Genomic DNA, 54212 nt, shown 5'->3' on the forward strand with positions numbered 1-54212 from the left:
GAATGATGACAACTTCGAAGGGCTGCCAGAGCACTTCGAGATGGCCGCCCATGGCGGCGTAACCGCCGAAGACGCTGACCAAAACCACAATGATGCCGACGATCAGCCGCATAGCTCGAAGCACTTTCTTGCACGTTAACCAGCGGCCGCCCACAAGATGCAAGCCCGCCCCGCCTGAAGCGCCATTCTTGGGGCACGCCCCTTAACAGCGGGTTTAACCAAATTGGCGGAAGGCAGAAAGTTGGGGCGTTTTGCAAGAATTTCCGCCGGTTTGCGCCGGTGAGTGTTGCGCGGGATGCCGGGCGTGTCCTAAACCGAAGCAAGATATTAACGAGAGATTGACCGCCCGGCCCCCTGTGCGGGCTGTCAGCGGAGCGAGGAGACGATGGGTAGCGTTCAGAATCCTGCCAGTGAGCCCGGCGCGGACGTGGCACGCAAGTTCCGCAATGCCCTTGGCTGGTTCACGACAGGCGTTGCCGTCGTGACGACCTGCGCTGGAGGCGGGAAGCCTATCGGCATCACCATCAACTCCTTTTCTTCCGTGTCGCTCGACCCGCCACTTGTGCTCTGGTGTCTCGACAAGAAATCCGACACGCTTTCGGTGTTCGAGCGTGCGACGCATTTCACCGTGAATGTGCTGCGCGAAGAGCACCGCGACCTTTCCTCGCGTCTGGCGCGCAAGGGCGATCACAGCCTCGACGAGGTGGATGTCGTTGAAGCTGAAAGCGGCTGCCCGTCTTTGAAGGAAGCGCTGGCGCATTTCGAATGCGAGATCGAGGCGCGTCATGATGCGGGCGATCATATCATCATGATCGGGCGTGTGCTGAAGTTCGACCATGCCGATGATGGACGGCCGTTGCTCTATCATCGCGGCGGCTATCAGATGCTGCCGCCGGTCGGGTAATTACTTTCCGGCAGTTTCCCGGGCATCGAGCGCTTTCAGGTTTTCATACATTTTCTCCATGCATTTGAGCATGGTGATGTAGTCCTTGTCGGCAATGCCGTCGATGGCGGCGCCGTGGATCGCGGCGTAATGATCACGGCCGATATGCTTGTTGGCATGAAGCAGCGGCGACACCCAGATGCATTTGGCGCGGCCATCCGTCGGGTGGTTTCGGCGCTCGACGAGCCCGAGCGCCTCGAGTTCGCCGACATAGATGCCGACCGACACCTTGTGAATTGCGAGCGCGTTTGCGAGTTCCGTTTGCGTCTGCCCGTCGCGCTCCAGCAATTCGATGACGATGCGCGTCTGGTTTCGTGTGAGTCCGGTACGCCGGTCATAGATCGTCGCGAGCATGACGCCCAGTTCGGTGATCGTTCTGACAAATTTTTCTGGCGATAGGGGATCGTCCAGCTCGGCTTCCGGTTTGGTGGCGTTCGCCTTGTTGTTTTTCATTTTGTCTCACCCGTCGCGAATGCCCGTGCTGGCGATCCGGCTGCATGGAACATGCAGATTGAAGGTATCAACGCAACATCAAGACGCAATCCCAAAGCCACGACGAAAATTACGCTGTTGTAATCGCCGAACCGCTTGACCTTGGCTGCAAGCGGTGATTTCGTAAATGCACTTTACTAAAAACGCTCCTGCCGGTCACCTGAAATCGGGAACGGCGGAAAGGCCGTCGGGAGCGGTCTGGCGGAGGGTTGTTTACCGGGAGGAGCATCGGGCTATGCCTGAGGAAAATCTTGCAGTTGAAGGCGCTGCCGAAGCGGCTGCCGACGGGACGGATGCTGGCGTGGATAAGGTCGCGGGGGCGGCGGATGTTCTGGCGGCCTCGGGCGGCGGCGATGTCTGGTATTCGGTCGGGTCGCTGATCGACAAGGGCGGACCCATCGTTGCGATTCTCCTGGTGCTTTCGGTCATTTCGCTGGCCGTGATCCTGCTCAAGATTTTTCAGTTCTGGTCCGCGGGCCTTTCGAAGCGGAGCTTCGTCGATCCGGCCGTCGACCGGATCGAGGCGGGCGATCTCGCCGGCGCGATCGACATCCTCAAGAAGCACAAGACGCCGCTGGCCCGCGCGATGGCGGCGGGCGTCCGCGCGAAGATGCGCGGCGACCTGCGCGACGAGGACGTGGCCTCGGAAATTTCGCGTGTCGGCACGATGGAGATCGGTTCGCTGCAGCGCTATCTGCGCTGGCTCGAAGTGATCGGCAATATTTCGCCGCTGCTCGGCCTGCTGGGCACTGTTATCGGTATGATCAACGCCTTCCAGAGCCTCGAAGCGGCGGGCACGCAGGTCGATCCGGCGTTGCTTTCGGGCGGCATCTGGGTGGCGCTGCTCACCACGGCTGTCGGTCTCATTGTTGCACTACCGGCGATTACGGCGCTCAATCTGCTTGAGGGCAAGATCGACCAGGTGCGGCTTTCGATGCGCGATGCTGCAGCCCGCGTGATTGCGGCGCTTCACGTGCGCCCATCGGCCGTCCAGTCGCGAGCGGCTCAGTAAGCCGAGGTTCTGTCATGTTTGATGAACCAGTCCGCCGAAGAGGAATGGCGAGCCTCACGCCGCTTATCGACGTGGTATTCCTGCTGCTCATCTTCTTCATGCTGACGACGTCGTTTCTGCAGACGCAATCGCTTGTGGTGGTGACGCCTGCGCCGAGCGTTGACGAACTGCCCACCGATGCGCGCGTCATTGAAATCTGGCTGCTCGGTGACGATACGATCGCGATTGACGGGCGGCCCGTCGAGCGGACGGCGCTGACGGAGAGCCTGAAGCAGGCTATCGGTGAACGGACAGACCTCACCGTCACAATTCTGGCCGAAAAGGGCTCCAAGACACAGGCATTGATTGCGGCCATCGAGGCGGCGCGCCAATCCGGTGCAAAGAGCGTCGGCACGGCAAGAGTCGAAAGGATCGCGCCATGATCGAGTTCGATCAGGAGCCGCCGCGGCGGCAATTCGAGACGCTGATCCCGCTCATCAATGTCGTGTTTCTGCTGCTGATCTTCTTCCTGCTCGCAGGCACGATGCAACCGACGGAAAATGTCGCCGTATCGCTGCCCAAGGGCGCGCTCAACGACAGGGAGCGCGACCTGCCCTCGACATTGATTGTCGAGGCAGACGGATTCGTCTGGCTGGGAGACCGGGTTATGGATGCAAAGCTTGCCGGTCATTTCGTCAAGCAGCATCTGGGCGAGGAGGGCTCGCGGCGCGTTGCAGTGAAGGCCGATCGTGATGCGCCTGCCGAAGCGGTGCTCGAACTGATGGAAGGCTTGCGTGAGGCGGGCGTGGAGCAGGTGACGCTTCTGACGGAGCGCGGCTCATGAGCATGACGGCTTCATACCCCGGTGGCGAAATGGAACCGCGCGAATTCAATATTCGCAAGTTCATGGCCGTGTCCGTGCTTCTCCACGCGCTGCTGTTCCTGTCGTTTCTGCTTACATTTGGCGGGATTTTCGGCGGACCGGGGCCGGGCGGCGGCGAGTCCGTTACTTTCCAGCTTGCTGCCGGTTCGGCGAACGATCTCTATGCCGCGCCGCCAGAGCCGGTCGTGGAGCCCGAGCCGCAACCTGAGCCCGAACCTGTGAAATTGCCGGAGCCGGAGCCGAAGCCGGAAACGGTCGTGCGCAAGGACGAGAACCCGCTGCCGCCGCCGGAGGAAATTCCCGAACCCGTGCGCGAAACGGTGCAGCCGGCAGCACCCGCTGGCGGCGGTGTGCAGGATGGCAGGGCCGGTGGCGCCGGTGGCGATGCGGCTGAGACGATCCTCAACAAGAAGGGCGACTCGCTGACAGCGGGGCAGATCCGCTCGCAGATGGTCGGCAAGACCTTTCATCTTGAGATGGGGCGTCTCGACCTTCAGGGCGGCAATAGGCTCATCAACACGATCATTGCTCTCGATCCCGGTGGGTCGACCAAGGTCGAGCTGATCCAGTATTTCTTCCAGACCTACCATCGCGCCAATTCCTCGACGCGCAGCAGGCGCGGTTCGGGCCAATGGTGGATCGAAGGCAATCGCTGGTGCCACAAGTCGCAGGAGATCCAGTACAACACGACGGACTGCTACGACATGACGCTCGAGGGCAACATTGTTCGCCTGTACTACGGGCCTTGCACGCAGCAATCCTCCACGCTTTGCAAGACCGGCCGGATCGCCGCAGAGGGTGAAATCCGCTAGCTCTTTTTTGCGCTTCGTGTTGTCAGCCTGCTAAATAGCGGCTGGACAAACGTGAGGAGCGGAAATGAGCAGGGTCGCATTCATCGGGCTTGGAGTTATGGGATTTCCAATGGCGGGTCATCTCGCCGGGGCCGGGCACGATGTCACCGTTTTCAACCGCACAGCAGTAAAGGCTGAAGCCTGGATGAAGGCTCATGGCGGCGCTTCGGCGGCGACACCGAAAGCGGCGGCTAACGGCGCGGAAATCATTTTTGCCTGTGTCGGCAATGACGACGATCTTCGTGAAGTGACGGTGGGACCGGACGGCGCGTTTCATGGCATGGGCGCCGGCGCCATCTTCGTCGACCACACCACGGCATCGGCAGCGGTCGCGCGGGAGCTTCATGCGGCTGCGGCGGCACGCGGCATTGCCTTCATCGACGCACCGGTTTCGGGCGGGCAGGCGGGTGCCGAAAATGGTGTTCTGACGGTTATGGCGGGCGGCGATGCGGCCGCCTTCGAGAAGGCCGCGCCTGTCATTGCCGCCTATTCGCGAATGGCGAAGCTGCTCGGGCCTTCCGGTGCGGGGCAGCTTACCAAGATGGTGAACCAGATCTGCATTGCCGGGCTCGTGGAAGGGCTCGCCGAAGGGCTTCACTTCGCGAAGCAGGCCGGGCTCGATGCGGAAGCGGTGATCGAAACGATTTCCAAGGGCGCGGCGCAAAGCTGGCAGATGGAAAACCGTTACAAGACGATGATAGAGGGCAGGTTCGATTTCGGTTTTGCGGTGGACTGGATGCGCAAGGATCTGTCGATCTGTCTCGATGAGGCGCGGCGGAACGGCGCGCAGCTTCCGGTGACGGCGCTGGTCGATCAGTTCTATTCCGAGGTTCAGTCGATGGGCGGCAATCGCTGGGATACGTCGAGCCTCATCGCGCGGCTGGAGAAGTCATGACGGCACTGGATCCCGAGTTTCGATTTTCCTCGATCGGCGAAGTCATCGAGCGGCTCGAACCGTCCTATCCGGTCTTCTGCATTTTCCCGGATGTATTGCGGACGCGGGCGAAGGCCTTTGTCGAGGGGTTTCCGGGCACGGTTCTCTATGCGGTGAAGTGCAATCCGCATCCTTATGTGCTGGAGGCACTGGCGGAAGGCGGCATTTCGCATTTCGATACAGCGTCGATTACCGAGATCGCGAAGATCGCCGAGCTGATGCCGGAAGCGCATTCCTATTTCAATCATCCGGTGAAAGGACGCGGTGCGCTTGATGCCGCGGCGAAAGTCTACGGATTGAAGGATTATGTCGTCGATCATGCCGATGAACTCGACAAGCTGATCTCGATTGCCGGGACGGACATTACCGTCGAAGTCCGTATTGCGACGCCGAAGGGCAAGGCGGTCTACGACCTGTCCGCGAAATTCGGAGCGACGCCGGACGATGCGGTTGATCTTTTGAAGGAGGCGAAGCGGCGCGGCTGCCGCACGGCGCTCGCCTTTCATGTCGGCAGTCAGTGTACCGACCCCTCGGCTTTCCGCGTTGCGATGGAGCTTTCGGCCAAGGTGCGCGACAGGGCAGGGGTGCCGCTTGAATATCTCGATGTTGGCGGCGGGTTTCCGGCGATCTACAAGATGAATGTGCCGCCGCTCTCGGATTATTTCGACGTCATTACGCGCGCTCGCGACGAGCTCGGCTTCGATATTCCACTGCTGGCGGAGCCCGGACGGGCACTCGTTGCCGATGGTTGCTCCGTGCTGACGCAGGTGCATCTCAGGAAGGGCGACGACCTTTATATCAATGACGGCATCTATGGATGCCTGTCCGAGATCCGCGACGGCGATCTCGATCCGCCGGTCCGGGCGGTGTCGCTTTCGGGATCGCTTGGTGGCGCGACGCAGCCTTTCCGTATTTTCGGTCCCACCTGCGACAGCCTAGATGTGCTGAAACTTCCCTTCCATCTGCCGGAAGTGATTGCGGAAGGGGACTGGATCGAGTTCGGCCAGATGGGTGCCTATTCGATCGGGATGCAAACGGGTTTCAACGGTTTCATCACCGACACGATCGTTCGCATCGACGGGATGCACGAGGAATTCGTTTACTAGATATCAATGATCTGTTCACGGAGCGTTCCCATTTTTCGCTTGATATTTATGTTAACATCGATAACATGGAAATTATAAATACAAATGGAGAACGGGGCGCGGCGATGCGGGCAAAGTTGCGGGGGCAGAAGGCCGGCTACCATCACGGCGATCTGCGGCGCGGGTTGATGGATGCCGCGGTGACTCTGATCGACATCCGCGGGCGCGCGGCGCTGACGATGCGGGAGGCGGCGCGCCGGGCTGGCGTTTCGGAAGCGGCGCCTTACCGGCATTTTGCGAATCTGGACGAATTGCTTGGGGCTGTCGCTATCGAGGGCTACGACATGTTGTTGGCCGACCTCGACGCGGTGTCGAGCGCAAGGGCCATCCGCGAGGCCTATCTGGCGTTCGCGGCGGATTTTCCGGGCCGGTACGAACTCATGTTCGGCAAGCTTTCCGACCGCAAGAGCGCAACGCGGCGAAAACATCTGGTCGCGCAGGTGGCTGAAATGACGGAGAAGGCGGGCGGTCTTGCCGCGCTCCACGGGGAGGCGTCGCTCCGGCTTGCCGGGCTTGAAGGCTAGAGGCCTTTCAGAAGGCGGGCTGCCTCCGGCGCGAAATAGGTGAGGACGCCATCGGCGCCCGCGCGCTTGAAACCCATAAGGCTTTCGAGGATGACACGGTCCCGGTCGAACCAGCCGCGCTCGATCGCGCCCGCGATCATCGAATATTCGCCGGAGACCTGATAGGCGAATGTCGGCATTCCGAATTCCGCTTTCACGCGGGTCACAATGTCGAGATAGGGCAGGCCCGGCTTCACCATCACCATGTCGGCACCTTCGGCAATGTCGAGTGCCACTTCGCGCAGCGCTTCGTCGCCGTTTGCCGGATCCATCTGATAGGTCCGCTTGTCACCCTTCAGCGCGCCGGACGAACCGATGGCATCGCGGAAGGGGCCGTAGAATGCGGAAGCATATTTCGCGGCATAGGACATGATCTGCGTATCCGTATGACCTGCCGCTTCAAGGCCTGTACGGATTGCGCCGATACGCCCGTCCATCATGTCGGATGGCGCGATGATGTCGCATCCCGCTTCCACCTGCACCAGCGCCTGCCTGACCAGCGCCTCGACAGTCTCGTCGTTCAGGATGACATCGCCTTTCATGAGCCCGTCATGGCCGTGGCTCGTGTAGGGATCGAGGGCCACGTCGCAGAGGACACCGATATTCGGTACGGCCTCCTTGATGGCGCGGGTGGCGCGGCAGACGAGATTGTCCGGGTCGTGGGCGAGCGACCCTTCCGGATCGCGTTTCTCCGCCGGTGTGTATGGAAAGAGGGCGATCATCGGGATGCCGAGGGTGGCCGCTTCTTCCGCCGCGCGAACCGCCTGGTCGACGCTCAGGCGTTCGACGCCGGGCATGGTCGGCACGGTTTCGCGCTTGTTCTTGCCGTCGACCAGGAAGAGCGGCCAGAGGAGATCATTTACCGAAAGAGCGTTTTCGGCCACCAGCCGGCGCGACCAGTCCGCCTTGCGGTTGCGGCGCATGCGGGTCGCGGGATAGGCGGGGGCTGGCTTGTTCGGATCGGTCATGGGCAACACATAACCCTTGGCGATGGAGTGCGCAATCCGGCCACGGCGCTTTGCCGCAGCGTCAGCCGGGCCGCCGGGCGGGGCTTCGTTGACAGGGTGAAGACCGGCCAGTATCACCGCTCGAAGGGCCGCAACGGCCAATGCGGGAGGACAGTTCCATGCACTTCGAGCTCAACGAAGAGCAGCAGGCATTTCAGGATGTGGCGCGGAATTTCGCCGCCGAGGAGCTTGCGCCTTACGCCGCCGATTGGGACCGCGATGCCTTCTTTCCTGTCGACAAGCTCCGCAAGGCGGCCGAACTCGGCTTTGCCGGTATCTATGTGCGCGAGGATGTGGGCGGTTCGGCGCTGACGCGGCTCGATGCGGCGCTGATCTTCGAGGCGCTGTCGGAGGGCTGCACATCGACGGCAGCCTTCCTCTCGATCCACAACATGGCGTCCTGGATGATCGACAGGTTCGGCAGCGAGGAACAGCGCCAGAAGTGGCTGCCGAAACTGACGCCGATGGAACTTATCGCCAGCTATTGCCTGACCGAGCCGTCGAGCGGTTCCGACGCTGCCTCGCTCAAGACGAAGGCGGCGCGCGACGGCGATCACTATGTGCTGAACGGCTCCAAGGCATTCATTTCCGGTGCGGGCACGTCGGACATTTATGTCTGCATGGTGCGCACCGGCGAAGCGGGTGCGAAGGGTGTTTCCTGCCTCGTCATCGAAAAGGGTACGCCGGGGCTCTCCTTCGGGGCCACGGAACGGAAAATGGGCTGGAACAGCCAGCCGACGGCGCAGGTGATCTTTGAGGATTGCCGCGTTCCGGTCGCGAACCGTCTCGGCGCGGAAGGCGAAGGTTTCAAGATTGCGATGATGGGGCTTGATGGCGGCCGTCTCAATATCGGCGCCTGCTCGCTCGGCACGGCGACGGCGGCGCTGAAGCGCGCGAAGGAATATGTCGGCGAGCGCGAGCAGTTCGGCAAGAAGCTCGCGCAGTTCCAGGCCCTGCAGTTCAAGCTTGCCGACATGGCGACGGAGCTCGAAGCAGCGAAGCTGATGATCTATCAGGCGGCGACGAAGGTCGATGCGAAGACGCCCGACGCGACGATGCATGCGGCGATGGCAAAGCGCTTTGCAACCGATGCCGGCTTCAACATCATCAATGAGGCGCTCCAGATTCACGGCGGCTATGGCTATCTCAAGGACTTTCCGCTGGAGCGGCATCTGCGCGATGCACGCGTGCACCAGATCCTCGAAGGCACGAACGAGATCATGCGTGTCATCATTGCGCGTGAATTTCTGAAGAAATGAAAGCCGGGACATGATGAGCGAGGAAGCCGAAGTCCTGTTCGAAAAGCGCGGTGTGGCGGGGGTCGTCACGCTCAACCGTCCGAAGGCGCTCAACGCGCTGACGCTCGGCATGGTCCGGCTCATTCATCCGAAGCTGAAGGAATGGGCGGCGGATTCGAGCGTCCAGTGCGTCATCGTCGAGGGCGCGGGCGAGAAGGCCTTTTGTGCGGGCGGCGATATTCGTGCGCTGCATGACTGGGGCCGGGCGGGCGAAACCACGGCCATCGATTTCTGGCGTGAGGAATATCTCCTCAACACCTTCATCAAGCGCTATCCGAAGCCCTATGTCGCGCTGATGGATGGCATCAATATGGGCGGAGGCGTGGGGTTATCCGTTCACGGCTCGCATCGCGTGGCGACCGAAAGGCTCACCTTCGCCATGCCGGAGACGGGGATCGGTCTCTTCCCCGATGTCGGCGGCACCTATTTCCTGCCGCGCGCGCCGGGGGACACAGGCATGTATCTCGCCCTTACAGGCGCACGGCTCAAGGCGGCAGACGCAATCTATGTGGGCATTGGCGATGTTTACGTACCGTCGGCGCGCATCGAAACCCTGAAAGACCGGCTTGCCGGCGGCACATCGCCGCGCGAGGCGCTGGCCGAAGTTGCGGAGGAGGAGGGCGCTGCCCCGCTCGCCGCGATGCAGAAGGACATTTCCGCGCATTTTTCCAAAGGCTCCGTTCCGGAGATCATAGTATCCCTGCGGACCGATGGCGGCGAATGGGCCATGCAGACGGCGGACGCGATCGAAGGCAAGTCGCCGGTTTCGACGCTGGTCGCCTACCGGCAGGTACGCGAAGGCGCAGAGCTCGAATTCGAAGATTGCATGAAACTCGAGTACAGGCTCATCAACCGTTTCGCGGCCGGGCATGATTTCTACGAGGGAGTGCGCGCCGTCGTGATCGACAAGGACCAGTCGCCGAAATGGAATCCGGCGCGGCTCGCCGATGTCGATCCGGCGGAAGTCGATCGCTATTTTTCGCCGCTCGAAGGCGGCGATCTGAATTTCGGCTGAGAAAAGCCTGGGGAGGGCGGCAATGGCGGCAATCGGATTTATCGGGCTCGGCAACATGGGCGGGCCGATGGCACGAAATCTCGTCAAGGCGGGCCACGCGCTCAAGGTGTTCGATCTGTCGGCGGCAGCGGCCGATGCGCTGGTCGCGGTGGGCGCCACAAAGGCTGCGACGGCAGTCGATGCAGCCCGGGATGTCGATTTCGTGGTGACGATGCTGCCTGCGGGCGAGCATGTGCGCTCGGTCTATCTGGGGTCGGGTGGGCTGATCGCCGCTGCGCGCAAGGGCACGCTATTCATCGACAGCTCCACCATCGATATACCCTCGGCCCGCGAAACGATTGCTGCGGCTGAAGCGGCCGGCATGATGATGGTCGATGCGCCCGTGTCCGGCGGCGTCGGCGGCGCGGAAGCTGGAACGCTCACATTCATGGTCGGCGGTTCCGGCGAGGCCTTCGCCAGGGCAAAGCCCGTTCTCGAAAAGATGGGCAAGAACATCTTTCATGCCGGCGCGGCGGGCAATGGCCAGGTCGCCAAGGTCTGCAACAACATGATCCTCGGCATTTCGATGATCGCGGTGTCGGAAGCCTTCGTGCTTGGCGAGAAGCTTGGTCTCGATGCGCAGATCTTGTTCGACATCTCGTCCACGGCATCGGGTCAGTGCTGGTCGATGACGTCTTATTGCCCTGTGCCGGGCCCTGTGCCCACATCGCCCGCCAACCGGAATTATCAGCCGGGCTTCACCGCGGGCATGATGCTGAAGGATCTCCGGCTCGCGCAGGATGCCTCCAAAATGGCCCGGTCTCCCATCCCGCTCGGGGCGCAGGCGGCCCAGCTTTATGCGCTTATGGAAGCTGCCGGAGAGGAAAACATCGATTTTTCCGGGATTATCAAGCTTGTCCGCGGCGAAATCTGATTTCCATTTGTCTGGCTCGACTTGCAGCGCAAGCCGGTCCGTTTAAGGGCTCGTTAGCAACCCATTGGGTAGAGTGCGCAATTGCGGGACAGGAAGTGCCGCGAGTGTGCGATCCGTTGCGAGCCAGAGGTCAAGAATTCAAATGGGTATGACCAACGTCAAGCGAGAGTCCGACATCCAGGATCAGGAAGATCCGGGACGTAAGGAAGCTTATCTCGAAGCGCTGACCTATGTGGAGCGTCTGCACCGGCGCCTGCTGGACGTCATCAAGGATGAGCTCGACCGCATCAATTGCACCGAGATCAACAGCGTGCAGGCCCTGCTGCTGTTCAACATCGGCGATTCCGAGATGACGGCGGGCGAATTGCGTACGCGCGGCCATTATCTCGGCTCAAACGTGTCCTACAACCTCAAGAAGCTGGTGGAAGCGGGCTATATCCACCATCAGCGCTCGCGCTCCGATCGCCGTTCCGTGCGTGTCCGCCTGACGGACAAGGGCCGTGCGATCTGCGCAGCGATCGATGAGGTCTACAAGAAGCATTGCGGCATGCTCTCGAGCGTCGGCGACATTTCGGTCGAGGAACTGCGCCAGACCAATGCCACGCTTTTCAAGCTCGAACGCTTCTGGACCGACCAAATCCGCTACCGCCTCTGATGCCGGGCGCCTGCCTGGCCCAACCTTCGGCCCCTCGGTGGACCGGAGGCAGGGCTGTCATGTCTGCGCGTGCAGCACGAGAGTTGCAATTTCGTCACTGAAAGGGCGCGTCTGACCTATTCCGGGCCGGACAGCGCCGGGATTTGGTCCCGGATGTGACAGGTTTCATGGCAAGCTGCAGTTCGGCAGAGGCAAAGTCCTTCGAATTGTCCCAAATTGGCATTTTGGGATGCAGGACGATTGCCGGAAATCTCGGACTTGGACACAGGCGGAGCAGGGTGAGAACAGGAATTTCCAGAGCAATTGCAGTGGCGCTGCTTGCGGCCGCCACGGTCTGGACCGGCATGTTTGCCGGATCGCATGCCCATGCCCAGTCGCAGGCGGCAACGGGATATGGCGAGGGCCAGACCCATTGGGTCGATCCCTGGCAGGCGACGGCCGAGGTTCAGGCTCGTGAAGTCGAAGTGGCGCCGCGCGGTTCGGCGCAACCCGCCATCGGCGGACATACGGCCGGGCTGATCGCTCAATCCATCCAGAAATATCGCGAAATCGCCAGCTGGGGCGGCTGGGGACACGTTCCGGCCGGCGAGCGGCTGGAACTTGGCGTGCGCGATGCGCGTGTCGAGAAGGTGCGCGAGCGGCTGATGGCGACCGGCGATCTTTCCGTCTCGCCCGGCGACCCGTTCCTCTACGACGCCGGGCTTGAGGCTGCCGTGAAAGGCTTTCAGCGCCGCAATGGCCTCGACCCGGACGGTATCGTCGGCAGGCGGACGATTGCGGCGATGAATGTGCCGGTGCAGACGCGCCTTCGGCAGCTTGAACTCAATCAGCGGCGCATCGAAGCCTTGGCGCCGAAACTCGATGGCCGCTACATTTTCGTGAACATCGCTGGGCAGGAAGTCGAGGCCGTCAACAATGGCCGCGTCGAGTTTCATGAGCGCGTGATCGTCGGCACGCAGGCGCGGCAGACGCCGGAGATCACAAGCAAGGTGACGTCGATCACCTTCAATCCCTACTGGTATGTGCCGAAATCCATAGCAATGGCAGACATGCTGCCGAAGATCCGGGCTAACCCGGACTATCTGAAGCGGCAGGGCATACGTGTCATGCAGGGCTGGGCGGACAATATCCGTGAGCTCGATCCGGCGACGATCGACTGGTCGAACCCGCGCATCAACGAAGCCTATTACCTGCGTCAGGATCCTGGCCCGTGGAATTCGCTCGGCTCGCTGAAGATCAACTTCCCGAATAATGATGCGATCTTCCTTCACGACACGCCGACACAGACGCTGTTCGGGCGGCAGGAACGGAATTTCAGCTCAGGCTGCGTCAGGGTGCAGAATGTTGCGGGCCTCGTGTCATGGATCATGGAAGGTGACAGCCCTGAGTGGGATGCGGCGCGTGTTCAGTCCTCGGTCGCTTCCGGGCATTTCCGCAATGTCTATCTTGCCTCTGCGGTCCCGATCTATCTCGCCTACCTGACGGCGTGGGTCGACACGGATGGTGTCGTGCAATTCCGCGACGATGTGTATGCTCGCGACGGCGGCGTGAATACGAGCGCGCTGAGCAACTAGTCACTCTGGCGGCGGGCAGACCCCATGCGTCCGGCGAAATTTCCCTATCTCGAACATGACGGGCTTCTGGCCTTTGCGCATCGCGGCGGCGCGGGGGCCTGGCCGGAGAACTCGATGCCGGCCTTTCAGGGCGCGGTCGATCTCGGCTATCGCTATATCGAAACCGATGTCCACGCGACGCGCGACGGGGTGCTGCTCGCCTTTCATGACGACCATCTGGACCGGGTGACGGATAGCACCGGCTGCATTGCGGAAATGGACTATGCGGACGTGAAGAAGGCGCGGATTGCCGGCGCGGAGCCCATTCCGCTGATGGCGGAGCTGCTCTCCGCATGGCCGGACCTTCGCATCAACATCGATCCGAAGCGCGACAATGCGGCCGCACCCCTCATCAAGCTGCTGAAAGAATCCGGTGCGGTGGAGAGGGTCTGCGTGAACTCGTTTTCCGGGCGCCGCACGGCAGGCATCAGGGAAGCGCTGGGCCCACGCCTCTGCACCGGCATGGGGCCGCTTGCCACGGGGCGCTTGCGGTTTGCGAGCTGGGCCGGTCCCGCCGGATTTCTGTTCGGTGGTTTTGTAGAGGGCTGCGCTCAGATTCCGATTGCGCAACATGGCATCACGCTGGTCGATGAGAGCCTTGTCGGCAAGGCGCATGAACTGGGCCTGCAGGTTCATGTCTGGACGATCGACGACGAAGCGGAGATGCGCCGCCTTGCCGACCTTGGTGTCGACGGAATCATGACCGACGAACCGGCGCTTCTGCGAATGGTTCTCACTGAAAAAGGCCTCTGGGCCTAGCGAAAGATCTTTCTATAACCCATGTCTATTCTGCGACAATTCGCGGCTGGCGAGGCTGTGGATGAAGGCTAAGGTGTGCTAGAATCACAGAAAAGCCGGTTTAACCGGTTCGCAGGACAGGAACGACATGGACTACGAGCGGAAACTCAGCGAAGCGCTTCGGGCGGTCAAGGATGAGGGGCGCTACCGCGTGTTCGCCGACATCGTGCGACACCGCGGCTCGTTTCCACGCGCGACCTTCCACACCCCGGATGGCATGAAGGACATCGTCGTCTGGTGTTCGAACGACTATCTCGGCATGGGCCAGCACCCGGCTGTTCTGGATGCCATGCATCAGGCCATCGATACGGTTGGCGCCGGCTCCGGGGGCACGCGCAATATTTCCGGCACGACCCATTATCACGTCGAGCTGGAGCGCGAGATTGCCGACCTTCACGGCAAGGAAGCTGCTCTCCTGTTTACGTCGGGCTATGCGGCGAACGACGCGACGCTGTCGACCCTGGCGCGCATTCTCGGCGACTGCGTAATCATCTCGGATGAGATGAACCATGCGTCGATGATCGAGGGCATTCGCCGTGGCGGCGGGCCGAAGCGTCTGTGGAAGCACAACGATCTGGCACATCTCGAAGAACTGCTCAGCGCGATCGATCCCGATCAGCCGAAAATCGTGGCATTTGAATCGGTCTATTCGATGGATGGCGACATTGCGCCCATCGGCGCGATTTGCGATCTCGCCCGCAAATATGGCGCGATGACCTATCTCGATGAGGTTCATGCTGTCGGGCTTTACGGTCCGCGCGGCGGCGGCATTGCCGAGCGCGACGGCGTTCTCGACAAGGTCGATATCATCGAAGGCACGCTTGCCAAGGGCTTTGGCGTGATGGGCGGCTATATTGCCGCCTCCGCCGATCTGGTGGATGTGGTACGTTCCTATGCTCCGGGTTTCATTTTCTCGACATCGCTTTCGCCCGTTCTTGTCGCCGGCGTACTGGCAGCCGTTCGTCACCTCAAGACAAGTTCGGTCGAGCGGGAGCGTCATCAGGAGCGCGCGGCGACGCTGCGCCAGATGATGGCGGACGCTGGACTTCCGGTGATGTGGTGCGAAAGCCATATCGTGCCGGTCATGGTCGGCGATCCGGTCGTCTGCAAGCAGGTCAGCGACGAGCTGCTGAACGACTACGGCATCTATGTTCAGCCGATCAATTATCCGACCGTGCCGCGCGGCACGGAGCGGCTTCGCTTCACGCCTTGTCCCGTGCATACCGACGACATGATGCGTGGTCTCGTAACGGCGCTCGATCAGGTCTGGACGCGCCGCAAGATCCGGCGTGCCGCCTGACGCCCGTCACAGGGGCAAGCAGCCGCCGGTGGATCGAGGCGGCCGCGAGGTCATATTCGAATTTATCCCGATTGGCGCCAGCATGAAGGTGACGGTGGTCGACGTTGCCACCGGAATGGAAGTCTCCATCATCGGGCCGTCGGGCGCGGCGCAGACCGAACTTGAGAACGTCGCGGTTCGCAAGCTGCGCTATATGCTGGAGAAAAAGGAAGAGGGGAAAGACGAGCCGCCTCCCGATCCGGGACCGGGAAAGGGCGGCATCATCGTCTGAAGCCGCTATTTCCGCTTGCGGGGTTTCGCGGGCGACGCGGCGACGCGGCCAAGCCCGATCTGCTTTGCGAGCTTCGAGCGCTGAGCGGCGTAGTTGGGAGCGACCATCGGGTAGTCGTGCGGCAGGTTCCAGCGCGCGCGATATTCCTCGGGCGTCAGGCCGTATTGCGAGCGCAGATAGCGCTTGAGCATCTTCAGCTTCTTGCCGTCTTCGAGGCAGATGATGTAGTCGGCGGTAACCGACTTCTTGACCGGCACCGCGGGGACAAGATCGGATTCACCTGCGCCAGGGGCCTGGTCGAGGCCGGCAAGCGTCGCATGAACCGTGCGGATCATTCCCGGAAGATCGTTTGCCGCTATGGAGTTGTTGCTGACGTAAGCCGCAACAATTTCCGTTGCCAGACGCAGTATTTCAGTTGAATCCGTAGGATCTGATGATTTGGTGTCGTTCATTTCGACGTAACGCCTGACCGAAGGTGGAACAACCGCATTGCAGGGTTCCAAATACAATTTACAGCGCGGTATAGCGCCTCCAAACATGAACATCAAGATTATCGTCTAGATGGTCCCATGTCTAAACCATTTGGAACCAAGGTGAATCAATGAAATCTGCATAATTTTGAAAGATGATCGACTTGGTATAGCAAGTAAACTTCCCATTTCCATCCATTCTTACATCAGATTCAACTAGAATAGATTGACCTGCCTTGGCTCGTGCGAAGCCGGAACGGTTTGGAATGCCTCGATCGCCGCTCAGGCCGCCGAACGCGACGCTTTGTGGCGAATTGGCGATGGCTGACGAGATGTGGTATCAACCCGCCTTCGAACGGGACATGGCAGGGCTTGGCGCGTGCAGCACGGCGACAGGGTGGCTTGCGGGTCCCGGAACGTCCGAACAGCAATGAAAAGGTAGGTTTATGTCGTTAAGCGATGCCGCCGCCGGGCAGGGCAGTTTTGCCGGCTTTTTCACGGATGGACTTGCGAAAAGCGATCCGGACATTCTGGCCGCGATCGAGAAGGAACTCGGGCGCCAGCAGAACGAAATCGAACTGATTGCCTCGGAAAATATCGTGTCCCGCGCCGTTCTGGAGGCGCAGGGCTCGATCATGACCAACAAATATGCAGAAGGGTATCCGGGCAAGCGCTACTACGGCGGCTGCGAATTTGTCGATATTGCGGAGAATCTTGCGATTGAGCGGGCGAAGAAGCTCTTTGGCTGCTCCTTTGCCAATGTGCAGCCCAATTCCGGCTCTCAGGCAAACCAGGGCGTGATGATGGCGCTGCTGAAGCCGGGCGACACGATCATGGGCATGAGCCTTGCCGCAGGCGGCCATCTTACGCATGGCGCGGCGCCGAACCAGTCCGGCAAATGGTTCAATGCGGTTCAATATGGCGTCCGCCAGCAGGATCATCTCATCGACATGGACGAGGTGGCGAGCCTCGCGAAGGAACACAAGCCGAAGATGATCATTGCGGGCGGCTCGGCCTATCCGCGCGTCATCGACTTCAAGGCGTTCCGGGAAATAGCCGACAGCGTCGGCGCGCTGCTCATGGTTGACATGGCGCATTTTGCCGGCCTCGTCGCCGGTGGCGCGCATCCGAGCCCGCTGCCCTATGCAGACGTCGTAACGACGACGACGCACAAGACGCTGCGCGGTCCGCGTGGCGGCATGATCCTTTCGAATAATGACGAGATCGGGAAGAAGATCAATTCGGCGATCTTCCCCGGCATTCAGGGCGGGCCGCTGATGCATGTCATCGCCGGCAAGGCCGTTGCCTTCGGCGAGGCGCTTCGTCCCGAATTCAAATCCTATGCAAATGCCGTTGTCGACAATGCGCGCACGCTCGCCTCGACGCTTGTGGAAGGCGGCGCGGCGATCGTGTCTGGAGGGACCGACACCCATCTGATGCTTGTCGATCTGAGGCCGAAGAAGCTCACGGGCAAGGTGGCGGAAGCGGCGCTTGAGCGCGCACATATCACCTGCAACAAGAACGGCATTCCGTTCGATCCCGAAAAGCCGACCATCACATCCGGCGTCCGCCTCGGCACGCCGGCAGGCACCACGCGCGGCTTTGGCGTGGCCGAGTTCGCAACGGTCGGCAAGCTCATCACCGAGGTGCTGGATGGGCTGGCGAAGAATGGCGAAGAAAACAACGCCGATGTGGAAGCGGGCGTGCGTGATCGGGTGATCGAACTTTGCCGCCATTTTCCGATCTATGGCGGTCCGAAATAAACGACGGACCTTTCAGGGCCGATATTCGAGGGGGCTGACGGCGCATGCGTTGTCCATATTGCGGTAACGAAGACACGCAGGTGAAGGACTCGCGTCCCACCGAAGACAATACAGCGATCCGCAGGCGGCGCTTTTGCACCGCATGCGGGGGGCGCTTTACCACGTTCGAACGGGTGCAACTCCGCGAACTGACGATCATCAAGACAAGCGGACGCAGGGTTCCCTTCGACCGGGACAAACTCATGCGTTCCGTGCAAGTGGCCATGCGCAAACGCCCGGTTGAGCAGGAGCGCATAGAGCGTATGGTGAGCGGCATAGTAAGGCGGCTTGAGAGCATGGGGGAGAGCGAAATCCCGTCCTCTGTGATCGGCAAGCTGGTCATGGAGGGGCTCAGTTCTCTTGATGCCGTCGCCTATGTGCGCTTCGCGTCGGTTTACCGGAACTTCCGCGAGGCCAAGGATTTCGAGGATATTCTCGGCGAACTCAGTGGGCCTGCCGGGTCCCTGCGCGACGAGGACGACGACCGCTAGGCCTCCCCTCTGCCCTGTCAGGTCCGGGTGCGGGGGCCTGCCAACAGGATTGAAGAGCGGCCATGACAGCAAGGCCTCACGACTTACAATTCATGAAAATCGCGCTGGCGCTTGCCGAGCGCGGCCTGGGCCTTGTTGCGCCCAATCCGGCGGTTGGCTGTGTGATCGTGCGCGATGAGCCGGAGGGCCATCGTGTCGTCGGACGCGGGTTCACGCAGGTTGGCGGGCGGCCCCATGCGGAAACCGAGGCATTGAGGCATGCAGGGGATCTGGCGCGAGGCGCGACGGCCTATGTCAGCCTCGAACCCTGCTCGCATCACGGTAAGACCGGGCCCTGCGTCGAGGCGCTGATCGAGGCCGGTGTCGCGCGCGTCGTCGGGGCGATTGCCGATCCGAACCCGGAAGTGGCCGGGCGCGGCTTTGCCCGGCTGCAGGCAGCCGGTATCGAAGTCACCGAGAATGTCTGCGCGGCGGACGCCCAATACCTCAATCAGGGATTTTTTCTCACCATGTCGGAACGCCGGCCGCTGGTGACGCTCAAGATTGCAAGCTCGCTCGATGGCCGCACGGCAACGCATGAAGGCCAGAGCAAGTGGATCACGGGCGAGACATCGCGCGCGCGCGGGCACCTGCTGCGCGCCACGCATGACGCGATCATTGTCGGCAGCGCGACGGCGATTGTCGATGACCCCGAACTCACCTGCCGCCTGCCGGGACTTGGCGGCAGATCGGCGATCCGCATCGTGGCGGATGGACGGCTGCGCCTGCCGCTGACGTCGAAGCTTGTGCGCGATGCGAAGAAGCATCCGCTCTGGATTCTGACCTTGCCGGGGGGCGATGCCGCCCGACGCCGGGCCTTTGAAGATTGCGGCGCTGTGCTGATCGATGTCGAGCCGGGCGAGGGCGGCATGATGGATATGCGCGGCGCGCTCGAACAGATTGCGGTGCGCGGCGTCACGCGGGTGCTGGTTGAGGGCGGCGCGCGTCTCGCCGCTTCGCTGACGCGCGACCGGCTGATCGACCGTATCGAGTGGTTCCAGGCCGCGAAGCTGATTGGCGGCGACGGCTATCCGGCCATAGCCGGTCTCGGCATCAAGCATGTCGATGGCGCGCCGTCTTTCGTGCTGCGCGAAACGATGCGGGCCGGCGCCGATCTTGTATCGAGTTACGTGAGGAGCGTCTGAAGTTGTTTACCGGAATCATCACCGATGTCGGCCGTGTGCGCGCCGTCGAGCGGCGCGGCGATACGCGCTTCACGATTGCGACGGCCTATGACCCGGATGGCATCGACATCGGTGCATCGATTGCCTGTGCAGGCTGCTGCCTGACGGTCGTTGAAAAGGGACGGGACGGAGAGGGCAACTGGTTTGCCGTCGATGTGTCGCAGGAGTCGCTCGATTGCACCACGCTTGGCACATGGTCCGAGGGCACGAGCATCAATCTCGAACGTGCTCTCAAGGCGGGCGACGAGCTTGGCGGCCATGTCGTCAGCGGCCATGTCGATGGCGTCGGGCATATTGTCGATATCCGCCCGGAGGGGGACTCGCTGCGCTTCACCTTCGAGGCCCCGGAGGGCCTTGGCCGCTTTATAGCCCCCAAGGGCTCGGTCACGCTCAACGGCACATCGCTCACCGTCAACGAGGTCGAAGACCCGAAACCCGGCGGAAACGCTAAGGGAACGCGCTTCGGTGTGAACATCATTCCGCATACCCAGGCCGTTACCACCTGGGGCAAGGCGAAAGCCGGCGATCCAATTAATCTTGAAATCGATATGCTGGCCCGGTATGTGGCGCGGCTGGTTCAGAAGGATTGAGACCCGTGTACAAGGAATACCTCTCCCCGATCGAGGAAGTCATCGAGGACGCCCGTAACGGCAAGATGTTCATTCTTGTCGATGCGGAGGATCGCGAAAACGAAGGCGACCTCGTCATTCCGGCGCAGATGTGTACGCCGGAGGCCGTCAACTTCATGGCGAAGTATGGCCGCGGTCTGGTGTGCCTCACGCTGACGGGCGACCGGGCGAAGCAGCTCAACCTGCAGTTCATGTCGCTGAACAACCAGTCGCGGAACCAGACGGCTTTCACCGTCTCCATCGAAGCGCGCGAAGGCATCTCGACCGGCATTTCCGCGCATGACCGCGCGCACACCGTTTCCGTCGCCATCGACCCGACCAAGGGCGCCAACGACATCGTTTCGCCCGGCCATGTGTTCCCGCTCGTGGCGCGCGATGGCGGTGTGCTGGTGCGCGCAGGTCATACCGAAGCGGCGGTCGATATCGCGCGTCTGGCGGGGCTTTATCCCGCAGGCGTCATCTGCGAGATCATGAACGACGACGGCACAATGGCGCGGTTGCCCGATCTCGTGCAATTCGCGCAATTGCACGGCCTCAAGATCGCGACCATTGCCGACCTCATTGCCTATCGGCGCCGCTACGATAATTTCATCCATCGCGCCATTGAGACCGAACTCGACAGCGAGTATGGCGGCGAGTTCAAGATGATGGTCTATCTGAACACGGTCGAATATGCGGAGCACATCGCGCTCGTGAAGGGCGACATTTCCGGGCCGGAGCCGGTCCTCGTTCGCGTCCATGCGATCAATGTCTTCGACGACATTCTCGGCGCGACAGGGCCGCGTTCGCATATCCTCGAAGAATCCATGCGCGTGATTGCCGAAGAAGGACGCGGTGTGATCGTGCTGATCCGCGACACGACGGCCACCGTTGTTTCCGACATGCTTCTGCGGAAAGGCGAAGGCGGTGAGCAGGGCATGCCGCGGCGCCTGCGCGAATATGGCGTCGGCGCGCAGATTTTGCTCGATCTCGGTATCCATGACATGGTGCTGCTGTCCGACACTGATCGAAGCATTGTCGGTCTTGAAGGCTACGGGTTGCGGGTTGTCGGCCAGCGGCCTCTGGCCAAGGCGGGCAAGGCAAGCGCGCGCGCTAAGGAAACGGCACGATGACGACGCAGGCTCACATACTGATCGTTGAAGCGCGGTTCTACGAAGACCTGGCGGATGAACTTGCGCGTGGTGCGATCGCGGCGCTCGAAGCGCGCGAGGCAACCTGGCAGCGGGTATCCGTGCCGGGCGTTCTGGAAATTCCGGCTGCGGTGAAGTTCACGCTGGATGCGATGGCCAAGGGCGGGCTGACGCGCGCCGTCGACGGCTTCGTGACGCTTGGCTGTGTCATTCGCGGCGAGACGACCCATTATGACATCGTGTCGAACGAATCCGCGCGCGCATTGATGGACCTTTCCGTGGAGCGGTCGCTCGCACTCGGCAACGGCATCCAGACGGTCGAGAACGAGGCGCAGGCTTGGGCGCGCGCCAAGGTCGACCAGAAGAACAAGGGCGGCGGCGCTGCCAATGCCTGTCTCGACATGATCGAGCTGAAGCGCCAATTCGGCGCCTCGTGACGCGCCAGAGATCAGGAAGCGAATGTCCACCGTTCCCATACAGCCGGTACAAGATGGCGGTCTCGATCCGAAAGCGCGCGGCGCGGCGCGCCTTGCCGCCGTGCAGGCGCTCTATCAGATGGATGTCGCCTCGACGCCGCTCGACGATGTAATCGAGGAGTTTGTCGAACACAGGCTGGGGCAGGACATTGAAGGCAATGGCATCGTTGAAGCCGATGCCGCCCATTTCGAGGATGTCGTGCGCGGCGTCGTGCGCGAACAGCGCGAACTCGACCGCCAGGTGAATGGCGCGCTTGCGAAAGGTTGGTCGCTCGCACGGATCGACTCCACCTTGCGTGCGATCCTGCGCTGCGGAACCTACGAGCTTCGCCGCTGCAAGGACATTCCTGTAAAGGTCGTCATCAACGAATATGTCGACGTGGCCCACGCCTTTTTCGAAGGCGACGAGCCGGGTGTCGTGAATGCGGTGCTCGACAGGCTTGGCCGTGAAGTCCGCAAGGGCGCAGGAGCGGGTGATGACGCCGCCGGCCGGAGCTGACGAGCGCGGCAAAGGGCCGGGCGAATTCGAGATCATCGAGCAGATTTTTGCGCCGCTCGCCGCCAAGGCACCGGGTGCCTATGGGCTCAAGGACGATGCGGCGCTGTTTCAGCCATCACCCGGATGCGAGACGGTGCTGACCGTCGATGCCATGATTTCCGGTGTCCATTTCCTGCCCACAGATCCTCCCGACTCCATCGCGAAGAAGCTTCTGCGGGTGAACCTGTCGGACCTCGCCGCAAAAGGCGCCGAGGCACGGGGCTATCTTCTTGTCACGGCATGGCCGCCGGAAATCGAAATGGCGTGGATACGCCGCTTCGCCGAGGGGCTTGCCGCCGATCAGGCCGAATTCGGCGTTTCCCTCTGGGGCGGCGACACGGTGCGCACACCGGGCCCGATGACGCTTTCGCTCACAGCTATTGGCGAAGTGCCGGAGGGCGAGATGATCCGCCGTGGCGGTGCCAAACGGGGAGACGACATCTACGTCACCGGCACGCTGGGCGATGCCGCGCTCGGCCTCAAACTGCTGCAGGGGGAGCTTGAGGGACTTGCGGAGGAACATGCCTCCTTCCTTGCCACCCGTTACCGGGAGCCCTCGCCCCGGCTTGCCTTCGGCCGCAGGCTTCCCGGTATAGCCCATGCGGCCCTTGACGTGTCGGACGGGTTGATGGCCGATCTCGGCCATCTCTGTTCGGCATCGGACACCGGCACCCGTATCGAGCTTGAAGCCCTCCCGCTGTCTCCGGCTGGCCGTGCCGCTGTTGCGCTCCGTCCCGAGCTGACCGGGCTCATCGCCGGTGGCGGGGATGATTATGAGATCCTCTTTGCCGCCGCCCCCGGAAGTGCGGGCAGGATCGGGGCTGTCGCAGCGGAAACCGGCGTTCAGGCCACCCGAATCGGCACCATCCTGCGGGCCGGGGAAGGTGTGACCGCCGTGGACAGCGAGGGCCGGCCCGTTGCCCTCAAGCAGTTGGGATATCGTCACTTTTAGGCCCTCCCGGTTGCTTTCCCGGCGGGTATTTGGCATCTTTCCGCGCGATTTCTGCAGTCGGCAGGGGGAGGACTTCCGGCGTCATGTGCCGGAAGGTGAGTGGCTATTCCCGCCGTTCAATCCGTCAAGGAAACCTAAGGACAAAACAATGAGCACTGCTTTGTGGGCTATTATCGGCTGCGGCGTGCTTGCACTCATTTACGGCGTCTGGGCGATCCGCTCGGTGCTGGCGATGGATGCGGGCAATGCGCGCATGCAAGAGATCGCTGCCGCGATCCAGGAGGGGGCGAGCGCCTATCTCGCGCGTCAGTACACGACCATCGCCATCGTCGGCGTGGTCATTTTCGCCGTGGTTTGGTACCTGCTGACGCTGAAGGTCGCCATCGGCTTCCTCGTCGGTGCGACGCTTTCGGGTGCGGCCGGCTATATCGGCATGCTGGTGTCGGTGCGCGCGAATGTGCGCACGACGCAGGCCTCCAGCACCAGCCTCGCGGCAGGTCTCGGCGTAGCCTTCAAATCGGGTGCGGTGACCGGCATGCTCGTTGCCGGCCTCGCGCTACTCTCGGTGGCCGTCTATTACGCGGTGCTGACGACGCAGCTCGGCCTCGCGCCCGGCTCGCGTGAAGTGATCGACGCTCTCGTCGCTCTCGGCTTCGGCGCCTCGCTCATCTCGATCTTCGCGCGTCTCGGCGGTGGCATCTTCACCAAGGGCGCCGACGTGGGCGGCGACCTTGTGGGCAAGGTGGAAGCCGGTATCCCGGAAGACGATCCCCGCAATCCGGCGACCATCGCCGATAACGTGGGCGACAATGTCGGCGACTGCGCAGGCATGGCGGCCGACCTTTTCGAAACCTATGCGGTGACGGTCGTCGCCACGATGGTTCTCGCCTCGATCTTCTTCGCGGGCGGCGCAATCGACAACATGATGCTCTATCCGCTCGCCATCGGCGGCGCCTGCATCGTGACCTCGATCATCGGCACCTTCTTCGTGCGTCTCGGCAAGAGCAACAACATCATGGGCGCGCTCTACAAGGGCTTTATCGCCTCGGCGGTCCTGTCGCTCGGGCTGCTCTATTTCGTCACCGACTGGGTGATCGGCCTTGAAGCGGCCTACACTGTCGGCGCCAAGACCTTCACCGGCTTCGACCTCTATATCTGCGGCATCGCAGGTCTCGTGGTCACCGGCCTCATCATCTGGATCACGGAGTACTATACCGGCGTCAACTACCGCCCGGTAAAATCCGTGGCCGCCGCCTCGGCGACGGGGCACGGCACCAACGTCATCCAGGGTCTTGCGATCTCGATGGAAGCCACGGCGCTGCCGGCGCTTGTCATCGTGGTTGGCATCCTCGTGACCTATGGCATCGCCGGCCTCTTCGGTATCGCCATCGCGGTGACGACGATGCTTGCGCTGGCCGGCATGGTGGTCGCGCTCGATGCTTTCGGTCCGGTAACGGACAATGCGGGCGGTATTGCCGAAATGGCCGATCTGCCTGCCGACGTGCGCAAGACGACTGACGCGCTCGATGCCGTGGGCAACACGACGAAGGCGGTCACGAAGGGCTATGCGATCGGTTCGGCGGGCCTCGGCGCGCTGGTGCTTTTCGCGGCCTATACGGAAGACCTGAAGTTCTTTGCGGCGAACTCGGATACCTATGGGTATTTCGCTGGCGTCAGCCCGGACTTCTCGCTTTCCAACCCCTATGTGGTGATCGGCCTCTTCATCGGCGGCCTGTTGCCCTACCTGTTCGCCTCGATGGGCATGACGGCCGTCGGCCGTGCTGCCGGCTCGGTCGTCGAAGAGGTTCGGCGCCAGTTCAAGGCCGATCCGGGCATCATGGCGGGCACGTCCAAGCCCGACTATGCGCGGGCGGTCGACATGCTGACCAAGGCGGCGATCAAGGAAATGATCGTTCCCTCGCTTCTGCCGGTCCTGTCGCCGGTGGTTCTCTATTTCGCCATTCTCGCCATTGCGGACAAGTCGGCGGCCTTCTCGGCGGTCGGTGCGATGCTGCTCGGCGTGATTGTGACGGGTCTCTTCGTCGCGATTTCGATGACGTCTGGCGGCGGTGCCTGGGATAACGCCAAAAAGTACATCGAAGACGGCCATTTCGGCGGCAAGGGTTCTGAAGCTCACAAGGCTGCCGTGACGGGCGACACGGTCGGTGACCCCTACAAGGACACAGCCGGCCCTGCCGTCAACCCGATGATCAAGATCACGAACATCGTGGCCCTGCTTCTGCTCGCCGTGCTCGCGCACTAAAGGCAGCCGCATTAGACGCGAAGCCCCGCGGAGCGATCCGCGGGGCTTTTTTATTGCCTTGCGACATCGCTTCATTTGACGTGGGCCCTGTTCAATTGAACACTGTCTGAGTGTTTCGCTGGAGGGCCCGGTCTGTGGGGGAAGTGTCTGCATTTTACGAAGTCGCCGCGCTCCTGATTCTGGCGTCAATTGCCGGGGCGCTCGGCCTCAAGCTCAAGCAGCCGGTCATTGTCAGCTTCATTCTGGTCGGCATGCTCGCGGGCCCCGCGGGCTTCGACATCGTCCGTTCCACGGAGCATCTGGAGCTTCTGTCTGGGCTCGGCGTCACGCTTCTCCTCTTTCTGGTCGGGTTGAAACTGGACCTCAATCTCGTCCGAACGCTTGGCACCGTGGCGCTCAATACAGGCCTCGGGCAGATTGTCTTCACCTCGGTGATCGGCTTCCTGATCTGTCTGGCCCTCGGGATGCCGCCGCTCGCCTCGGTCTATGTGGCGGTCGCGATCACATTCTCCAGCACCATCATCATCGTGAAATTGCTGTCCGATAAGCGCGAGCTCGACGCACTTCACGGGCGTATCGCGCTTGGCTTCCTGATTGTGCAGGACCTCGCTGTCGTCATTGCAATGGCCGTCATGTCTGCAATCACGGCAGGGGCGGCGGGCGGCGACGGTCTTGGCGGCGCCTTGATGGGCCTCGCGGCGGGTGCGGTTCCCTTCCTGCTGCTCTGGCTCTTCGTGTCGAAGGTCGCGACACGGGTTCTCGACGGTATCGCCAAGGCGCCGGAGCTTCTCATCGTATTCGCTCTTGGCCTTGCCGCAGCCTTTGCTGCGCTTGGCGACTATCTGGGCTTCAGCAAGGAACTGGGTGGCCTTGTGGCAGGCGTGGCGCTTGCCTCCACGCCTTTCCGCGAATCGATTGCCTCGCGGCTCGCGAGCCTTCGCGATTTTCTGCTCGTCTTCTTCTTCATCTCGCTTGGCGCACATCTCGACCTGCGCCTTGTCGGCGATGCAGTCGGCGAGGCGCTGATCCTTTCCGCTTTTGTTCTGATCGGCAATCCGCTGATCGTCATGGTGATCATGGGAGCGATGGGATACCGGAAGCGTACCGGCTTCCTCGCCGGTCTTACGGTGGCGCAGATCAGCGAATTCTCGCTCATCTTCGTGGCGATGGGCGTGGCGCTCGGCCATGTCAGCGCCGAGGCGGCGGGCCTCGTCACGCTGGTCGGCATCATCACGATCGCGGTCTCGACCTATATGATCCTCTATTCGCAGCCGCTTTACGCCTTTATCGAAAAATATCTCGGCATATTCGAGCGGAAAATTCCGCATCGCGAAGGCGAGATAACGGAAGGCCCGGCGGGCGAGAAATACGACGTGCTGCTGTTCGGGCTCGGCCGCTATGGCCGCGCGCTTCACGCCAAGTTTTCCGAATATGGGCTCCGTGTCCTCGGCGTCGATTTCGACCCGGATGTCATCCGACAGTGGCGGCGGGCAGGCGGCGATGCGATCTATGGCGATCTGCAAGATCCTGACATGTGCGAAACCCTGCCGATGGAGGGTGTGCGGCTCGCGATCATCGCCGTTCCGCCGCATGAGATTGGCGTCACGCATGACGATCCGCGAGGGTCTTTGGTCGTTGCCCTGCGCAACGGGAACTTCACCGGACAGATTGCCGCCATCGCGCGAAGCGAAACGGATCTTGCTCTTCTGCGTACCAAGGGAGCCGATATCGTTCTCAGTCCCTTTGCGGATGCGGCCGAGCGCGCGATGGAGCGGATTTTCGGTATCGGCCTTGAGACCGGCCGCCCGCCTGTGACGTTGACGTCTGCGGAATCCGAAGGGAGGGCAGGATGATTTCGCATGCTGCAGCGGGTCGCCTCGACGGTCTGAAGAATATTCTTGTCGCTACCGATTTATCGGGCCGGTCGGAAAAGGCGGTCGCCCGCGGCATTTTGCTGGCGGCGCAATATGGTGCGCGTATCAAGATCGTGCATGTGGTCGACGACGACCAGCCTGCGGTGCTGGCCGATATGGAGGCGTTGCGCTCAGCCGATCTGCTGACCGAATCGGTTCGCCCCCATTCGGAAAGATTTAGCGTCACGCCGGAAATCGAGATCCTGAGAGGAATTGAATCCGAAGCGATCCGCATTGCCGCCGATCAGATGAATGCCGATTTGCTCGTCCTCGGCGCGCATCGCCGGCAATTCCTGCGCGATGTCTTCACCGGCACAACGGTCGAACGCGTCATCCGCACATGTGAACGGCCAGTGCTGATGGTGCGTCTCGACATCGAGGAAACCTTCGAAAAGGCCGTTGCCGCCATCGACCTTTCGAAACCGTCCATCGATGCGCTCGAATTTGCATCAAGCGTTTCCTTCTTCGGCTGTTCGTCGCTCATGCTTCTTCACGCCTATCTGCCGCTGGCGAGCGGCTTCATGCGTTATGCGAGTGTCGAAGAAGACAGGATCGAGGATTATGCCCGAGCCCTCGCAAGCGAGGCCCGATCCGCGCTTGAGAATATCGCCAGGACGATGCCGCTGGCAGGGCTCAAGCCCGAATTGCTGATCGAAGAAGGTGCGGCAGCGGAGGTGATTGCAGGCGTGATCTCCCGGAAATCGCCTCAGCTGGTTGTTCTCGGCACGACGGGTAATTCGATACTGAAAAATCTCGTAATTGGCAGCGTTGCGAACGCTGTTCTGCGCGATGCCGAATGCGATGTGCTGGCATATGCAGGACGCCGGGAGACGGCCTGACGCCGCCAGTCCCGGTTTCCTGAGCTTTCATCAGCGGCGCTGGTTCGGATCGCCCGTGCCGACCGACGGGATGCCCGCGCCGGGATTGTTGAACCGGCCGAGATTGCCGAAGAGCTGACCGAGGATCGTCAGTTCCTTGCCGCGCGTCGGCGTGGTGCGATCCACGAAATTGACGATCTGCCCGTCTTCGAGCCCGTAATAGGCGACTTCCTGCACCGCTTCCGATTTGTCGAAATAGACGGCGGCCACCGTCCGTTCGATTTCCTTCGGGCGGTAGAACATCACGGTCTCGAACCGGCTGGAAATGTAGTACCAGGCCTCGCCGTCAACGGTCGAAACGGTCGAGGGTGAGCCCATGACGGTTCGGACCTGCTCCTTGGAGGCGCCTGTCTGGAGCTTCTCGAGATCGGACGGGTCAAAAATGTAGCCACGATCTTCCACCACCGGCTGGACAAGAGGCGCGCAGCCTGTCACAGCGATGACGGCCGAAAGGCCAGCTGCGGCCAGCAGGGCTCTGGCGGGGCGGTGCAGGCGGAACATCGTCATGGCGCGGGGCTCCTCGGGCCGAAAAAAGTTCAAACGTTGACCTACCCTTGTCGCCCGGTAAATTCAATCGGCATATGCGGCAGGACCATCAAGGTACACCCTTGGCCGGAGCTAAACCATGATATGGAAAAGAATTTTCGGTAGCCCGGCCCGAAACGATGCGCCGATGGCGCTTTATGGAGCGGCGGTGCGGCAGGCGAGAACGCCGGCCTTTTATCTGGATGGCGGAGTCCCAGATACCGTCGAGGGCCGATTCGAGATGGTCGCCGTTCACGCCTATCTGGTCCTCCGGCGTCTCCGGCAGGGCGGCCCGGAAGGCAGGGAAACCGGCCAGAAGGTTTTTGACATTCTCTTTGACGACATGGACCAGACACTTCGCGAGATGGGTGTCGGCGATCTTTCGGTCGGCAAAAAGATCAAGGCGCTGGCATCTTCGTTCTATGGTCGGCTGCAGGCATATGATGAAGGCTTCAAAGACGAGGAGGGCAGTACACTTGCGGCGGCCCTTTTGAGAAATGTCTTTGGCAGTGCCGAAAATGCGGAGCGAAGTGCCGCTGCGCTCGCGTCCTACATGCGCCGGGTGGACAAGGCGCTGCACGAGCAGGACGTGTCGGATGTCATTGCCGGGCGGATTGCTTTCGACACGCCGTTCGAGGAGCCGGCTGCACCCGATATGAACGAGGCGCATTGAGATGAGTGATGCGGCTGTGCCGGAATTCAGTCTTGTCGTAGCCACGGCGGATGTTCCGCCCGCGGGCCGTGAATTGCATTTCGACGTTGATGAGGCGGGGTGCAGGAAACTCGCCGATCGCATGGGCATTGTCGAGCTGCGGCGTCTGACCGGCGTTGCCAATCTGCGGCCCTACCGCAAGGAAGGGCTCACACTCGATTGCCGTTTCGAAGCCGACCTTGTGCAAAGTTGCGTGGTAACGCTTGAACCGGTGGACGAACACATCGACGAGGAATTTCGTCAGCGTTACCTGCCCGGTCATCTGCTCGATCTCCCTTCGGCCAAGGCACCCGACAGTCAGCGCGAGATTGCTGTCGATATCGAAGCCGATGATGCGCCGGAAGCGTTGGTGTCCGGCGGTGTCGATATTGGTGAGGCCGTGGCCGAGCGGCTTGCCCTGGCTCTCGATCCCTATCCCCGAAAGCCGGGTGTCAGCTTCGATACCCCGCCCGAAGAGGCGGGTGACGCTTCGGAAAGCAGGCCCAATCCCTTTGCGGCGCTCGAAAAACTCAAGAAGAATTATTGAGTTGGCATGATTCGGGGGTAATCGCGCCTATTGTTTGCTCCCATCAACGCTGTATCTTCGGGGCGCGCGCGCGGGCGGTCCCATACGCTGCCGCCAGTTAATGCTCAGGGGGTCAAACGGGTGACGAGAGTTCTGACAATTGCGTTGGATGGAATGGGCGGCGACCACGGACCGGAAACGGTGATTGGCGGCGCCGAGATCGCGCTTGTCCGGCATCCCCATATCCGCTTCGTCATTTTCGGAAACGAAACGGCGTTGCGTCCCTGGCTCGAAAAATATCCCCGTGTAGCTTCTTCATCCGAGGTGGTTCACACCGAGGTTGCCGTGTCGATGGACGACAAGCCGAGCCAGGCGCTCCGGCGCGGCCGCAGGGTGAGCAGCATGTGGCGTGCCATCGACGCGGTGAAGGAAGGCAAGGCGCAAGCTGCCGTGTCGGCCGGCAACACCGGGGCGCTGATGGCAATGGCGAAAGTCATCCTGCGGACGATTCCGAACGTCGAACGCCCGGCGCTGGCCGCGATATGGCCAACCGCGCGAGGCGAAAGCGTGGCGCTCGATCTCGGTGCGACGGTCGGCGCGGATGCGAACCAGCTCGTTCAGTTCGCCATCATGGGCGAAGCCTTTGCTCGCGTGGTCTTCAACCTGGAGCACCCGACCGTCGGACTTCTCAATATCGGCGAGGAGGAAGTGAAGGGCACGGAGCAGGTGAAGGCCGCTGCCCAGATGCTGCGCGATGACAGTCTCTCCATGCGCTTTCAAGGATTCGTGGAAGGCGACGACATCGCCAAGGGCACGGTCGATGTCGTGGTGACGGATGGCTACACCGGCAACATCGCGCTCAAGACCGCCGAAGGTACGGCGCGGCTCATCATCGGTTATCTGCGCGAGGCAATGGCCAGTTCGCTTCTGTCGAAGATCGGCTATCTTTTGGCGAGCGGCGCCTTCAAGACATTGCAGAGCAAGCTCGACCCGCGTGCGTCGAACGGCGCCGTATTCCTCGGCCTGAACGGACTCGTGGTCAAAAGCCACGGCGGCACGGATGATGTCGGCTTCGCTTCCGCCATCGATGTTGCGGTCGAAGTCGCCTCGGCGGAGCTTGTTGCGAAAATCGCCGCGGATGTCGGCAAGACAAAGGGGCTTGCCGTCCCGAGCGTAAAAGAAGAATCCCAGTTACAGGAATCCGAGGCAGTTCTGTCGTGAGCGTAATTCGCACCGTTGTAGCCGGCGTCGGCAGCTATCTGCCGTCGCGCATAATGACCAATGACGATGTTTCGAAGGTCGTCGAGACGACCGATGAGTGGATCGTCGAGCGGACGGGCATTCACCAGCGTCACATCGCGGCGGATGGCGAGCTGACGTCGCATCTTGCGCTGGCGGCGGCGCGCGAGGCGATTGCCGATGCCGGGATCGACGTGCAGGAAATCGACACGATCATTCTGGCGACGACGACACCCGATAACACATTCCCGGCGACGGCAACAACGGTTCAGGCGGAGCTTGGGCTTCATCACGGCGCTGCCTTCGACGTTCAGGCTGTCTGCTCAGGCTTCGTCTATGCGCTGACCATCGCCGATACTTTCGTGAAAACAGGTCAGTCGAAGGTGGCGCTGGTGATCGGCGCGGAGACCTTTTCACGGCTCCTCGACTGGACCGACCGGACGACCTGCGTGCTTTTCGGCGATGGCGCGGGAGCGGTAGTCGTACGGGGCGAGAAGGGGGAAGGGACAAATGCCGACCGCGGCATCCTGACGGCTCATCTCCACTCTGACGGGCGCTACAAGGACAAGCTCTATGTCGATGGCGGGCCGTCCTCCACCCAGTCCACCGGCCATGTCCGTATGGAGGGCCGCGAGGTCTTCCGCCATGCCGTCGTGAATATCGCCGAAGCGATCACCGAATCGCTGGAAGCCACCGGGCTCAAGGCCGATGATATCGACTGGTTCGTGCCGCATCAGGCAAACAAGCGCATTCTCGACGGCACGGCCAGGCGTATTGGCTTGCCGCCCGAGAAGGTGGTGATGACGGTGGGCGAGCAGGGCAATACCTCGGCCGCATCGGTGCCGCTCGCGCTCGACAAGGCGGTCAAGGATGGCAGAATCAAGCGGAATGACCTTGTTCTGCTGGAAGCGATGGGCGGCGGCTTCACCTGGGGCTCGCTTCTCTTCAGATTTTAGGAGAATCCGGGCTCGCCTGTGACCCGGAAATTAGCGTAAGTCGTGAATCTCTTACCTAAGAGAAGCAAGCCATCCCATTGATATTGACGGGTTTCGGGGCGGGCAATAGGCTTGCGGTGAAACTGAAAAGGTGGAGGCCATGGGGGATACGATCACACGCGCGCATCTGAGCGAGGCGGTCTATCAGGAAGTCGGTCTGTCGCGGAACGAATCCGCGGAGCTTGTGGAGCTTGTGCTGGCCGAGATTTCCAACAGTCTCGCGCAGGGCGGCACCGTGAAGCTTTCCTCGTTCGGATCGTTTTCCGTGCGCAAGAAGGGCGGCCGCATGGGCCGCAACCCGAAAACCGGCGAAGAAGTGCCGATCAAGCCGCGGCGCGTTCTCGTGTTCCGGCCGAGCCATGTGCTCAAGGAACGGATCAACAGCGCGCTCAATGGCAAGCAGGCCGCAGCCGATTGAAGCCTGAAAGACTGCCGCGCCCTTGAGCAGTTCCGGGTTCACATATCGGTTTGAGGAAGACCAGCAGGGGCCTTATTTGTCTACGCAAAAGTCACCGGATGCCTTTCGGACAATCAGCGAGGTCGCGACCGAGCTGGATGTGCCGCAGCATGTGCTCCGGTTCTGGGAGAGTAAGTTCAACCAGATCCGCCCGCTGAAGCGCGGCGGCGGACGGCGCTATTACCGGCCAGAGGATGTGGACCTGCTGCGCGGCGTGCGCACGCTCCTCTACAATGACGGCTACACCATCAAGGGCGTGCAGAAGGTCTTTCGCGAGCAGGGCGTCAAGTTCGTTGCGGAGACGGGGCGCGGCACCGTCGATGCCTCGCTCGCCGAGCTTGCGCGTGAGGCCGTGCAGCGCAGCGAGCAGGAAGAGCGGCAGGCGCCGGCGCGCCCCGTGAGCGCGAGCGGCCGTACACGCCTCGAGGCCATTCTCGACGAGCTGATTTCGCTCAAGGACGAGATCGACGAGACGCTCTGGGAGAGCGAAGAGGAAGAGGGCTGAAGGGCCCCGAAATTTCTCGGAAATTCGCCGAAATTCCCAAAAAAATCATTGGAAAATGAGGGCTTGAGACGTTGCCGCCCGGAGGGGCTGCGTCTATAGTCCGCGCCGCCGAGGGGGATTCCCCCTTGCCGGTCCGGTCGGAGCGTAGCGCAGCCCGGTAGCGCACTTGTCTGGGGGACAAGGGGTCGTCGGTTCGAATCCGGCCGCTCCGACCATTATACTCGAAGGCCAAGGAGTTTTATCCGATGATCGACGCCATTCTCCCGATCGTGATCTTCCTGATCGTCATCTTCGCGCTGAACAAGATCATCACCGGCCGCTTCGGCTGAGGCTTCGCGCCTCCTCCGGCCTTACACCGGGTCCGGGCGGACCATCCAGGTGATGAGATATTTGGCGGGGAATGCCCAGATCACACCTGCCGTCAGGTAGTAGAGGAATTGCACCAGGCCGCCTTCCGGCAGGTGCCCGCTGACGGCGATCGTCATTACCAGAAACGAATAGAGCGTCAGGAAGATCAGCAGCACGACAGTGCCGATGAGCTTTCGGGTGCGGATGCCGAGGCGCATGGGGCGCTACTCCTGTTCGTTTCAGTCCGGCCCCTCCATAAGACATTCGCGCGCCGCGCGCAAAGCCGTTGGCCGTGCGCGGCGTCCTGTCGCGGCGGCCCGGCACTAGCCGGGCGGGGGTCAGCGGAGTAATTAAGTCTCCATGAGCGTACTTCCAGCGATCAACGGCGCGGACAAGGCGGAAGCGGACAGGCGGGCGATTGCCATTTGGCTCGCGGCCGTCGCGGCGCTCGTCTTCATCATGGTGGTGGTGGGTGGCCTCACGCGGCTCACCGAAAGCGGCCTCTCGATCACCGAATGGAAGCCGGTCACCGGCGCCATCCCGCCGATGAGCGAGGAACACTGGCAAAAGGAGTTCGACCTTTACCGCCAGATCCCGCAATACCAGCTCATCAACAAGGGCATGTCGCTCGACGAGTTCAAGACGATCTACTGGTGGGAGTGGGGGCACCGGTTTCTGGGGCGGCTGATCGGGCTTGCCTTCTTCGTACCCTTCGTCTGGTTCGCCGTGACGCGGCGCGTCGAAAAGGGGCTGATGCCGCGGCTCGTCTTCCTGTTCGTGCTGGGCGGCATGCAGGGCGTCCTTGGCTGGTGGATGGTGATGAGCGGCCTCACCGAGCGCACGGAAGTGAGCCAGTACAGGCTTGCGGCGCATCTTGGCCTTGCCACCGTCATCTTCGGCGCACTGGTCTGGACCGTGCTCGACCTACTCAATGGCCGCAAATCCCGTTTCACGGACGGGCTCGCGAAAGCCGCGCTGGCGCTCATGCTCTTCGTTTTCCTGCAGACGGTTCTCGGCGCCTTCGTCGCGGGGCTGCGCGCGGGCTTCATCTACAACACCTGGCCGCTCATGGCGGGCGCATGGCTTCCCGAAGGGCTCCTGCGCATGGAGCCCCTCTGGCACAATTTCTTCGAGAACCACCTAACCGTGCAGTTCCAGCACCGGATCGCGGCCTATCTTCTCATCGGGGCGGCGGCATGGCACTGGTGGGCGGCGCGGAAAACAAATGCCGCCTCGGGCGCGGGCCTCCTCACGCTGGGCATCCTCGCGCAAGCCGCGCTCGGCATCTGGACCGTGCTCTGGGTCGTACCTATCCCCCTCGGCGCGGCGCATCAGGCAGGCGCAATGATCGTGTTCGCCCTCTCCATCTGGCATCTGCACCGGCTGGCGAGGTAGGACAGGCGCATGCGGGTTCGCGCGGAGCCGCCGAGGTTTTTGATTGCCTCACAAAAACCCAGTGTCACCCCGGCACTTGTTGCCGGGGCCCATTGGTTCCCTCGGCAAGAGCCGTTCCGTGTGGGGCAAGCGCCGAACTTGCAAGCGTAAGCTGCGGCAAGAGGCGCTGCGAGTGGGTCCCGGGCACAAGGCCCGGGATGACATTTGTTTTTTGATGAAGGCAGATGGACCCCGGCTTTCGCCGGGGTGACACCTGTTTTTTTGGGTTGCGCCGTAAGGCTTACCCCTTCAACGCCTGATCGAGGTCGGCGATGATGTCTTCGGCGTCCTCGATGCCAACGGAGAGGCGTACGACATCGGGGCCGGCGCCTGCGAGCTTCTGCTGTTCCTCCGTCAACTGACGATGTGTCGTCGAGGAGGGGTGGATGATGAGGCTCCGCGTGTCGCCGACATTGGCGAGGTGGCTCAGCAGCTCCACCTTGCCGACGAGCTTCACGCCCGCCTCATAGCCATCCTTCAACCCGAATGTGAAGACGGCGCCCGCGCCCTTCGGCGAGTATTTCTTCATCAGCGCGTTCGAGGCATCGCCCTCGAGCCCCGCATAGGACACCCAGGAGACCTTGGGGTGGCCTTTCAGGAACTTCGCCACCTTCAGCGCATTGTCGCAATGGCGCTGCATGCGGAGCGGCAGCGTCTCGATGCCGGTCAGGATCATGAAGGCGTTGAAGGGCGCGATGGCGGGGCCGAGGTCGCGCAGGCCGAGCACCCGGCAGGCGATGGCGAAGGCGATGGGGCCGAAGGTCTCGGCGATCTTGAGGCCGTGATAGCTGTCGCAGGGTTCCGACAGCGTCGGAAACTTGCCGGACTTCGCCCAGTCGAACTTGCCGCCGTCGACGATGATGCCGCCCATCGAGTTGCCGTGGCCGCCGAGGAATTTCGTCGCCGAATGAACGACGATGTCGGCGCCATGCTCGATCGGCCGGCAGAGATAGGGCGAGGCGAGGGTGTTGTCGACGATGAGCGGAATGCCGGCATCATGTGCGACCTTCGCAATCGCGGCGATGTCCATGACGAGGCCGCCTGGATTCGCGATGCTTTCGATGAAGACGGCCTTGGTCTTCGGGCCGATGGCCGCCTTGATCGATGCCGGGTCGCGCCCGTCCGCCCAGTCGACTTCCCAGCCGAATTTCTTGAACGAGTGGCCGAACTGGTTGATCGAGCCGCCATAAAGCTGGCGCACGGCGACGAAGCGGTCGCCCGGCGCGAGCAGCGTGTGGAAGGCGAGCATCTGCGCCGCATGGCCGGACGCGACGGCGAGCGCCGCCGTGCCGCCTTCAAGGGCTGCCACGCGCTCTTCGAGCACGGCGGTCGTCGGGTTGGTGATGCGGGTATAGATATTGCCGAATGCCTGCAGGCCGAAAAGTGCTGCCGCGTGATCGACATCCTCGAAGACGAAGGAGGTCGTCTGATAGATCGGCGTCGCGCGCGCGCCGGTCATCGGGTCGGGCTGCGCGCCGGCATGGATAGCGAGAGTATCGAATTTGCGGTCGGTCATTTTTGCCTCTTTGTTTCTTGTGCTTGCCTCTGCGTTCGGCCCCTCACCCGATCCTCGCTGACGCTCGGATCACCCTCTCCCCCGGAGGGGAGAGGGAAGGGTGAGGGGGCTACATCCCCAGTCTCGGCATCTCGATTTTCGGGCAGCGGTCCATCACGACTTTCAGGCCGGCGGCGCGGGCGCGCTCTGCGGCGGGTTCGTTGACGACGCCGAGCTGCATCCAGACATATTTAGCGCCGATCTCCATAGCCTCGTCGGCGACGGGGCCCGCTGCTTCCGAGTTGCGGAAAACGTCGACCATGTCAACCTTCTCCGGAATGTCGCGAAGTGACGCATGGACTTTCTCGCCATTCAGTTCCTTGCCCGCAAGGCCCGGATTGACGGGAATGACGCGGTAGCCCTTCGATTGCAGAAAGCGCATGACGCCGTTCGAGTCGCGCGCGGGATTGTTGCTCGCGCCGACAAGGGCGATCACTTTCGTGTTGCGCAGGATTTCCTCGATCTCGTTCATCGGCTCAGCGGTCCTCCCATTTCGGGTCGCGCTTTTCGATGAAGGCGCCGATACCCTCCTCAGCGTCGCGGGCGAGCATGTTCGTCACCATCACCTCGCTTGCATAGGCATAGGCGTCGGCGAGGGGCTTTTCGAGCTGCTCATAAAAGGCTTTCTTGCCGATGGAAACGGTGAGCGCGGATTTGGACGCGATGAGATTTGCGAGTGCGTTCACTTCGGCATCGAGCGCCCCTGCCGTCACCACGCGGTTGACGAGGCCCATCTCATAAGCGCGCGCGGCGGAGACCATCTCGCCCGTCAGCAGCATTTCCATTGCGTGCTTGCGTGTGACGTTCCGCGACAGCGCGACCATCGGCGTCGAGCAGAAGAGACCGATATTGACGCCGGGCGCCGCAAACTTCGCTTCGTCGGCGGCGATGGCAAGATCGCAGCTTGCGACAAGCTGGCAGCCTGCTGCCGTCGCGATGCCATGCACGCGGGCGATGACGGGCTTCGGGCAGTTCACGATTGCCTGCATCAGCGTGCTGCAAAGCTGCATCGTCTCCGCGAAGAAGGCGCGGCCGCGATCGGCGCTTGAGCGGGCGGCAGTCAGTTCCTTGAGGTCATGCCCGGCGCAGAAGGCAGGGCCCGCACCGGCCAGCACCACCGCGCGCACCGCGGCGTCCGCCGCAATCGCCTCGAACTCGGCAGTCATCGCGCGCATCAATTCTTCCGAGAGGCTGTTGCGCTGTTTTGGCCGGTTCATGGTTAGGCGCGCAATGCCGCCTTCGTCTTCGCGGATCAGGACGGATTCCGCCTCTGCCGCTTTCGCCGCTGCCTCGCTCATGGCGCACTCCCTTGTTTCTTTTGAGGCAGCATAGCGGGAGGCGGGGGCGGAGTCAGGCGGTGAACTCTAGCTACCGAAAATCGTCACCCCCGGGCTTGACCCGGGGGGCCAGGAGCTGCGCACTCCGTGGTTGCTGCTCTGGATTGGGATTGCCGGGGCAAGCCCGGCAATGACGCTACTATTTTATTCTTTCCAATCCTCCGCCCGCAGCCGGTAGAGCACGTGACGGCTCATGGGGTGTCCGGCGGGGACACGGGGATGGGCGAAGTCGTCCGCCTCGTTCCGCGTCATGCCGAGGCGCTGCATCACGGCCTGCGAGGGCAAATTGGCGGGGATGGTGAAGGAGACGATTTCGGCAAGACCGAGCGCGCCGAAGCCATGCGCGAGCGCCGCGCGGGCGGCCTCCGTCGCATAGCCCTGGCGCCAATGCGCGGGGGCGAGGCGCCAGCCGATTTCGACAGCAGGCGTGAAATGCGCCTCGAAGCTCACATGGAGGAGCCCGGCAAAGCCGATGAAGGGCGCGATGCCCGGCAGTTCGAGCGCCCAGAAGCCGAAGCCTTGATGCTCTATACGCGCCTTGAGCCGCCCGGCGACCGCATCGCTCTCCGCGCGGGTGAGCGTCGAGGGGAAATGCTCCATCACCTTCGGGTCCGCCGACATGGCGGCGAAAGGCTCGAAATCGTCCTCCCGCCAGGGGCGGAGGATGAGGCGTTCGGTGCGCAGCGTGGTCATGTTTGCTCTTCTGTTGCGGGCGCACGTTTTACTGCCCGCCCGCATGCGGTAAAAGCAGCAAAAGACAATAAGGGAGGGGCAGGTGGGCGATCTGAAGCCGGTGATGAGTGTCGCGGAACTCGATGCCTTCATGGACCGGGAATTCCCGGAAATGCGGATGGGCGCTTCTACGACGCGAATCGAGGCCATCGGCCCCGGATTTGCGCGGCTCCGGCTCGGCTTTTCCGAGAAGAACCTCAGGCCCGGCGGTACGATTTCGGGCCCGGCCATGATGGCACTCGCCGATTACGCCATGTATGCCGCCGTCCTCGCCCATATCGGGCCGGTGGCGCTTGCCGTCACCACGAGCCTCCATATCGACTTCATGCGGCGGCCGGAGCCCGCCGATATCCTCGCCGAAGCTCGGCTCCTCAAACTTGGCCGGGTGCTGGCGGTCGGCGCCATCGAGATGACGCAGGCCGGGCTTTCCGGCCCCGTCGCCAATGCAAGCTCGACCTATTCGATCCCGCCACGCTGAATTTGAGGTATTCAGTTACCTCATATATAAAACCCCGCCAATAAAGCACTTTTCGGGGCATCCTCCGGTTCAAAGCCGTTGACAGCGTGCCGGAGAGGCCCTAGAAGCAGCGCCGAACCGGGGCCGCGCGTGCGGCCCTCAGCCTTTTAACGATGCCCGGATTTCGCCCATGAAGACCTACTCCGCGAAAGCCTCCGAAATCGAGAAGAAGTGGATCGTGATCGACGCCGAAGGCGTCGTCGTCGGCCGTCTCGCGTCTTTCGTCGCGAACCGCCTGCGCGGCAAGCACAAGCCGAGCTACACGCCCCACATGGATTGCGGAGATCACGTCATTATCGTCAATGCCGGCAAGGTGCAGTTCACCGGCAAGAAGTATGACGACAAGCGTTACTACCGCCACACGGGTCATCCCGGCGGCATCAAGGAAACGAGCCCGAAGCGCATCCTCGAAGGCCGCTTCCCGGAGCGCGTTGTCGAACTCGCGGTGAAGCGCATGATCCCGCGCGGTCCGCTCGGCCGCCAGCAGCTGACCCACCTCCACATCTATGGTGGTGCGGAGCATCCGCATGAGGCGCAGCAGCCCGTGAAGGTCGATTTCGCGGCCCAGAACCGCAAGAACGTCAGGAGCGCGTGAGCATGTCCGAAACAACCACTCTCGAAGGCCTGAAGGGCGCGATGGACGGCACGAGCGCGGCACCAGCCGCTGCCCCTGCCGAGCCGAAGCTCGACAAGTTCGGCCGCGCCTACGCGACCGGCAAGCGCAAGAACGCGGTCGCCCGCGTCTGGATCAAGCCGGGCTCCGGCCGCATCAAGATCAATGGACGCGAACTCGAAGTCTATTTCGCGCGTCCCGTTCTGCGCATGATCCTCAACCAGCCGCTCGTCATCACGGCGCGCGAGAAGCAGTACGACATCACCGCGACGGTGGTGGGCGGCGGCCTCTCCGGTCAGGCTGGTGCGATCCGTCACGGTCTGTCCAAGGCGCTGACCTATTTCGAGCCGGCGCTGCGCGCTGCGCTCAAGAAGGAAGGCTTCCTCACGCGCGACAGCCGTGTGGTCGAGCGCAAGAAGTACGGCAAGGCGAAGGCCCGCCGCAGCTTCCAGTTCTCGAAGCGCTGATCCCTCTTACGGGGTTCACGGAAAGGCGCTTCGTTCCCACGAAGCGCCTTTTTTGTTTTTGGGGTCAAGCCCAATGTCGTCATTGCCGGGCTTGACCCGGCAATCCAGAGCAGCGGGCACCGAGCGAGCGGCCCCTGGATGCCCGGGTCAAGCCCGGGCATGACGGGTAAAAATGGAACTGAGAAAATGACCACAAAGGTTTTCATCGACGGCGAAGTTGGCACGACGGGGCTGCAGATCCGGGCGCGGCTCGACGGGCGCGCCGATCTCGATTTCATTTCGCTGGGCGAGGACAAGCGCAAGGACGCGGCCGCCCGGAAGGACGCGCTCAACAGCGCCGACATCGTCATTCTCTGCCTGCCGGACGATGCGGCGAAGGAAGCCGTGTCCCTGATCGAAAATGCGGCCACCCGCGTCATCGACGCCTCGACGGCGCATCGCGTCGCCGATGGCTGGACTTATGGTTTCCCGGAAATGTCGTCCGAACAGCGGCAGGAAATCTCCGGCGCCACCCGCGTCACCAATCCCGGCTGCTATCCGACCGGCGCGATCGCGCTGGTGCGGCCGCTCGTCATGGCGGGCCTCATGCCGGAAGGCTGGCCGCTCACCGTCAATGCGGTGTCGGGCTATTCGGGCGGCGGCAAGCAGATGATCGCCGAGTTTGAGGACGAGGCATCGCCCGGCTATACGCTGGAAGCCTACCGCGCCTATGCGCTCTCGCTCGCGCACAAGCATGTCCCCGAAATGCAGAAGAATATGGGCCTCGCCCATCCGCCGCTTTTCGCGCCCAATGTCGGGCGCTATGCGCAGGGCATGATCGTCGAGGTGCCGCTGCAGCTCTGGGCGCTGCCTTCGGCGCCTTCGGTCGCAAAAGTGCATGAGGTCTTGAGCGCGGCATATGAGGGCCAGCGATTCGTTTCCGTCGCGCCGCTTGAAGAGAGCGCCGCCATGACGAAACTCGATCCCGAGCAGCTCAACGGCACGAACAATCTACGGCTTTTCGTCTTCGGCAACGAGAAGACGAAACAGGTCCGCCTCGCGGCGCTGCTCGACAATCTCGGCAAGGGCGCATCCGGCCAGGCCGTCCAGTGCCTCAACATCATGATGGGCGCGGATGAGGGGCTGTCGGTGAACCTGATCTGACAAAACCGGGGATGAGTTTTTCGTATGTTTCCGCATGCGGAATAACTTTGCGTGACCCCTTGAACAGCGTCACGCTCATCCCCACCTGTTCCGTTATCTCCAGAGCTTTGTCTAGACCTTGAGCAGCACCACGCCCGCGGCGACGACGCAGGCGGCGGCGATGGCGCGCCAGCCGAGGCCTTCCTTCATCAGGAAGCCGGAAATGAGCGCGGCGAAGACGACGCTTGTCTCGCGCAGCGCCGCGACGGGCCCCAAGGGTGCCAGTGTCATCGCCCAGATCACGAGCCAATAGGCAATGACCGACATGACACCGCCCGCAAGGCCGAGCGCCATCGCCTTTTGCGGCACAAGGAATTTGCGGCCCCGCCGCGCCAGCACGATGAAGAAGAAGATGAGCCCGTCGAAGAAAAAGAGCCAGATCACATAGACATGGGGGCTTTCCGCCACGCGGCCGCCGACGCCGTCGTTCAGCGTATAGGCGGCGATGAAAAGCGATGTCACGAGCGCGTAGCCAAGCGCGCGCGGGTCGTTCGGCAGGCCCGCGCCATTGGTGCGGCGGAAGGCGAGGCTCACGATGCCGAGCGCGATCAGCCCGACGCCCACGAAAGCCGGCGTCGGCAGGATTTCCTTGAGCCAGAAGACGCCGACCACCGTCACGATGGCGGGCGCGAGCCCGCGCGACAGCGGATAGACCTGGCCGAAGTCGCCGTGCTCGTAGCATTTGACGAGGAAGAGCTTGTACCCGGCATGAAGCACGAAGGAGAGCGCGAGTATTTTCCAGACATCGGCGCCGGGCACCGGCACGAAAAAGAGCAGCGGCAGTGCCACCAGCCCGGTCGAGGCCGCGATCCAGCCCATTGTCATCAGCCGGTCGGCGCCCGTCTTCACCAGCGCATTCCAGCTCGCATGGAGCAGCGCGGAGGCGAGAACGGCAAGGGTGACGGCGAGGGTCAAGATGAGGCTTCCGGCAGGGACCGCAGGATGGCGGCACCGGGCAAGCTAGCCTGTGCGCCTGAGTCTGCCGAGAGGCTATTTCGGCGAAGGGCTTTGCGCGGGGCGTGATTTTGTAACGTATTGCGTTATATAACGTTATACGTTATGACTACGCATGATCCAGAGCTTTGCCGACCCAGAAACAGAACTGATCTGGAATGGCCGGCAAAGCCGGAAGCTGCCGTCCGATATTCAGGCGGTGGCTCTGCGCAAGCTGCGTCTCGTCAATCAGGCGCGCGTATTGCAGGACTTGCGTGTTCCGCCCGGCAACCGGCTTGAGGCGTTGAAAGACGGACGCGCCGGGCAATACAGCATATGGATCAACGATCAGTGGCGTATCTGCTTTCAATGGCAGGAAGGAGGACCGAGCGATGTCGAAATCGTCGACTACCACAAATAGGCTTCTGCCCAACCCGCATCCGGGTGAAATCCTGCTTGAGGAATTCCTGAAGCCGATGGGGCTCAGCCAGAATGCGCTTGCGCGGGCGGTGCATGTGCCGCCGCGGCGGATCAACGAGATCGTGCTCGGCAAGCGGGCGCTGACGGCGGATACGGACCTTCGCCTGGCGCGCTATTTCGGCATGTCGGAAGGCTTCTTCCTCGGATTGCAGTCCGACTACGATCTGATGGAGCGGCGGCGGGAAATCGAGCGGGAGTTGAAAAGCATCGAGCCGAGGGCGGCTTGAGACGAAGCCAGGAAAGACGTGATTGGCCGGGTCAAGCCCGGCCATGACGATGATGGGAGGTAAGGCAGATTAGTCTTCCGACTTCACCAGCACATATGACCCCGGCGCATCCTCCAGCACCTTGAGCTTGCCGTCGCCCGGTGTCCGCGCCGCGACCATCGGGCCCGACTTCGCCGAAAGCCATTGCTCCCAGTCGGGCCACCAGGAGCCCTTGTTGTCCTTGGCGCCTTCGAACCATTTGTCGGGCGTGGGCGGCAGGTCGTCATTCGTCCAGTGATTATATTTGCCGCTGGAGGGCGGGTTGATGACGCCGGCGATGTGGCCCGATCCGGCGCAGATGAAGCGCACGGGGCCGCCGAAGAGGCGCGTCGCCTTGTAGACCGACGGGTAGGGCGAGATGTGGTCCTCGCGGCTCGACTGCAGATAGACCGGCACCTTCACCTTGCCTAGGTCGAGCGTCTCGCCGCCCAGTTCCATGCGGCCTTCGGCGAGCTTGTTCTCGAGATAGCATTCGCGCAGATAGAAGACATGCATGGCCGATGGCAGCCGCGTGGCGTCCGAGTTCCAGAACAGGATGTCGAAGGGCATGGGCTCACGGCCGAGCAGGTAGTTGTTGACGACATAGTTCCATATGAGGTCGTTCGAGCGCAGCATGTTGAAGGTGGTCGCCATGGTCGAGCCGCTGAGATAGCCGCCTTTCTCGTGCATCTGCCTTTCGATATCGGAAATCTGCTCCTCGTCGATGAAGACCTTGAGTTCGCCCGCTTCCGTGAAGTCCACCTGCGTCACAAGGAAGGTCGCCGACTTGATGCGCTCGTCCTTGCGCTGCGCCATATGGGCGAGTGAGCAGGCAAGCAGCGTGCCGCCGATGCAATAGCCAATGGCATTCACTTCCTTTTCGCCGGTCGCCTGTTCGACGGCGTCGAGCGCGGCATAGACGCCCTCGAACATGTAGGCATCGAAGGTCTTGAGTGCGAGCCGCGCATCCGGGTTCACCCAGCTTGCGACGAAGACCGTGTAGCCCTGATCGAGGCACCATTTGATGAGCGATTTCTCGGGGCCGAGATCGAGGATGTAATATTTGTTGATCCAGGGCGGGAAGATGACGAGGGGCCGCTTGTAGACCTTCTCGGTGGTGGGCTCATACTGGATGAGCTGCATCAGGTCGTTCTGATAGATGACCTTGCCGGGGGTCGTCGCGATGTTCTCACCCAGGCGGAAGGCGCTCATGTCCGTCTGCTGGATCTGGATATGGCCGCCGCCGCGCTCGATGTCTTCCAGCAGGTGTTCCATGCCGGAGACGAGGTTCTCGCCATTGGAGGCAAGCGTGGTGCGCAGGATTTCCGGGTTGGTGAAAAGGAAGTTCGAGGGCGACATGGCGTTCGCCATCTGGCGGACATAGAAGTCCGCCTTTTCGCGTGTATGCGGATCGACGCCCTCGGCGAGTTTCACGCGGTCCGTCATCCATTTGCTGGTGAGCAGGTAGGATTGCTTCATCAGGTCGAAAACGAGATTTTCCTGCCAGTCGGGATCGCGGAAGCGCTTGTCCGAACGGCTAGGCTCGGCGACGGGCGGCACATCCTCGCCGAACAGGCGGCGGGTCATGTTGCTCATCAGGTTGAGGTAGCCCTCGAAGAGAGCGGCCTGGGCCTCGACGATCTTTGCCGGATTGCGCATGTAGCTCGCGGCGATATCCATCAGCGTCTTGCCGACGCGCTGGAGGTCGTGGAGCGTGTGGTTCATGTCGGAGGCCGCATCCTCGTTCTTCATCAGGAGGCGGGCGGCCTTCTGGCCAAGATTGGCGGCATGCAGCAGGTTGATCGCGAGGCGGCCGAGATCGGGCATCACGAATTCGCGCGGCGCTTCGTCGGCGGCTTCCTTCGTCGGCGCGGCGGCGGCGGGCCTTGCGGCATCTGGCTGTGCCTTGGCTGCGGCGGCAGCCGGTTTTGCCTTGGCTGATTGCTTGCGTTTGCGTGGCGCTGTTTTTTTGGCCTCTTTCGCGGGGGCGTCTGCTGCTTCGGAGGTTTCTTTCAGGCTCATCGGGCGCTTCCCTGGGCATTTCTGTTGGTCGCATGCAGGCCCATTCCGGGCGCGGCTTGCGGTCCGCCGGGGCCGATTTACCGGAACTCGATGCAAATGAAGTCCGGCCGCGGCGACAAACGGTTTCGCATTCGAAGCCTATACTATACGCTTGCACATGTCCGCCCGATGACGGCATGAAGAGGCGGCTGGGTGGCGGAAAATCGCCAAAAATGCAAGCAGGACAGGAGTTCGAGATGTCGAATCTGGCAGGTGCCGTGGCCGCGATCCGCAAAGCAAAGCCGGTTGCCGCAGCGGCGCTTCTCTCGGCCGGGCTGCTGGCCGGCTGCTCGTCGGTTTCCGACGGGAACAAGCCGGATGCGATGTATGGCGGCGCGCCTTCGCAGGCGAGTGCCGATGCCGTGTTTCCCGATTTGCGCAGCGTACCGCAGGAGCGGCCTGCGGCTTCGACGTCGGCAGAGCGCGAGGCGATCGCTTCTGGTCTTGCAGAGGACCGCGCCAATGCGGCGGAAGCCGACCGGATGCTGCGCGCGCCCGGCTCAAGCTCCGTGCTGGTAACGCCGCCGCCGCTGCCGGCGCTGAGCGACCTGCCGGAGCTCGAGCAGCAGTCGCGTTATGAAGCCGCGCCGGTCATTCCCGCGCCGGAGAGCCGGGGCGGGCACCGCGATTTTACGAAGGTATTGCCGGAGCGGCTGATGCAGACCGCAGCGGCCAATACCGCCCCCGCCGAGACGGTGACCGAGGACGGGGCGGCGGCTTCCCAGCGGAGCGCCGAGCCCGCCGTGGACACCGGCCCGGAAATCACCCCGGCGCCGACCAAGAAAGTCGATGTGAAGCCTGCCATCGGCCAGCCCTGACCGCCCGGGGCCCTGCGATTGTCGGGGCCCGGCTTTCCGCCACAAATCTGCCTCACAGCGCGGGCAAATCGGGGCCTCCGGGCCCGTTTTCGCATGGCCCGTCCCGGTCTTTGGCGCTATAAGACGCGCAGAACCGGCGGGGGCCCGAAGGCGGGCGATCCTCGCGCGATTCAGCCTTTCAGGATCTCGTCATGAGCGAAGAGTTTCATCGCATAAAGCGTCTGCCTCCCTACGTTTTCGAGAGCGTCAACAAGCTCAAGGCGAAGTCGCGAGCTGAAGGCAAGGACATCATCGATTTCGGCATGGGCAATCCCGACATGCCGACGCCGCCGCATATCGTGGAAAAGCTGATCGAGGCCGTTCGCGACCCGAAGACGCACCGCTATTCCTCCTCGCGCGGCATTCCGGGGCTCAGGCGCGCGCAGGCCGCCTATTACGAGCGGCGTTTCGGGGTGAAGCTCAACCCGGAAACGGAAGTCATCGCCACGCTCGGCTCCAAGGAGGGCCTTGCCAATCTTGCCCAGGCCATCACCGCGCCTGGCGACGTCATCCTCTGCCCGAACCCGAGCTATCCGATCCATGCCTTCGGCTTCATCATTTCCGGCGCCGTCATCCGCTCCGTGCCGTTCGAGAGCGAGACGGGCTTTTTCGACATGCTGGAACGCGGTGTGCGCCACAGCGTGCCGAAGCCGACGGCGCTTATCGTCTCCTATCCGTCGAACCCGACGGCGCAGGTGGCCGATCTCGATTTCTACCGCGAGGTGATCGCCTTTGCGGCGAAGCACGATCTTTTCGTGATTTCCGATCTCGCCTATTCCGAAATCTATTTCGACGGCAATCCGCCGCCCTCGATCCTGCAGGTGCCGGGCGCAAAGGAACGCACCGTCGAGTTCACTTCGCTCTCCAAGACCTTTTCCATGCCCGGCTGGCGCATGGGCTTTGCAGTTGGCAATGAGCGGCTCGTTAATGCGCTTGGCCGCGTGAAGTCCTATCTCGATTACGGCGCCTTCACGCCGATCCAGGTGGCGGCGACGGCGGCGCTCAACGGCCCGCAGGATTGCGTCGCGGAAATCCGGGCGACCTACAAGCATCGCCGCGATGTGCTGGTGGACAGCATGGCGCGGGCGGGCTGGGACATTCCCTCGCCGCCGGCCAGCATGTTCGCCTGGTCGCCGATCCCGCAGAAGTTCCGGCATCTCGGCTCCATGGGCTTTGCAACGCTGCTGCTCGAACAGGCGGATGTCGCCGTCGCGCCGGGCATCGGCTTCGGCGAATATGGCGACGGCCATGTGCGCATCGGCCTCGTGGAAAACGAGCAGCGCATCCGTCAGGCCGCGCGCAACGTGAAGCGCATGATGCAGAACGCCGATCAGATCATCGCTGAATATGAAGAGCGCGTCGGCATTACCGCGAGCATCGTGCCGCATCCGAATTCAACGAGGGCGGGCCGCACGTGACGCAAGCGCTTCGCATCGGTATAGCCGGTCTCGGCACGGTCGGGGCGGGCGTGGTCAAGATTTTGGCTGCGCGCGGGAGCTTTCTCTCGGCCGCCTCCGGACGGGAGATCAAGCTCGTCGCCGTGACCGCGCGTGATCGCACGAAGGACCGTGGCATTGATCTGACTGGCGTTCGCTGGGAAGACGATCCGATGGCGCTTGCATCTGCGGCCGATATCGACCTCGTGATCGAACTCATCGGCGGGTCGGAAGGCGTTGCGCGTTCGCTCGTCGAAGCGGCGCTCAAGGCGGGCAAGCATGTCGCCACGGCCAACAAGGCGCTTATCGCGCATCATGGCACGGCGCTGGCGCGGCTTGCCGAGGCAAGCAATGTTGCGCTCAACTATGAAGCCGCGGTCGCCGGCGGCATCCCTGTCGTCAAGGCGATGCGCGAGGCACTGGCCGGTAATGAGATCCGCAGCGTGCATGGTATTCTGAATGGCACCTGCAACTACATCCTGACCGAGATGGAGACGACGGGACGCGACTTCGCCGATGTGCTGAAGGACGCGCAGGCGCTAGGCTATGCCGAGGCCGATCCGACATTCGACGTCGGCGGAATCGACGCTGCGCACAAGCTTGCCATTCTCGCGAGCCTCGCCTTCGGCACGGAAATCGACTTTGCCAATGTGCATGTCGAAGGCATTGAAAAAATCAGCGCGACAGACATTGCTTTTGCCGCCGAGTTCGGTTTCAAGGTCAAGCTGCTTGCCATAGCCGAGAAGGGCGACGGCGGCATCGTGCAGTGCGTCCATCCGGCTCTTGTACCTTTGGGGACGCCGCTTGCCGCCGTGTCGGGCGTCTACAATGCTGTAGCCATCGATGGCGACAGGGTCGGGCACCTGGTACTTGAGGGCCGTGGTGCGGGCGAGGGGCCGACGGCCTCCGCGGTGATTTCCGATTTGGTGGATATTGCGCGGGGCACCATCGTGCCGCCGTTCATCGTACCTGCGGCGCAATTGAAGCCGCCCGCCAAACCCTTGATGGATACGCACAAGAGCGCCTTCTATCTGAGGCTTCGTGCCATGGACCGTGCGGGCAGTATGGCGGCAATCACGCGCGCGCTGGCGGAGGCCTCGATCTCGATCGAGCGCATCGTGCAGCGTGGCGGCAAGGGCGATGACAGCGGCCGCCTGCCGGTCGTATTCATCACGCATGAGACGGACGAAGCCACGATGGCACGCGCCCGGGCCTTGCTTGCACAACATGAAGATGTGGCGGGAACGCCACTTGTTGTCAGAATCGAAGACAGCGAACTGCGCTGACTTTGCTAGATTTGAATGCCCGGCAAGCCGGGTGAACAGGAAGAGGACCGATATGACAGACAAGCCGATCAACCTGAACCGTATGCTGGCGCTTGAAATGGGGCGCGTAACGGAACGGGCGGCGGTCTGCTCCGCGCTTTGGGTTGGGCGGGGCGACGAGAAGTCAGCAGACCAGGCGGCGGTCGATGCAATGCGCAAGGAACTCAATGTTCTCGACATCGACGGAACGGTCGTGATCGGCGAGGGCGAACGTGACGAGGCGCCGATGCTTTTCATCGGTGAGAATGTCGGTACCGGCAAGGGCCCGAAGGTCGACATCGCACTCGATCCGTTGGAAGGCACGACGCTGACCGCGAAGGCAATGCCGAATGCAATGACTGTACTTGCGGCGGCGGCGGGTGGCACATTGCTCCATGCGCCCGACTGCTACATGGACAAGATCGCGGTAGGCGGCGGCTTGCCCAAGGGTGTCGTTGATCTCGATGCGACGCCGGCGGAAAACATCAAATCGCTTGCCACGGCGAAGGGAGTACAGCCTGCTGATATCACGGTCTGCATTCTCGACCGGCCGCGCCATGCCGATCTCATCCGCGCGGTGCGCGAAACTGGCGCGCGGGTAACGCTTATCATCGACGGCGATATTGCAAGTGTGATCGCGACGACTGACCCCGCGACTGGCATTGACCTCTATATGGGAGTAGGCGGCGCGCCGGAGGGTGTGCTTGCAGCTGCGGCGCTGCGCTGCATCGGAGGCCAGATGCAGGGCCGTCTCGTCACAGCGAGCGAGGAACAGATGGCTCGAGCGGCGAAGATGGGCGTCAAGGACTTTAATAGGAAGTTCGAGATGCAGGAAATGGCATCTGGCGATGTAATCTTTGCGGCCACTGGCGTGACAGATGGCTGGCTGCTAGATGGTATCCGTTACGAGCGCGGCGGCGTGACGACGGATACGCTCGTGATGCGTTCGGCGACTGGCACCGTGCGGCGGTTGAAGTCGTTTCACTCATCTGTCAGCAAGTTCAAATAAGGCGGATTGCAGCTTCCCCGCAGGGGCTCCATGGATTCGGAACTGACCTCACCGGACAAGCATTTCCTCGGCGTCGAACGGTCGGCGACGGGGCGCGGGTGGGTGAGCCGGCTTGCCGATGAGCGCATGGCGCTCGCCATTGCGCAGCGCGAGGGATTGCCGGAAATCGTGGCACGGGTGTTGGCGGGGCGCGGCGTTCCGCCGGAAGACTGCACCGCCTATCTTGCGCCGTCACTGAAAACGCTGCTGCCCGATCCGAGCGTCGTCACCGACATGGACAAGGCGGCGGCGCGCATTGCCGGCGGCATCATCGCCGGCGAGAGGATCGCCGTCTTCGGCGACTACGATGTCGATGGCGCAACGTCGAGCGCGCTGCTGCACCGCTTCTTCAAGGCAGTGGGGCGCGAGCTTCGTCTCTATATTCCGGACCGCATCCGCGAAGGCTATGGCCCCAATGCGCCTGCGCTGAAGCGGCTGAAGGATGAGGGCATCGATCTCGTCATCACCGTCGATTGCGGCACGATGGCGCACAAGGCGCTCGGGATTGCAGCCGATTACGGGCTGCCTTCGGTCGTGATCGACCATCACCAGGCGGAGCCCGCGCTGCCGCCGGCCTTTGCGCTCGTCAATCCGAACCGGCTCGACGACGAGAGCGGACTTGGACAATTGGCTGCCGTGGGCGTCACCTTCCTGTTTCTGGTGGCGCTGAACCGGGAACTGCGCGCGCGCGGATTCTACTATGGCGATGTGACGGAGCCCGACCTCATTCAATGGCTCGATATCGTTGCGCTCGGGACGGTTTGCGATGTGGTGCCGCTGACCGGGCTCAACAGAGCCTTTGTCGCGCAAGGGCTTCGCGTGATGGCGCGGCGGCACAACACCGGGCTTGCGGCGCTTGCCGATGTGGCGCGGATGAACGGTGCACCCGCGCCTTACCATTGCGGCTTTCTGCTCGGGCCCCGCGTCAATGCGGGCGGGCGCGTGGGTCGGGCCGATCTTGGCGTGCGCCTGCTTACCACGGAGAATGCGCAAGAGGCGCAGGCGCTCGCCGAAGAACTCAATGTGATGAATCTCGAGCGGCAGGCAATCGAGGCGAAAGTGCTGGAAGAGGCGCTGGCGCAGGTCGATGAGCGTCTCGCCGCGTCGCGGGTCAACACGCCGCCGCCGGTAATCGTGGCTGCGGCGAAGGGCTGGCATCCCGGCGTTATCGGCATTGTGGCGAGCCGCCTGAAGGACAAGTACGAACGACCAAGCCTCGTCATCGCCATCGACGAGAAAGGCGAGGGCAAAGGCTCCGGGCGCTCGCTCACCGGCGTCGATCTCGGACGGGCGGTGACAGCGGCGCTGGAAGCAGGCCTCCTCGTCAATGGCGGCGGCCATGCGATGGCGGCGGGCCTTACGCTTCGCGAAGACAAGATCGAGGCGCTGGAGGCCTTTCTCGCAAAGCGGCTGGCGGCCGATGTCGCGCTCGCTTCCGAAGCGCGGGCGTTGAAGCTCGACGGCGCCATTGCCGCGCGCGGGGCGACGCGGGACCTCTATGAGCTGTTGCAGCAGGCAGGGCCCTATGGCGCGGGGAATCCGGAGCCGCGATTCGCCGTGCCGTCGGTGCGTGTGGTGCGGGCCGATCTTGTGGGGCAGGCGCATGTCCGCGTGATCCTGGCGGGCGAGGATGGTGGGCGGCTCAAGGGCATTGCCTTCCGGGCCGCAGAGACGCCGCTCGGGGCGCTGCTGCGCGATCCGGGGGCTGGACTTCTGCATGTCGCAGGGCGGCTTTCCGCCGATGACTGGCAGGGAAAGCGCGATGTCCAGATCACCATCGAGGATGCAGTGCCGACGAGAGACGCGCGGCCCTGAAAATCGGCGGTTTTGGCTGACATTTCGAGCAATCCGGGGTTGCCATGAGGCGCGTGTCACCTTATAAGGCGCGCTCGTGAGCGGTTTTCCGCAGGGCCTTCGGGTCCGCATGCGCGCCCTTCGTCTATCGGTTAGGACGCCAGATTTTCATTCTGGAAAGAGGGGTTCGACTCCCCTAGGGCGTGCCAATTTTCCGCGATGTTCGATGGTCGCAACACTGCAGATATGTATTTCTGCGGCAGTGCGATTGCGTAAGATCTGGCAGGCGCGGACAAGCTCCGTCGCTGGTTGGGCCTGAAAGCGCCGCTCGCGCCACCCTCATTCTGCCATGCCGCAAGAGACTGGTTCATCGTCCGCATGGCCGTCTGATAGCTGGAAAGTTGGTGCGGCAGTTCTGCGGCATCGACGTGATGAAACTTGCTGAGCAGAAAATGGACAGCGCCGGTGTGTTCAGGCGATCCGGGCAGGAATTCATCTGCAGGAAGTGTGGCGAGAAGCGCGTCGATCATTTTCAGATCGCCGTCGTCAAAATAGGCGGAAGCCATGACTTCCTCCTTTCAGGGGGGTGACGTGGCCGAAGCTTTCAAAGCCGCCGGGATTTGGGTACGAAGCCACATGTTCATGATGCGCCTATTGTATTCAATAAGCAAATCTGCGTAATTACATAAACTGGTGAGTTCTATTCATTGAAATACAGGTTTTATTTGCTTCGCTAGGTAAATTTACTTGTATCCGTCGGGCTTTCTTCCCATATTTCTTGAATGACCCAAAATACCCATGAGCCGAAAGATATGAGGCATGTCCGGCCTGGTGCCGGAAGTGCAGTCCTGCCGTTCTCCGGCACGATCCATGACATCATGCCTTGGGCCGGTCCGGCCATCGTCATCCCGCTGGCTCTTGCGGTTGCCGTGGCTGTGCAAATCCTGATCAATGCGGGAGGATCGCTATGACCCGGACGCGCGAGATCGAGGTTACATTTCTTCATCCTTTCAGGCTTTCAAACTTTCCGAATGAAGCGCCGGCGGGCGTCTACCGGGTTGAGATCGATGAAGAGGAAATCGGTGGCATGAGCCATGTCGGCACGCAGCGAACAGCGACATTGATTCACCTGCCGGCGCTTGGCGTCAAAAGCCCGGTGCACACCGTATATTCCGTCAGCAGGGAAGAACTGGAGTTGGCGCAGAAAATGGATATGGAAGCCGGCGCCGCGAGAGGCTGACTGACGGCGAGGAGCGGCCAAGCCGCTATGACGCCGCGTTCCTTTGGAACGCGCGCCAAATTTTCTGAATCAAATCAATAAAAGCCGAGATTCTGCTGGCTGCCGGGCAACACATAGGTGTTGCCGTTTGCGTCCAGGCATTCGGTATAGCGCCAATGGGCCATGCGGCCGGTGGCGTCGGGTCCGTTCGCCATGCGGCTGCGGCAGCCGCCCGCCGGGTCTTTCGACGGGTCGCGGTTCGGCGACAGGCCGCTCCGTTCCGGGAAAATGCGCTGATAGGTGGAATCGCCGCCGGTATGGGGCTGATAGGGCTCGCGCCATTCTGGGTCCGGCGTGAGCATGGGGCCCATGCCTCGCGAGCCCGGATGCATGCCCTGAAAATCGCTGGCAGCGGCGGGTAGTGCCGCTGCGGCAGCGATCAGGAAAACGGCCAGTGCTGTTCCCATCCGCTTCATGGGCTCATCCTAACAGGAAATCCTACCAATGTCCGGTATTCGGCATGGAGGCCCAGGGCTCCTTCGCGGGAAGGGGCGTGCCTGCCTGCAGCAGCTCGATCGAGACATTGTCGGGCGAGCGGACGAAGGCCATGCGCCCGTCGCGGGGCGGGCGATTGATCGTGACACCAGCCTTCATCAGCCGGTCGCAGGTCTCGTAGATGTCATCGACCTGATAGGCGAGATGGCCGAAATTGCGGCCTTCACCCAGTTCTTCCGGGTCCCAGTTCCAGGTGAGTTCGACCTGGGCTTCCTTCTGGCCGGGGGCTGCGAGGAAGACGAGGCTGAAACGGCCAGCCTCGATGTCGAATCGGCCAAGATTTTCGAGGCCGAGCTTGTTGCAATAGAAGTCTAGGGAAGCGTCGAGATCGCTGACGCGCACCATTGTATGCAGATACTTCATCGGTAATCCTTGATGTGCCGGAGCTTTGGCACATGATTCAACAGGTTGGCGGCAAGGTCAAAGAAACGGGACGAAAATGTCGAACGAACTGAAACGGGCCATCGAGGAAGCGCATCGCGTGGTGATCTTCACCGGGGCGGGGGTGAGCACGGAAAGTGGCATTCCCGATTTCCGCAGCCCCGGCGGGCTCTGGACCAAGATGGCGCCCATCGACTTTCAGGACTTCGTGAATTCCGCCGAAATCCGTGCCGAAGCCTGGCGGCGGAAGTTCGAGATCGACAGGACGATCAAGCAGGCCGAGCCCAACAAGGGACATATGGCGATTGCGAAGCTGGTGGACATGGGCAAGGCCAGTCA

The 54212-nt window shown here is 62.2% G+C and carries 62 protein-coding genes and 2 tRNA genes (2 of these 64 only partly in view); 50 read left to right on the top strand and 14 right to left on the bottom strand.

Translation table 11 applies throughout. From position 1 onward, the window contains the following. Positions 1 to 112, bottom strand: the beginning of a protein-coding gene (gene motA / locus ACK4FH_RS11590) for a flagellar motor stator protein MotA (RefSeq protein ID WP_409813777.1). The gene continues 752 nt to the left of window position 1, outside the view; the window shows 112 of its 864 coding nt (coding positions 1-112); its start codon is at positions 110 to 112; its stop codon lies off the left edge, out of view. Positions 113 to 385: 273 nt separating this feature from the next. On the opposite strand from motA, the gene ACK4FH_RS11595 reads away from it, so the two are divergent. Beyond that, positions 386 to 904 carry a flavin reductase family protein gene (locus ACK4FH_RS11595; RefSeq protein ID WP_409813780.1) on the top strand — a complete coding sequence of 173 codons (519 nt, stop codon included), beginning with the start codon at positions 386 to 388 and terminating at the stop codon, positions 902 to 904. Here the strand turns inward: ACK4FH_RS11595 and ACK4FH_RS11600 are convergent, their stop codons facing one another. Then, positions 905 to 1396 (bottom strand): MarR family winged helix-turn-helix transcriptional regulator, encoded by a 492-nt coding sequence (locus ACK4FH_RS11600; protein WP_409813783.1) that lies wholly within the window; start codon positions 1394 to 1396, stop codon positions 905 to 907. Between the two features lie 274 nt (positions 1397 to 1670). Between ACK4FH_RS11600 and ACK4FH_RS11605 the strand changes: the two genes are divergently transcribed. The 7 genes from ACK4FH_RS11605 (at position 1671) to ACK4FH_RS11635 (ending at position 6763) form a co-directional block, all read left to right on the top strand. Further along, positions 1671 to 2447 (top strand): MotA/TolQ/ExbB proton channel family protein, encoded by a 777-nt coding sequence (locus ACK4FH_RS11605; protein WP_409813786.1) that lies wholly within the window; start codon positions 1671 to 1673, stop codon positions 2445 to 2447. Positions 2448 to 2491: 44 nt separating this feature from the next. Beyond that, a complete protein-coding gene (locus tag ACK4FH_RS11610) occupies positions 2492 to 2869 on the top strand; it encodes an ExbD/TolR family protein (RefSeq protein WP_409813788.1) in 378 nt (125 codons plus the stop codon). Then, positions 2866 to 3270 (top strand): ExbD/TolR family protein, encoded by a 405-nt coding sequence (locus ACK4FH_RS11615; RefSeq protein ID WP_409813791.1) that lies wholly within the window; start codon positions 2866 to 2868, stop codon positions 3268 to 3270. Before ACK4FH_RS11610 ends, ACK4FH_RS11615 begins: the two co-directional genes overlap by 4 nt. Continuing rightward, a complete protein-coding gene (locus tag ACK4FH_RS11620; protein WP_409813794.1) occupies positions 3267 to 4121 on the top strand; it encodes a hypothetical protein in 855 nt (284 codons plus the stop codon). The genes ACK4FH_RS11615 and ACK4FH_RS11620 overlap by 4 nt, the downstream gene beginning before the upstream one ends. A gap of 64 nt (positions 4122 to 4185) precedes the next feature. Beyond that, entirely contained in the window at positions 4186 to 5055 is an 870-nt protein-coding gene (locus tag ACK4FH_RS11625; protein ID WP_409813796.1) for an NAD(P)-dependent oxidoreductase, read from the top strand. Beyond that, positions 5052 to 6200, top strand: a complete 1149-nt coding sequence (locus ACK4FH_RS11630) for a type III PLP-dependent enzyme (RefSeq protein ID WP_409813799.1) — start codon at positions 5052 to 5054, stop codon at positions 6198 to 6200. Before ACK4FH_RS11625 ends, ACK4FH_RS11630 begins: the two co-directional genes overlap by 4 nt. A 104-nt stretch (positions 6201 to 6304) precedes the next feature. Then, positions 6305 to 6763 (top strand): TetR/AcrR family transcriptional regulator, encoded by a 459-nt coding sequence (locus ACK4FH_RS11635; RefSeq protein ID WP_409813802.1) that lies wholly within the window; start codon positions 6305 to 6307, stop codon positions 6761 to 6763. Here the strand turns inward: ACK4FH_RS11635 and hemB are convergent. Next, positions 6760 to 7770 carry a porphobilinogen synthase gene (gene hemB / locus ACK4FH_RS11640; RefSeq protein WP_409813805.1) on the bottom strand — a complete coding sequence of 337 codons (1011 nt, stop codon included), beginning with the start codon at positions 7768 to 7770 and terminating at the stop codon, positions 6760 to 6762. The two genes, ACK4FH_RS11635 and hemB, sit on opposite strands and share 4 nt — an antisense overlap. Positions 7771 to 7928: 158 nt before the next feature. On the opposite strand from hemB, the gene ACK4FH_RS11645 reads away from it, so the two are divergent. From ACK4FH_RS11645 to ACK4FH_RS11680, 8 genes are all read left to right on the top strand, one after another. Next, entirely contained in the window at positions 7929 to 9068 is a 1140-nt protein-coding gene (locus tag ACK4FH_RS11645; protein WP_409813806.1) for an isobutyryl-CoA dehydrogenase, read from the top strand. A gap of 10 nt (positions 9069 to 9078) precedes the next feature. Then, on the top strand, positions 9079 to 10122 hold the full coding sequence (locus ACK4FH_RS11650; RefSeq protein WP_409813809.1) for an enoyl-CoA hydratase/isomerase family protein: 1044 nt from the start codon (positions 9079 to 9081) through the stop codon (positions 10120 to 10122). Positions 10123 to 10144: 22 nt separating this feature from the next. Continuing rightward, the gene (gene mmsB / locus ACK4FH_RS11655) at positions 10145 to 11035 is read left to right on the top strand and encodes a 3-hydroxyisobutyrate dehydrogenase (protein ID WP_409813811.1); all 891 of its coding nucleotides are present in this window, start codon (positions 10145 to 10147) and stop codon (positions 11033 to 11035) included. Between the two features lie 148 nt (positions 11036 to 11183). After that, entirely contained in the window at positions 11184 to 11690 is a 507-nt protein-coding gene (gene ldtR / locus ACK4FH_RS11660) for a transcriptional regulator LdtR (RefSeq protein WP_409815263.1), read from the top strand. A 308-nt stretch (positions 11691 to 11998) separates the two neighbouring features. Beyond that, positions 11999 to 13264: a murein L,D-transpeptidase gene (locus ACK4FH_RS11665; RefSeq protein WP_409813813.1), complete on the top strand. Its 1266-nt coding sequence runs from the start codon at positions 11999 to 12001 to the stop codon at positions 13262 to 13264. Positions 13265 to 13288: 24 nt separating this feature from the next. Beyond that, complete coding sequence (locus tag ACK4FH_RS11670) at positions 13289 to 14062, top strand: glycerophosphodiester phosphodiesterase (RefSeq protein WP_409813815.1); 774 nt, start codon at positions 13289 to 13291, stop codon at positions 14060 to 14062. A 127-nt stretch (positions 14063 to 14189) separates the two neighbouring features. Continuing rightward, positions 14190 to 15401: a 5-aminolevulinate synthase gene (hemA, locus tag ACK4FH_RS11675; RefSeq protein ID WP_409813817.1), complete on the top strand. Its 1212-nt coding sequence runs from the start codon at positions 14190 to 14192 to the stop codon at positions 15399 to 15401. After that, positions 15391 to 15672, top strand: a complete 282-nt coding sequence (locus tag ACK4FH_RS11680; RefSeq protein WP_409813819.1) for a DUF6898 family protein — start codon at positions 15391 to 15393, stop codon at positions 15670 to 15672. The genes hemA and ACK4FH_RS11680 overlap by 11 nt, the downstream gene beginning before the upstream one ends. A gap of 5 nt (positions 15673 to 15677) precedes the next feature. Here the strand turns inward: ACK4FH_RS11680 and ACK4FH_RS11685 are convergent, their stop codons facing one another. Continuing rightward, positions 15678 to 16217 (bottom strand): MucR family transcriptional regulator, encoded by a 540-nt coding sequence (locus ACK4FH_RS11685; protein WP_409813820.1) that lies wholly within the window; start codon positions 16215 to 16217, stop codon positions 15678 to 15680. 371 nt (positions 16218 to 16588) lie between these two features. On the opposite strand from ACK4FH_RS11685, the gene glyA reads away from it, so the two are divergent. The 11 genes from glyA to ACK4FH_RS11740 all read left to right on the top strand — a co-directional run bounded on the left by glyA (position 16589) and on the right by ACK4FH_RS11740 (position 28398). Beyond that, positions 16589 to 17905, top strand: a complete 1317-nt coding sequence (glyA, locus tag ACK4FH_RS11690) for a serine hydroxymethyltransferase (protein ID WP_409813823.1) — start codon at positions 16589 to 16591, stop codon at positions 17903 to 17905. 44 nt (positions 17906 to 17949) lie between these two features. Further along, positions 17950 to 18435, top strand: coding sequence for a transcriptional regulator NrdR (gene nrdR / locus ACK4FH_RS11695; protein ID WP_409813825.1), 486 nt, complete (start codon positions 17950 to 17952; stop codon positions 18433 to 18435). A gap of 92 nt (positions 18436 to 18527) precedes the next feature. Further along, complete coding sequence (ribD, locus tag ACK4FH_RS11700) at positions 18528 to 19619, top strand: bifunctional diaminohydroxyphosphoribosylaminopyrimidine deaminase/5-amino-6-(5-phosphoribosylamino)uracil reductase RibD (RefSeq protein WP_409813827.1); 1092 nt, start codon at positions 18528 to 18530, stop codon at positions 19617 to 19619. 2 nt (positions 19620 to 19621) lie between these two features. Next, the gene (locus tag ACK4FH_RS11705) at positions 19622 to 20248 is read left to right on the top strand and encodes a riboflavin synthase (protein ID WP_409813830.1); all 627 of its coding nucleotides are present in this window, start codon (positions 19622 to 19624) and stop codon (positions 20246 to 20248) included. A 5-nt stretch (positions 20249 to 20253) separates the two neighbouring features. Further along, on the top strand, positions 20254 to 21399 hold the full coding sequence (gene ribB / locus ACK4FH_RS11710) for a 3,4-dihydroxy-2-butanone-4-phosphate synthase (RefSeq protein WP_409813831.1): 1146 nt from the start codon (positions 20254 to 20256) through the stop codon (positions 21397 to 21399). Further along, a complete protein-coding gene (ribH, locus tag ACK4FH_RS11715; protein WP_409813834.1) occupies positions 21396 to 21854 on the top strand; it encodes a 6,7-dimethyl-8-ribityllumazine synthase in 459 nt (152 codons plus the stop codon). Before ribB ends, ribH begins: the two co-directional genes overlap by 4 nt. 22 nt (positions 21855 to 21876) lie before the next feature. Further along, the gene (gene nusB / locus ACK4FH_RS11720) at positions 21877 to 22392 is read left to right on the top strand and encodes a transcription antitermination factor NusB (protein WP_409813836.1); all 516 of its coding nucleotides are present in this window, start codon (positions 21877 to 21879) and stop codon (positions 22390 to 22392) included. Further along, complete coding sequence (gene thiL, locus ACK4FH_RS11725) at positions 22370 to 23383, top strand: thiamine-phosphate kinase (RefSeq protein WP_409813839.1); 1014 nt, start codon at positions 22370 to 22372, stop codon at positions 23381 to 23383. The genes nusB and thiL overlap by 23 nt, the downstream gene beginning before the upstream one ends. A 148-nt stretch (positions 23384 to 23531) precedes the next feature. Further along, complete coding sequence (locus ACK4FH_RS11730; RefSeq protein ID WP_409813841.1) at positions 23532 to 25646, top strand: sodium-translocating pyrophosphatase; 2115 nt, start codon at positions 23532 to 23534, stop codon at positions 25644 to 25646. 143 nt (positions 25647 to 25789) lie between these two features. Further along, positions 25790 to 27499, top strand: a complete 1710-nt coding sequence (locus ACK4FH_RS11735; protein ID WP_409813844.1) for a cation:proton antiporter — start codon at positions 25790 to 25792, stop codon at positions 27497 to 27499. After that, positions 27496 to 28398 carry a universal stress protein gene (locus tag ACK4FH_RS11740; RefSeq protein ID WP_409813847.1) on the top strand — a complete coding sequence of 301 codons (903 nt, stop codon included), beginning with the start codon at positions 27496 to 27498 and terminating at the stop codon, positions 28396 to 28398. Before ACK4FH_RS11735 ends, ACK4FH_RS11740 begins: the two co-directional genes overlap by 4 nt. Before the next feature lie 30 nt (positions 28399 to 28428). On the opposite strand, the gene ACK4FH_RS11745 is transcribed toward ACK4FH_RS11740, so the two are convergent. Continuing rightward, on the bottom strand, positions 28429 to 28944 hold the full coding sequence (locus ACK4FH_RS11745) for an outer membrane protein assembly factor BamE (protein WP_409813848.1): 516 nt from the start codon (positions 28942 to 28944) through the stop codon (positions 28429 to 28431). 118 nt (positions 28945 to 29062) lie between these two features. Here ACK4FH_RS11745 and ACK4FH_RS11750 point away from each other — a divergent pair, with 118 nt between their 5' ends. The 7 genes from ACK4FH_RS11750 to ACK4FH_RS11780 all read left to right on the top strand — a co-directional run bounded on the left by ACK4FH_RS11750 (position 29063) and on the right by ACK4FH_RS11780 (position 33590). After that, a complete protein-coding gene (locus tag ACK4FH_RS11750; RefSeq protein WP_409813851.1) occupies positions 29063 to 29635 on the top strand; it encodes a ubiquinol-cytochrome C chaperone family protein in 573 nt (190 codons plus the stop codon). Between the two features lies 1 nt (position 29636). After that, positions 29637 to 30200 carry a YceD family protein gene (locus ACK4FH_RS11755; RefSeq protein ID WP_409813852.1) on the top strand — a complete coding sequence of 188 codons (564 nt, stop codon included), beginning with the start codon at positions 29637 to 29639 and terminating at the stop codon, positions 30198 to 30200. A 120-nt stretch (positions 30201 to 30320) separates the two neighbouring features. Further along, positions 30321 to 31400: a phosphate acyltransferase PlsX gene (plsX, locus tag ACK4FH_RS11760; RefSeq protein WP_409813854.1), complete on the top strand. Its 1080-nt coding sequence runs from the start codon at positions 30321 to 30323 to the stop codon at positions 31398 to 31400. Then, a complete protein-coding gene (locus ACK4FH_RS11765; protein ID WP_409813855.1) occupies positions 31397 to 32374 on the top strand; it encodes a beta-ketoacyl-ACP synthase III in 978 nt (325 codons plus the stop codon). Before plsX ends, ACK4FH_RS11765 begins: the two co-directional genes overlap by 4 nt. Positions 32375 to 32513: 139 nt before the next feature. After that, positions 32514 to 32831 carry an integration host factor subunit alpha gene (locus ACK4FH_RS11770; RefSeq protein WP_409813856.1) on the top strand — a complete coding sequence of 106 codons (318 nt, stop codon included), beginning with the start codon at positions 32514 to 32516 and terminating at the stop codon, positions 32829 to 32831. Between the two features lie 76 nt (positions 32832 to 32907). Continuing rightward, the gene (locus ACK4FH_RS11775) at positions 32908 to 33375 is read left to right on the top strand and encodes a MerR family transcriptional regulator (protein WP_409813858.1); all 468 of its coding nucleotides are present in this window, start codon (positions 32908 to 32910) and stop codon (positions 33373 to 33375) included. Positions 33376 to 33513: 138 nt separating this feature from the next. After that, positions 33514 to 33590 (top strand) — tRNA-Pro (locus tag ACK4FH_RS11780). 135 nt (positions 33591 to 33725) lie between these two features. On the opposite strand, the gene ACK4FH_RS11785 is transcribed toward ACK4FH_RS11780, so the two are convergent. Further along, on the bottom strand, positions 33726 to 33941 hold the full coding sequence (locus tag ACK4FH_RS11785) for a DUF2842 domain-containing protein (RefSeq protein ID WP_409813860.1): 216 nt from the start codon (positions 33939 to 33941) through the stop codon (positions 33726 to 33728). A gap of 142 nt (positions 33942 to 34083) precedes the next feature. Here ACK4FH_RS11785 and ACK4FH_RS11790 point away from each other — a divergent pair, with 142 nt between their 5' ends. Beyond that, positions 34084 to 35118 (top strand): COX15/CtaA family protein, encoded by a 1035-nt coding sequence (locus ACK4FH_RS11790; protein WP_409813862.1) that lies wholly within the window; start codon positions 34084 to 34086, stop codon positions 35116 to 35118. A 280-nt stretch (positions 35119 to 35398) separates the two neighbouring features. Here the strand turns inward: ACK4FH_RS11790 and ACK4FH_RS11795 are convergent, their stop codons facing one another. The 4 genes from ACK4FH_RS11795 to ACK4FH_RS11810 form a co-directional block, all read right to left on the bottom strand. Further along, a complete protein-coding gene (locus ACK4FH_RS11795) occupies positions 35399 to 36673 on the bottom strand; it encodes an O-acetylhomoserine aminocarboxypropyltransferase (protein WP_409813864.1) in 1275 nt (424 codons plus the stop codon). A gap of 109 nt (positions 36674 to 36782) precedes the next feature. Continuing rightward, a complete protein-coding gene (locus ACK4FH_RS11800) occupies positions 36783 to 37184 on the bottom strand; it encodes a CoA-binding protein (protein WP_409813866.1) in 402 nt (133 codons plus the stop codon). 4 nt (positions 37185 to 37188) lie between these two features. Further along, positions 37189 to 38010: an enoyl-CoA hydratase gene (locus ACK4FH_RS11805; RefSeq protein WP_409813868.1), complete on the bottom strand. Its 822-nt coding sequence runs from the start codon at positions 38008 to 38010 to the stop codon at positions 37189 to 37191. Between the two features lie 183 nt (positions 38011 to 38193). Next, on the bottom strand, positions 38194 to 38742 hold the full coding sequence (locus ACK4FH_RS11810) for a GNAT family N-acetyltransferase (protein ID WP_409813871.1): 549 nt from the start codon (positions 38740 to 38742) through the stop codon (positions 38194 to 38196). A 103-nt stretch (positions 38743 to 38845) separates the two neighbouring features. Between ACK4FH_RS11810 and ACK4FH_RS11815 the strand changes: the two genes are divergently transcribed. From ACK4FH_RS11815 to argC, 4 genes are all read left to right on the top strand, one after another. Then, a complete protein-coding gene (locus ACK4FH_RS11815; protein WP_409815266.1) occupies positions 38846 to 39259 on the top strand; it encodes a PaaI family thioesterase in 414 nt (137 codons plus the stop codon). Between the two features lie 169 nt (positions 39260 to 39428). Then, positions 39429 to 39893, top strand: coding sequence for a 50S ribosomal protein L13 (gene rplM / locus ACK4FH_RS11820; protein ID WP_409813872.1), 465 nt, complete (start codon positions 39429 to 39431; stop codon positions 39891 to 39893). Positions 39894 to 39895: 2 nt separating this feature from the next. Then, positions 39896 to 40378: a 30S ribosomal protein S9 gene (gene rpsI / locus ACK4FH_RS11825; protein WP_409813874.1), complete on the top strand. Its 483-nt coding sequence runs from the start codon at positions 39896 to 39898 to the stop codon at positions 40376 to 40378. 186 nt (positions 40379 to 40564) lie between these two features. Next, complete coding sequence (gene argC, locus ACK4FH_RS11830; RefSeq protein WP_409813877.1) at positions 40565 to 41521, top strand: N-acetyl-gamma-glutamyl-phosphate reductase; 957 nt, start codon at positions 40565 to 40567, stop codon at positions 41519 to 41521. A 111-nt stretch (positions 41522 to 41632) separates the two neighbouring features. Here the strand turns inward: argC and ACK4FH_RS11835 are convergent, their stop codons facing one another. After that, on the bottom strand, positions 41633 to 42475 hold the full coding sequence (locus ACK4FH_RS11835) for an EamA family transporter (protein ID WP_409813879.1): 843 nt from the start codon (positions 42473 to 42475) through the stop codon (positions 41633 to 41635). A 154-nt stretch (positions 42476 to 42629) separates the two neighbouring features. On the opposite strand from ACK4FH_RS11835, the gene ACK4FH_RS11840 reads away from it, so the two are divergent. Both ACK4FH_RS11840 and ACK4FH_RS11845 read left to right on the top strand, forming a co-directional pair. Further along, complete coding sequence (locus ACK4FH_RS11840) at positions 42630 to 42914, top strand: type II toxin-antitoxin system RelE/ParE family toxin (protein WP_409813881.1); 285 nt, start codon at positions 42630 to 42632, stop codon at positions 42912 to 42914. Further along, entirely contained in the window at positions 42886 to 43200 is a 315-nt protein-coding gene (locus tag ACK4FH_RS11845) for a HigA family addiction module antitoxin (protein WP_409813884.1), read from the top strand. The genes ACK4FH_RS11840 and ACK4FH_RS11845 overlap by 29 nt, the downstream gene beginning before the upstream one ends. 69 nt (positions 43201 to 43269) lie before the next feature. On the opposite strand, the gene ACK4FH_RS11850 is transcribed toward ACK4FH_RS11845, so the two are convergent. Then, a complete protein-coding gene (locus ACK4FH_RS11850) occupies positions 43270 to 45240 on the bottom strand; it encodes a PHA/PHB synthase family protein (RefSeq protein WP_409813886.1) in 1971 nt (656 codons plus the stop codon). Between the two features lie 236 nt (positions 45241 to 45476). On the opposite strand from ACK4FH_RS11850, the gene ACK4FH_RS11855 reads away from it, so the two are divergent. The 8 genes from ACK4FH_RS11855 to ACK4FH_RS11890 all read left to right on the top strand — a co-directional run bounded on the left by ACK4FH_RS11855 (position 45477) and on the right by ACK4FH_RS11890 (position 52958). Next, positions 45477 to 46097 (top strand): hypothetical protein, encoded by a 621-nt coding sequence (locus ACK4FH_RS11855; protein WP_409813889.1) that lies wholly within the window; start codon positions 45477 to 45479, stop codon positions 46095 to 46097. A 191-nt stretch (positions 46098 to 46288) separates the two neighbouring features. Next, entirely contained in the window at positions 46289 to 47554 is a 1266-nt protein-coding gene (locus tag ACK4FH_RS11860) for an LL-diaminopimelate aminotransferase (RefSeq protein WP_409813891.1), read from the top strand. Further along, the gene (locus ACK4FH_RS11865; RefSeq protein ID WP_409813894.1) at positions 47551 to 48858 is read left to right on the top strand and encodes a homoserine dehydrogenase; all 1308 of its coding nucleotides are present in this window, start codon (positions 47551 to 47553) and stop codon (positions 48856 to 48858) included. Before ACK4FH_RS11860 ends, ACK4FH_RS11865 begins: the two co-directional genes overlap by 4 nt. 52 nt (positions 48859 to 48910) lie before the next feature. Beyond that, positions 48911 to 49885, top strand: a complete 975-nt coding sequence (glpX, locus tag ACK4FH_RS11870; RefSeq protein ID WP_409813896.1) for a class II fructose-bisphosphatase — start codon at positions 48911 to 48913, stop codon at positions 49883 to 49885. Positions 49886 to 49915: 30 nt separating this feature from the next. Next, positions 49916 to 51739 (top strand): single-stranded-DNA-specific exonuclease RecJ, encoded by a 1824-nt coding sequence (recJ, locus tag ACK4FH_RS11875; RefSeq protein WP_409813899.1) that lies wholly within the window; start codon positions 49916 to 49918, stop codon positions 51737 to 51739. 113 nt (positions 51740 to 51852) lie between these two features. Beyond that, positions 51853 to 51927: transfer RNA gene (locus ACK4FH_RS11880), tRNA-Glu, on the top strand. A 195-nt stretch (positions 51928 to 52122) separates the two neighbouring features. Next, positions 52123 to 52308, top strand: coding sequence for a hypothetical protein (locus tag ACK4FH_RS11885; RefSeq protein WP_409813900.1), 186 nt, complete (start codon positions 52123 to 52125; stop codon positions 52306 to 52308). 377 nt (positions 52309 to 52685) lie between these two features. Continuing rightward, positions 52686 to 52958 (top strand): hypothetical protein, encoded by a 273-nt coding sequence (locus ACK4FH_RS11890; RefSeq protein ID WP_409813902.1) that lies wholly within the window; start codon positions 52686 to 52688, stop codon positions 52956 to 52958. A gap of 74 nt (positions 52959 to 53032) precedes the next feature. Here ACK4FH_RS11890 and ACK4FH_RS11895 read toward each other — a convergent pair whose 3' ends face one another. Together ACK4FH_RS11895 and ACK4FH_RS11900 are read right to left on the bottom strand one after the other, a co-directional pair. Then, a complete protein-coding gene (locus ACK4FH_RS11895) occupies positions 53033 to 53413 on the bottom strand; it encodes a hypothetical protein (protein ID WP_409813904.1) in 381 nt (126 codons plus the stop codon). Between the two features lie 22 nt (positions 53414 to 53435). Continuing rightward, positions 53436 to 53855, bottom strand: coding sequence for a VOC family protein (locus tag ACK4FH_RS11900; RefSeq protein WP_409813906.1), 420 nt, complete (start codon positions 53853 to 53855; stop codon positions 53436 to 53438). A 76-nt stretch (positions 53856 to 53931) separates the two neighbouring features. Between ACK4FH_RS11900 and ACK4FH_RS11905 the strand changes: the two genes are divergently transcribed. After that, positions 53932 to 54212, top strand: the 5' portion of a protein-coding gene (locus tag ACK4FH_RS11905) for an SIR2 family NAD-dependent protein deacylase (protein WP_409813908.1). 460 nt of this gene lie beyond the right edge of the window; only the first 281 of its 741 coding nucleotides appear in the window; it begins with the start codon at positions 53932 to 53934; its stop codon lies off the right edge, out of view.

This window comes from Parvibaculum sp., from assembly GCF_046297875.1.
Lineage (GTDB): Bacteria > Pseudomonadota > Alphaproteobacteria > Parvibaculales > Parvibaculaceae > Parvibaculum.

Excerpts from the sequence above, each read along its gene's own strand:
- ACK4FH_RS11595 (WP_409813780.1), top strand. The coding sequence starts at position 386 with ATGGGTAGCGTTCAGAATCCTGCCAGTGAGCCCGGCGCGGACGTGGCA.
- ACK4FH_RS11600 (WP_409813783.1), bottom strand. The coding sequence starts at position 1,396 with ATGAAAAACAACAAGGCGAACGCCACCAAACCGGAAGCCGAGCTGGAC.
- ACK4FH_RS11605 (WP_409813786.1), top strand. The coding sequence starts at position 1,671 with ATGCCTGAGGAAAATCTTGCAGTTGAAGGCGCTGCCGAAGCGGCTGCC.
- ACK4FH_RS11610 (WP_409813788.1), top strand. The coding sequence starts at position 2,492 with ATGGCGAGCCTCACGCCGCTTATCGACGTGGTATTCCTGCTGCTCATC.
- ACK4FH_RS11615 (WP_409813791.1), top strand. The coding sequence starts at position 2,866 with ATGATCGAGTTCGATCAGGAGCCGCCGCGGCGGCAATTCGAGACGCTG.
- ACK4FH_RS11620 (WP_409813794.1), top strand. The coding sequence starts at position 3,267 with ATGAGCATGACGGCTTCATACCCCGGTGGCGAAATGGAACCGCGCGAA.
- ACK4FH_RS11625 (WP_409813796.1), top strand. The coding sequence starts at position 4,186 with ATGAGCAGGGTCGCATTCATCGGGCTTGGAGTTATGGGATTTCCAATG.
- ACK4FH_RS11630 (WP_409813799.1), top strand. The coding sequence starts at position 5,052 with ATGACGGCACTGGATCCCGAGTTTCGATTTTCCTCGATCGGCGAAGTC.
- ACK4FH_RS11635 (WP_409813802.1), top strand. The coding sequence starts at position 6,305 with ATGCGGGCAAAGTTGCGGGGGCAGAAGGCCGGCTACCATCACGGCGAT.
- hemB (WP_409813805.1), bottom strand. The coding sequence starts at position 7,770 with ATGACCGATCCGAACAAGCCAGCCCCCGCCTATCCCGCGACCCGCATG.
- ACK4FH_RS11645 (WP_409813806.1), top strand. The coding sequence starts at position 7,929 with ATGCACTTCGAGCTCAACGAAGAGCAGCAGGCATTTCAGGATGTGGCG.
- ACK4FH_RS11650 (WP_409813809.1), top strand. The coding sequence starts at position 9,079 with ATGATGAGCGAGGAAGCCGAAGTCCTGTTCGAAAAGCGCGGTGTGGCG.
- mmsB (WP_409813811.1), top strand. The coding sequence starts at position 10,145 with ATGGCGGCAATCGGATTTATCGGGCTCGGCAACATGGGCGGGCCGATG.
- ldtR (WP_409815263.1), top strand. The coding sequence starts at position 11,184 with ATGACCAACGTCAAGCGAGAGTCCGACATCCAGGATCAGGAAGATCCG.
- ACK4FH_RS11670 (WP_409813815.1), top strand. The coding sequence starts at position 13,289 with ATGCGTCCGGCGAAATTTCCCTATCTCGAACATGACGGGCTTCTGGCC.
- hemA (WP_409813817.1), top strand. The coding sequence starts at position 14,190 with ATGGACTACGAGCGGAAACTCAGCGAAGCGCTTCGGGCGGTCAAGGAT.
- ACK4FH_RS11685 (WP_409813820.1), bottom strand. The coding sequence starts at position 16,217 with ATGTTCATGTTTGGAGGCGCTATACCGCGCTGTAAATTGTATTTGGAA.
- glyA (WP_409813823.1), top strand. The coding sequence starts at position 16,589 with ATGTCGTTAAGCGATGCCGCCGCCGGGCAGGGCAGTTTTGCCGGCTTT.
- nrdR (WP_409813825.1), top strand. The coding sequence starts at position 17,950 with ATGCGTTGTCCATATTGCGGTAACGAAGACACGCAGGTGAAGGACTCG.
- ribD (WP_409813827.1), top strand. The coding sequence starts at position 18,528 with ATGAAAATCGCGCTGGCGCTTGCCGAGCGCGGCCTGGGCCTTGTTGCG.
- ribH (WP_409813834.1), top strand. The coding sequence starts at position 21,396 with ATGACGACGCAGGCTCACATACTGATCGTTGAAGCGCGGTTCTACGAA.
- nusB (WP_409813836.1), top strand. The coding sequence starts at position 21,877 with ATGTCCACCGTTCCCATACAGCCGGTACAAGATGGCGGTCTCGATCCG.
- thiL (WP_409813839.1), top strand. The coding sequence starts at position 22,370 with ATGACGCCGCCGGCCGGAGCTGACGAGCGCGGCAAAGGGCCGGGCGAA.
- ACK4FH_RS11730 (WP_409813841.1), top strand. The coding sequence starts at position 23,532 with ATGAGCACTGCTTTGTGGGCTATTATCGGCTGCGGCGTGCTTGCACTC.
- ACK4FH_RS11740 (WP_409813847.1), top strand. The coding sequence starts at position 27,496 with ATGATTTCGCATGCTGCAGCGGGTCGCCTCGACGGTCTGAAGAATATT.
- ACK4FH_RS11745 (WP_409813848.1), bottom strand. The coding sequence starts at position 28,944 with ATGACGATGTTCCGCCTGCACCGCCCCGCCAGAGCCCTGCTGGCCGCA.
- ACK4FH_RS11750 (WP_409813851.1), top strand. The coding sequence starts at position 29,063 with ATGATATGGAAAAGAATTTTCGGTAGCCCGGCCCGAAACGATGCGCCG.
- ACK4FH_RS11755 (WP_409813852.1), top strand. The coding sequence starts at position 29,637 with ATGAGTGATGCGGCTGTGCCGGAATTCAGTCTTGTCGTAGCCACGGCG.
- ACK4FH_RS11770 (WP_409813856.1), top strand. The coding sequence starts at position 32,514 with ATGGGGGATACGATCACACGCGCGCATCTGAGCGAGGCGGTCTATCAG.
- ACK4FH_RS11785 (WP_409813860.1), bottom strand. The coding sequence starts at position 33,941 with ATGCGCCTCGGCATCCGCACCCGAAAGCTCATCGGCACTGTCGTGCTG.
- ACK4FH_RS11790 (WP_409813862.1), top strand. The coding sequence starts at position 34,084 with ATGAGCGTACTTCCAGCGATCAACGGCGCGGACAAGGCGGAAGCGGAC.
- ACK4FH_RS11795 (WP_409813864.1), bottom strand. The coding sequence starts at position 36,673 with ATGACCGACCGCAAATTCGATACTCTCGCTATCCATGCCGGCGCGCAG.
- ACK4FH_RS11800 (WP_409813866.1), bottom strand. The coding sequence starts at position 37,184 with ATGAACGAGATCGAGGAAATCCTGCGCAACACGAAAGTGATCGCCCTT.
- ACK4FH_RS11805 (WP_409813868.1), bottom strand. The coding sequence starts at position 38,010 with ATGAGCGAGGCAGCGGCGAAAGCGGCAGAGGCGGAATCCGTCCTGATC.
- ACK4FH_RS11810 (WP_409813871.1), bottom strand. The coding sequence starts at position 38,742 with ATGACCACGCTGCGCACCGAACGCCTCATCCTCCGCCCCTGGCGGGAG.
- ACK4FH_RS11815 (WP_409815266.1), top strand. The coding sequence starts at position 38,846 with ATGAGTGTCGCGGAACTCGATGCCTTCATGGACCGGGAATTCCCGGAA.
- rplM (WP_409813872.1), top strand. The coding sequence starts at position 39,429 with ATGAAGACCTACTCCGCGAAAGCCTCCGAAATCGAGAAGAAGTGGATC.
- rpsI (WP_409813874.1), top strand. The coding sequence starts at position 39,896 with ATGTCCGAAACAACCACTCTCGAAGGCCTGAAGGGCGCGATGGACGGC.
- argC (WP_409813877.1), top strand. The coding sequence starts at position 40,565 with ATGACCACAAAGGTTTTCATCGACGGCGAAGTTGGCACGACGGGGCTG.
- ACK4FH_RS11840 (WP_409813881.1), top strand. The coding sequence starts at position 42,630 with ATGATCCAGAGCTTTGCCGACCCAGAAACAGAACTGATCTGGAATGGC.
- ACK4FH_RS11845 (WP_409813884.1), top strand. The coding sequence starts at position 42,886 with ATGTCGAAATCGTCGACTACCACAAATAGGCTTCTGCCCAACCCGCAT.
- ACK4FH_RS11850 (WP_409813886.1), bottom strand. The coding sequence starts at position 45,240 with ATGAGCCTGAAAGAAACCTCCGAAGCAGCAGACGCCCCCGCGAAAGAG.
- ACK4FH_RS11855 (WP_409813889.1), top strand. The coding sequence starts at position 45,477 with ATGTCGAATCTGGCAGGTGCCGTGGCCGCGATCCGCAAAGCAAAGCCG.
- ACK4FH_RS11860 (WP_409813891.1), top strand. The coding sequence starts at position 46,289 with ATGAGCGAAGAGTTTCATCGCATAAAGCGTCTGCCTCCCTACGTTTTC.
- glpX (WP_409813896.1), top strand. The coding sequence starts at position 48,911 with ATGACAGACAAGCCGATCAACCTGAACCGTATGCTGGCGCTTGAAATG.
- recJ (WP_409813899.1), top strand. The coding sequence starts at position 49,916 with ATGGATTCGGAACTGACCTCACCGGACAAGCATTTCCTCGGCGTCGAA.
- ACK4FH_RS11890 (WP_409813902.1), top strand. The coding sequence starts at position 52,686 with ATGACCCGGACGCGCGAGATCGAGGTTACATTTCTTCATCCTTTCAGG.
- ACK4FH_RS11895 (WP_409813904.1), bottom strand. The coding sequence starts at position 53,413 with ATGAAGCGGATGGGAACAGCACTGGCCGTTTTCCTGATCGCTGCCGCA.
- ACK4FH_RS11900 (WP_409813906.1), bottom strand. The coding sequence starts at position 53,855 with ATGAAGTATCTGCATACAATGGTGCGCGTCAGCGATCTCGACGCTTCC.